Genomic DNA, 57526 nt, shown 5'->3' on the forward strand with positions numbered 1-57526 from the left:
GTGCTCCTTCAGGATGCCAATGATCTGCTCTTCGCTAAAACGGCTTTTCCGCATCGTCTGTCTCCTCGTTTGGAGAACAGGCTAACTTCAAACCGCGGACTTTTCAGGGGAGCAGGTCAGGAGTTTCAACAAAACAAGGCCGGTGGTGGCTTCGCGGCATCGTAATGTGGTGACGGTCTATAGTCTATTGAAAATGATGAGGACCCGTTCTGGGATGTCGACATGATAGCCGATCGCCGGGCCCCACCAGATTGCTCGGCGACTGCGTTGCCGAGGCGTTTCATCACCGGCCCCCGGAAAGTGTCGTCGAGAGGGGCTTTCGCCACTCACAGATCGCGCGCAACGCGGATAGGACGAGTGGTCTCAGGCATGTAGATTTCCACGATCTTTGAAAATTTCATTCCATGGCCCGGAAAGCAACAGCACTTGGACGATTATTGAAATCCATTATGGTGCTGGCTTGAGGACCTCGCAATGTCATGCCGCCTGCGCACGTGGGCGGCGCAACTCGAACCCCATTCCTACCAGATGCGCATCGACTTCGGCCCAGAGCTCTTTGCTGGGTCGCGGAGCCCAGGTTTCCGTCGGGTAGGAGACCAGCTCCATATACAGGGCGCGAAGGGCGAGATCCGGCCCGCTGCCGTAGACCGGGCGACCGCGCACCTGCGTCAGTGAATGCCCCATCATGTAGGCGCGCTCTTCGTTAGTGAAGTCCAAGGCCAGCATGCGGTCCTCGAAGGTGTGACGAGTTGAGCCGAATGAGAAGGGGCGCTGCAAGGCATCGTTGACATCGCGACCCAAGGCTTCGGCTCTCCGCGCGATTTCGGCCTTCTGCGCTTCGTTGGGTTCCGGGAACAGGTCGTTGTCCTTGAGATAGCGGCCGAGCTCGTTACTGATCGTGCCCTTGCCGCGATACTTGGGGAAACCCTCGTGGTTGCGGCGCATGGCCTCCAGGGCCGGTCCGACGAGCGGGATCACGCGCTCGGATGCCTTGTTCTTGAGCTCGGACTGGTATTCCCCGCGATTCACGAAGCCGATGACGACATGCGGGATCGGATGGTCGAGAACGATGTTGTGCGGCGGCAGGTCACAGATTTCGCTCTGCCGGGCGCCAGTTTGCGCCACGACGATCGCAATATCCTGCGCTTGGGGGTCACCTTCCAGGCCCGCAAAAACGTGGCCGGACACGACGCGTTGAACCCAAGAAGAGGGCAGCGGAAGCTTCGTACCTTCGTCATTCGCAAAGGATCCGGCGTTCTTGAGGCTCATGCCCGCGAACGGGTTGTTGCGTTCGCTCATGGGGACGGTGAACATCTCGTAGTAGGTGTCGATCATCTGGCGGAAATGCCGGATCTGCTTGTTCACGTAGTTCGACGTCAGCTGGCCGGTCTTCAGACGCTCGAGCCAGTGCTTCTTGAACGCCATGGCGTTGGCTTCGGAGATCTGGTGCATCGGTTTGTCTTCGACCACTTCGACGAAGGATGCGGCCGCACGCTGATATTTCGAGACCCAGACCCTGGTCTGGTACGCGCTCTTGCGTGAAATCTTGGTCGCGTGCTGGCGCTTCATCAGATCGGCCATTTCTGACACCATGACGTCGGGCAGTTGTTTTGCGCCAAGAACGGCGGGAACCGCATCAGATGTTGTGCCGAAATCGTCGATCTTCTCGATCCGGGACAGCATGTCTTCGAGCGGTCCGCTGACGATGTTCTGCAAAGTTCTGCAAAGGCCGGAACGGCAGCGAGAGGGTTTCCAGGAAATGGGTCATCTGGATGAAGCTATCGACGGTGCTCCGCCCTTCTTTCTCGGCCAGCAGCGTCTCCCACTGCATTTCAAGCTGGGTGCGCATTTGTTCAAGCTTGACCCTGGCTTGCCGACGGTCGCGGGTCTTCAGGGAATTGTTGACTTCGCGTCGCGTCTCTACCTGGTGGTAGCGAGAGGGAACCCGGAACCGAGCGTAATACATACGCCCGCGTAGTTCCAATCCGTCTGAAAGCGTGGTAGGTTTGTCGCTCATGGTCTGCTCCACAGTCTGCCCCACAGAGGGGCTGTTGCACGGATCGCCCCGAACACTCATTCGGAGACGATTTCTGCAACGGATGTGGGTAGTTATCCGTGGACGCGGAAATTTTATCTCCGCTGCCCAACTTGCCGTGTGGGGGCACCAGCTTTCGCGACGAAGATTAGGTCTCTCTTTGGCGAAACCGCTTTCGGTCCGTTTTACTATTCCCTCCATTCGCCCGTTCGCTCATCCGCGGTCCTGCGTATTCGTGCGTCGCAACCTGTGGGTTATTCAGAGGCGGACGGTCATCGGTAAGGTCTCGAATCTTTCTGAATTAGTGGCAGGAAAAAACGCAAAATTTACAGGAAATCGACAATTTACAGGAATTATTTATTTTCCGTATTAAATCATGTTTCTCTTTGTGCGTAATTTGTCACGCGCTCAATTCTTAACTGAAAATTTAGTTGAGATGGCTGCAGTAAGATATTTTTTTTGTATAATATGCGATATCTAAATGCAGAAAGGGGAGTGTATGATTATTATTGGGCCTATCTTGTTTATGGTGGCAATTTCTATGGCAGTCAGTGAAGGGAGCTTGGCAGTATTTTTTGTAGTATTTTTGGGGGGTAGCTTCGTTATCGGTCTAATGCAGGGAATGGCCAAGGCTAAAATTCAGAATGCTCAAGCGACCGCTCAACGGCGGCAAAGGCAGCACGTCGATTGTCAGGATGTCTTAGTTGCATTGGCTGCGCTTGGAAAATTCCATCTATTATCGCAAGCGCAAAAGAAGCAAATACAAGCGGAAATTGGTAGGTCGACATTTTCCAATGCGCCCTTCAGCGAATCCAGAGCTAGAGAACGTGGAAAGACGAGCTCTCTGGATGATGCCGAAGATGCTCTGCGATGGCTTGCCGTGGAGCATTTAATAACTGCCGATGAAGCCCAGAATATTCAGGAAAAGATTGAGGCGCGCCGCCTCGAGTTCGCTCAGATCGCCTAGAGAAAGTGAACCTTGCCAGACATTCACGCAGAAGGCCCGCGCCGTGAGGCGCGGGCCTTCTTGGTCTCGTCTGAGCGCATGAGCCCCCCGCTCAGAAATCCCAGTCTTCGTCTTCCGTCGCCACGGCGCGGCCGATGACGTAGCTCGAGCCGGAGCCCGAGAAGAAATCGTGGTTCTCGCTGTCGGGGCTGAGGGCGGCGAGGATCGCCGGGTTAACCTCGGCCGCCTCCGGCGGGAACAGCGCCTCGAAGCCGAGATTCTGCAGCGCCTTGTTGGCGTTGTAATGCAGGAAGGCCTTCACCTCCTCGGTCAGCCCGATGCCGTCATAGAGCTCTTCGGTGTAGCGCGCCTCGATGTCGTAGAGCTCGAAGAGCAGACCGAAGGCGTAGTCCTTGAGCTCCTGCCGGCGCTCGGGGCTCTCGCGCTCGAGACCGCGCTGGAACTTGTAGCCGATATAGTAGCCGTGCACCGCCTCGTCGCGGATGATCAGGCGGATCAGGTCGGCGGTGTTGGTCAGCTTGGCGCGGCTCGACCAGTACATCGGCAGGTAGAAGCCGGAATAGAACAGGAAGCTCTCGAGGAACACGCTGGCGATCTTGCGCTTCAGCGGGTCGGCTTCGGGGGCGTAGGTCTGGAGCACGGCACGGGCCTTGGCCTGCAGGTGCGGGTTCTCGTCCGACCAGCGGAACGCCTCGTCCACCTCGCGGGTCGAGCACAGGGTCGAGAAGATCGACGAGTAGCTGCGCGCGTGCACCGCCTCCATGAAGGCAATGTTGGTCAGCACCGATTCCTCGTGCGGCGTGATGCAGTCGGGCATCATCGCAGGCGCGCCCACCGAGTTCTGGATGGTGTCGAGCAGGGTCAGGCCGGTGAACACGCGGATGGTGAGCTGGCGCTCCTCCTCGGTCAGCGTCGCCCAGCTCTGCACGTCGTTCGACAGCGGCACCTTCTCGGGGAGCCAGAAATTCACCGTCAGGCGGTTCCAGACCTCAAGGTCCTTCTCGTCCTGCAGACGGTTCCAGTTGATCGCGCGGGGCACGGCGCGGGTGGCGGCGGGGGCATTGTCCTTCATGGCGGATCTCTTCCTAAGCGTTTCGGGAGGGGCTCAGAGCGTGCAGGACACGCAGCCCTCGACCTCGGTGCCTTCCAGCGCGGTCTGGCGCAGGCGCACGTAGTAGATCGTCTTGATGCCCTTCTTCCAGGCGAGGATCTGGGCGCGGTTGATGTCGCGCGTGGTGGCCTCGGCGGGGAAGAACAGGGTCAGCGACAGGCCCTGGTCGACATGCTCGGTGGCAGCGGCATAGGTCTCGATCAGCGCCTCGGGGCCGATCTCGTAGGCGTCGCGGTAATACTCGAGATTGTCGTTGGTCATGAAGGCGGCCGGGTAGTAGACGCGGCCGATCTTGCCTTCCTTGCGGATCTCGATCTTCGACACGATCGGGTGGATCGAGGAGGTCGAGTTGTTGATGTAGCTGATCGAGCCGGTGGGTGGCACCGCCTGGAGGTTGCGGTTGTAGAGCCCGTGCTCCATGACGTCGGCCTTCAGCGCCGCCCAGTCGGCGCGCGAGGGCAGGGCGATGCCGTCGAAGAGCTCGGCCACGCGGTCGCTCTCGGGCAGCCAGTCGCGCTCGGTGTACTTGTCGAAGAACACGCCCGAGGCATAGTCCGACGCCGCGAAGCCCTTGAAGGTCGCGCCGCGTTCCCTGGCCAGCGCGCAGGAGGCGCGGATGGCGTGATAGGCCACGGTGGCGAAGTAGACGGAGGTGAACTCGACCCCCTCGGGGCTGCCGTAATGGATGCGCTCGCGGGCGAGGAAGCCGTGCAGGTTCATCTGGCCGAGGCCGATGGCGTGGCTCTCGTCATTGCCCTTGCGGATCGACGGCACCGCGTCGATCGCCGACATCTCCGACACCGCGGTCAGTGCCCGGATCGCTGCTTCGACGGTGGCGCCAAGGTCGCGGCCATCCATGGTCTTGGCGATGTTAAGCGAGCCGAGGTTGCACGAGATGTCGGTGCCCATGCGGGCATAGCTCAGATCCTCGTTGTAGTCCGAGGCCTCGTTGACCTGCAGGATCTCGGAGCACAGGTTCGACATGGTGATGCGCCCGTCGATCGGGTTCATCCGGTTCACCGTGTCCTCGAACATGATGTAGGGATAGCCGCTTTCGAACTGGATCTCGGCCAGCGTCTGGAAGAACGAGCGGGCGTTGATCTTGGTCTTGCGGATGCGCTTGTCCTCGACCATCTCGTCGTATTTCTCGCTGACCGAGATCTCCGAGAACGGCACGCCGTAGATCTTCTCCACGTCATGCGGCGAGAACAGGTACATCGGCTCGTTGCGCTTGGCGAGTTCGAAGGTGACGTCGGGGATCACCACGCCGAGCGACAGCGTCTTGATGCGGATCTTCTCGTCGGCATTCTCGCGCTTGGTGTCGAGGAAGCGCAGGATGTCGGGGTGGTGGGCGTTGAGATAGACCGCCCCCGCGCCCTGACGCGCACCGAGCTGGTTGGCGTAGGAGAAGCTGTCTTCGAGCAGCTTCATGATCGGGATGACGCCGGAGGACTGGTTCTCGATGCCCTTGATCGGCGCGCCATGCTCGCGGATGTTGGTCAGCATCAGGGCGACGCCGCCGCCGCGCTTGCTGAGCTGCAGCGCCGAGTTGATGCCGCGGCCGATGCTCTCCATGTTGTCCTCAAGCCGCAGCAGGAAGCAGGAGATCAGCTCGCCGCGGCTTTTCTTGCCGGCGTTGAGGAAGGTCGGCGTGGCGGGCTGGAAGCGGCCCGAGAGGATCTCTTCCATGAACGACATGGCGAGATCCTGATCGCCGCGCGCCAGCGCCAGCGAGACCATCACCACGCGGTCTTCGTAGCGCTCGAGGAAGCGTTTCCCGTCGCGGGTCTTGAGCGTGTAGGAGGTGTAGTACTTGAAGGCGCCGAGGAAGGTCGGGAAGCGGAACTTCTTCTTGAAGGCGGCATCCCAGATGCGCTGCAGGAACTCGCGCGGATAGGCCTCGAGCACCTCGGCCTCGTAATAGCCCTCCTCGACGAGGTAATCGAGCTTCTCGTCGAGCGAGTGGAAGAACACGGTGTTCTGGTTGACGTGCTGCAGGAAATACTGCCGCGCGGCCATGCGGTCGGCCTCGAAGCGGATGTGGCCGTCCTCGTCGTAGAGGTTCAGCATCGCATTCAGCGCGTGGTAGTCGAGCGTCTCGCTCATGCGGTCAAGCATTCGGTCCCCCAGAAGGCGTGCAGCCCGTCTCTGACGCGGGCAATGTCGGTGAGCGTGCCGGCAAGCTCGAACTTGTAGAGCAGCGGCACGGAGCATTTCTTGGCGATGACATCGGCGGCGAGGCCGTAGGTGGCCCCGAAATTGCGGTTGCCACCGCCGATGACGCCGCGCAGGCGGCGGCGGTTCTCGGGATCGTTCAGGAAGCGGATGACCTGCTTGGGCACCGCGCCGCGGCCTTCACCGTCGGCATAGGTGGGGCAGATCAGCACGTAGTCCTCCGGCAGCTCTGGCAGCGCCGCCTTGGGCGAGACGGGGATGCGGCTGGCCGCCATCCCGAGCCCGTCCACGAAGCGCGCGGTGTTGCCGCTGGCCGAGGAGAAGTAGACGATCCCCGGCATTGCTCAGGAGGCGAGCGCGCCGATCATGTCGGGGCGGAAGCCCGACCAGTGGTCTTCGCCGGCGATGACCACGGGCGCCTGGCGGTAGCCGAGCTCGGTCACGCGGGCCATCGCCTCGGCATCCTCGGTCAGGTCTACCACGTCATAGGGCAGGCCGCGGGCATCGAGGGCGCGGGTGGTGGCGGTGCACTGCACGCAGGCGGGCTTGGAGTAGACGATGATCGACATGGGCGGCGTCCTCTTTGTGGCTGGCGGGAGGCGACGCGACTTGGGCGGGCCAGCAGCGCCGACCCGGTTCCCTGACACGCCCCGAACCCTCCGTTCGTGGTCAAATCCTGTTGCTTCCGGCAGGTCTCCTGACTCGCGGCGGATCCCGCGGGACCGGCCTTCCCGGGGTGGCAGCCCCAGTGGCGTGATCGGTCTCGCGCGCCGCTTACAGTTGCGGGGGCAGTGCCGGCTTTTCACCGGCTTCCCTCTTGCCGGCGGATGATTCCGCCGAGCACCTGAAGCACCTATATCTAGATCATGTGGCCTGGAGTGCGTCAATATGCAGTTGTGCAACGGTTCGGGGCACAAGAGCTTGTGTGCCCTTGCGGGGGCTGGGATTCGGGTGATTTGGGGTCCGTTTTTTTGCTCCGGACGTGGAGATCGGGTGCCTGATTTCTGGGCGGAGGGCCGGGTCTCATGTGCTTGGCGAGTCGCGGCATTCGATCTCCGCTCTGGCGCGGGGCAAAGGCCAGAGGCCGCCGCGCCATTGCCTGCCGGCTCCGACGGGCTGGCGATTTGGTGAAACTGGGGCCGCAGTGGTGAGGTCCTTCGGACTTGGCCAAGATAAACCGAGAGGCTCGCAGGGAAGATCGCCCCCCCCTCGGGCAGGCGATGGCGCGGCGGCGCCCCCATTCTACGACCAAGGCCACATTGCCCGCATCCGCCGCACCCTGTAGATTCGCGCCATCCGCTGTGAAGGATGCCGACATGGCCAGCCCCTCTAAGACTCCTGCCAAGCGCCTCAGCGTCGCCTTCCTCTTGGCCGACCGCTTCACCCTCTCGGCCTTCGCCAATTTCGTCGACGTGCTCCGCCTTGCCGCCGACGAGGCCGATCTCTCGCGCCCCATCCTCTGCGACTGGGTGGTGCTGTCCGACAGCCTCGAGGCGGTGCGCTCCTCCTGCGGTGTGCGGGTGCAGCCCGAGAAGCGGCTGCGCCATGCCGGGCGCTACGATTACATCGTCGTGGTCGGCGGTCTGATCGGCGACAGCGCCGCGCTGGGCGCCGAGGCGCAGGGCTTCCTGCAGCGGCAGGCCGCCGCCGGGGTGCCGCTGGTCGGGCTCTGCACCGGCGTGTTCATCCTGCAGCGGCTCGGCCTGCTCAAGGGCTATCGCTGCTGCGTGAGCTGGTTTCACCACCAGGATTTCCTCGACCAGTTCGAGGCCGAGACGCCGATCTCCGACCAGATCTTCGTCGTCGACCGCGACCGGCTGACCTGCTCCGGCGGCCACGGTGCAGCCCATCTCGCCGCCTTCCTCGTGCAGCGCCATGTCGGGCAGAATGCCGCGATCAAGAGCCTCAACATCATGATGATCGACGAGGCGATGAGCGGCGAGCGGCCGCAACCCGGCCAGGCCACCGCGCGGCGCGCCGGCGATGCGCTGGTCAAGCGTGCGGTGCTGCGGATGCAGCAGAACCTCGAGCACCCGAAGACGGTGGAAGAGCTGGCGCGCGAGATGCAGGTGGGGCGGCGCACGCTCGAGCGGCGCTTCCTCGCGGATCTCGGCCAGACGCCCCTGAAGGTCTATCTCGACCTGCGGCTAGAGCGGGCCCTGCAGCGGCTGCGGGGCAGCGATGCCTCGATCACCGAGGTGGCGCTGGCCTGCGGTTTCTGCGACGGGCCGCACCTGTCGCGCACCCTCAAGGCCGAGCGCGGCGTGACCCCGGCGGAGTATCGCAAGGCTCAGGCGGGGCAGGGGAGGGCGGAGGATCAGCCGCCGGTGGGCGTGCTGATGCGCGGCGCGGACTGACCGCGCCACGCGGGGTTCGGATCTGAGAGATCAGAGCTCGACGGTGACCTTGCCGCGCGGGTTCGAGCAGCAGGCGAGGATATAGCCTTCCTCGATCTCCTCCTCGGTGATGCCGCCGTTGTGCACCATGTGCACCTCGCCCTCGAGCTTCTTGACCTTGCAGGTGCCGCAGACCCCGAAGGTGCAGCCCGACGGGATCGCCACGCCGGCGCCGCGCGCCGCGGAGAGCACCGTATCGGTCTCGGGGCAGGAGGCGCTGACGCCGGAGATGTCGAAGACGATCTCGGCCTGCACATCCTCTTCCGGCAGGTCGTCTTCCGGCACCGGGGCCTCGACCAGTTCGGGGCCGGGGGTGCCGGGCGCCTGGAAGCTTTCCTGGTGGTAATGGTCCATGTCGAAGCCGAGGCCCGCCAGCGCTTCGCGCACCGCGGTCATGAAGCCCTCGGGGCCGCAGCAGAACACCTCGCGCTCGAGGTAGTCGGGCGCCATCAGGCCCAGCATCAGCTGGTTGAACTGGCCCTGGTAGCCGGTCCAGGGCTTGTACTTGTCGCGCTCGGCCACGACCCAGCGCAGGTCGAGCCCCTCGATGCGCGAGGCCATGTGCTCGAGCCGCTCGCGGAAGATGATCTCCGACGGGGTGCGGGCGCAGTTGACGAAGACGATGTCGCAGGTGCGGCCACGGTCGTAGAAATCCGTCACCATCGACATCATCGGGGTGATGCCGGAGCCGGCGGAGATGAACAGGTACTTCTCGGCCGGGTGATCGGCGGCGGTGAAGCGCCCGCCCGGGCCGAGCGCGCGCAGCGTCATGCCCGGCTTGAGGTTGTCCATCATCCAGCGCGTGCCGATGCTGTCGGCCTGCGCCTTCATGGTGAGCGTCAGCGACATCGGGCGCGAGGGCGAGGACGAGATCGTGTAGGTCCGGTAGAGCGGCCCGCCGGGCACCGGCAGTTCCAGGGTGAGGAACTGCCCGGCCTTGAAGTCGAACGGTCGGCCCGAGGGCGACTGGAAGCACACGGTGATGACGTTCGGTGTCTCGGGCAGGATGGAGACGCATTCCAGCGCCTCGTCGTCGGTCCAGTGCCCCGATGCGGCGACGAGGGAGGTGGTCATGGGCAGTTACTCCGCTGCTAGGGTGGCGGGGGCGTGCGCGGAGCGCATGCGGCCGAGATACCAGTTCACGAACTGGATCACGCCGTCTTCGTGGGTCGCCGAGTAGGGGCCAGGCTCGAAAGCGGGCGAGTTGATGCCCTGCTGGTTGTCCTCGACGACGCGGCGATCCTCGTCGTTGGTGTGCTCCCAGACCGTGGTCAGGTTCTTGAGGTCGTAATCCACGCCCTCGACCGCATCCTTGTTGACGAGCCAGGTGGTCTGCACCTCGGTCTCCTGCGGCCCGATCGGGGTGACGCGGAAGGTGATCGAGTGATCGGTCAGGAAGTGGTTCCAGGTGGTCGGGTAGTGGAACATCAGCAGCGTGCCGGCATCGAGGAACGGGATGTGGCCGAGGCGCTTCTGCACCGCGATCTTGCCCGAGACGGTGTAGCTCTCGGCGCCATCGAGCAGCGGCATCCGCGCGACGCGAAACTGGCCGCCCTCATCCATCTGGAAGCGCGACGGTGCACCGGCGGCCTCGAGGCGGTTGAAGTGCTTCTCGACCTTCTCGGGGAAGGTTCCATCGGCGCTGACGCCGGTGATGGTCGGATCCTCGGGGTAGGTGCGGCACAGGTCGGGGTGGTTGCCTGCGCAGTGGTAGCACTCGCGGTTGTTTTCCCAGACCAGCTTCCAGTTGCCCTTCTCGATGATCGTCGACTGGAACGCCACCTTGGCGTTCGACAGGTCGTGCACGCCGAGATAGGGGCTCACGGTCTGCTCGAAGGGCGCGAAATCGGGGGCGTCGGCGGCGAGGCAGATGTAGACTAGGCCGGCGTTGATGCGGCAGTGCACCGGCTTCAGCCCGTGCTTCGACGGGTCGAAATCGGGGCCCATGTCACGCGCCCAGAGCAGCTTGCCGTCGAGGTCGTAGGTCCACTGGTGGTAGGGGCAGGTGAGCTTGGCGACGCGGCCCTGCGCGGCCGAGCACAGCACCGAGCCGCGGTGGCGGCAGGAGTTGTGGAAGGCGACGATCTGGCCCTTGCCGTCCCGGATCACGATGACGTCGTAGGCGCCGATGCGCAGGCGCTGGTAGGCGCCGGTCTTGTCGAGCATACAGGCCGGGAAGGCGAACAGCCACTCGCGGTACCAGATCGTCTCGAGGTCGGCCTCGTAGATCTCGGGCGAGGTGTAGAACGGCTGCGAGAGCGCATGGCCGGGACGGTGCTGGCTGAGCAGTTCGGAGAGCGGGGCGGTCGGGCTGGCCATGGCGAAACTCCTGTCGCGGGAGGGCTATTTCGGCGCACAGAGCCATCCTAGTCGGAAATTGGCAATTGGCAAAATCCTCATGTGGGTTTAGTTGAATTAATGTCATGATAGGTTTTCGCTTGTTTGCGACATCCCCAGCCTGAAAGCGACGCCCAATGCCCAAACCCTATGACCTGCCGTCGCTCGGTGACCTCGCCTGTTTTGAAGCCGCTGCTCGAAATTTGAGCTTCAAGCTGGCCTCAGCCGAGCTCAACGTCACCCCGGCTGCGGTGAGTCACCGCATCAAGGCGCTGGAACATGAACTGGGGCAATCCCTTTTCAATCGGCAGTATCGCGGGGTCGAGCTCACCGAGGCGGGGGCGCTGCTCTTCGTCTCGTTGCAGAGGGGATTCGAGACAATCTCGGAGAGTGTGACCCGGATTCGCAGCCGGCACGACCGGACCGGCGTGTCGATCGCGGCGACCACCGCGATGAGCGGGCTTTGGCTGACCCCGAGGCTGGCCGCCTTCTGGAAGGCGCATCCGGGCGTCGCAATATCCCAGCTCATCCAGGACGACCAGAAGGCGCAGGGGGTGGACCTGTCGATCCACTACGGCGACCCGGAAGCGGAGGATGACGAGACCCGCGTGCTCTTTCGCGACCGGATCCTCGCGCTCGGCACCGAGCAGTTCGCGAAGGCCTACGGCATCGAGCGGCTGGCCGATCTCTCGGACGTGCCGCTGATCCACACCCAGTCCGGGGTGAACCCCTATACCGAGTGGCCGGAATGGTTCGCCTATCTCGACCGTCCGGCGCCGCGCGGGCCGGGGTTCTTCCTCAACAATTACCTGATCTCGCTGCAGGCGGCGGAGGATCACGTCGGCGCCGTGCTGGGCTGGGAGGGGCTGCTCGGAAGCCATCTCGGCAGCGGCCGGCTGGTGCCGCTGGTGCCCGACGAGATGCCCTCGCCGCACCCGTTCTATCTCCGCATCCATGGCCGCGCCTCGGCCAACGCCCGGCTTTTCGCCGACTGGCTGGCGGAGCACTGAGGGGAGGGGGGAGGACCCCTCAGGCGCGGGGTCAAGGTCTCCGTGCCATCGCAACGGAGTGCGCAGCGGCGAGCCCTTGGGGGGCGTTGCGACGCCTTGATCCTCTCGAATCATCTGGCTCGCACTAGAAGGGCCTCGACGCGCCGCGCAGGCGTCACCAAATCGCGGGCCCGCGGGGCGGGGCCGGCGCTGCCTCGGCGGCCTGTCCTTCCTTGGCTCAGCGCCGGGGCGTGGCTCGATCTTGAAGCGCAGACCCAAAACAAAACCGGCGGGCCAGAGCCCGCCGGTCAGTCGTGCCTCCTGGTGCCGCGTCAGCTGCGCGGCTTGAGGTTCTCGGGATCGTAGAGCGGGGCGTAGCCGATGCCGGCCACCTCGACCTCGTAGGGCTCGTCGAAATAGGTCACCTGCAGCTTGCGACCGACCTCGCAATATTCCTGCGGCAGGTAGGCCAGCATGATGTTCTTGCCCACGGTCGGGCCATAGGCCTGCGAGGTGGTGTAGGAGCGGCGGCCGAGGCTGTCGATCAGCACCTCGCCGGTCTCCGGGTCCATCACCGGCATGGTGTTCACCGGGTAGCGGGCAACGCCCTGGCTGTCGGTATTGTCATGCATGACCAGGGTGCAGAGCATCGCCGGCTGCTTGTCGCGGGCGCGGTACTCGAGATGCTTCTCCTTTCCGCGGAAGTCGGCTTCCTTGACCTTCGGACGGGCGAGATCCGCCTCGTAGAGGTTGTACTGCGTGTGCAGGTCGGCGTTCTGCAGGCGGAGCGACTTCTCGAGACGACGCGAGTTGGCATAGGTCTCGACACCCACCGCCATCACGCCGGCATCGCGCAGCGCGTCCCAGACGGCGAGGCCGTCCTCGTAGGGCATGTGAAGTTCCCAGCCCTGTTCGCCGACATAGGAGATGCGGAAGGCCATGACGGTCTTGCCGGCGATCTCGATCGGCTTGATCGCCGCGAAGGGGAAGTTCTCGACATCGAGCGCGTCCGGATCCGCGACCACCTTCTTGAGGTTCTCGCGGGCATTGGGCCCCCAGATGCCGATGGTGGTGAATTTCTCGGTCACGTCCTCGATGGTGACGTCGAGGCCGCGATCCTGCGCCATGCGCTTCATGTACATCAGGTCACGCGGGCCGGCATCGGCGCCGTTCACGAGGCGGCAGCGGTCGGCCATGCGGAACACGGTGAAGTCCGCGCGCACGTTGCCCTCGTCATCGAGCATGTGGGTGTAGATGCCCTTGCCGACCATGTTGTCGCCACCGATCTTGGCGGCGCAGAGATACTCCATCAGCGCCACGTGATCCGGACCGGAGATGTCGGTCATGTGGAAGTGCGACAGGTTGATGATGCCGCAATCGGCGCTCATCTCGAGCTGCTCAGCGTTGGAGACGCGCCAGAAGTGGCGGTTGTCCCACTCGTTTTCGCGCACCGGCACCTGGTCGGCGTATTTCTCGAGCAGGTGCTCGTTGGCCGCGTAGCCATGCGCCCGTTCCCAGCCGCCAAGCTCCATGAAGTAGCCGCCGAGCTCGACCTCGCGCTCGTAGAACGGCGAGCGGCGGATGCCGCGGGCGTTGGCGAAGGGCTCGCGCGGGTGGACCGGCGGGTTGTAGATCTTCTTGGCGGTCTCTTCGCAGCGGCCCCAGATGAAGTCTTCCTTCAGCTGGTAGTCCTGGAAGCGCGCGTAATCGATGCTGTTGTGATCGATATGGGTGCGGCCGTCGGTCATCCAGTCGACGATCAGCTTGGCCATGCCGGGCGCGTCCTTGACCCAGATCGCCACGGCGTACCACAGGCCGCGCACCTTGCGGCTCTCACCCATCGAGGGGCCGCCATCGGTGGTGGTCTGCAGCAGGCCGTTGAACGAGTGGCTCTCGTTGAAGCCGAGCTCGCCGAGGATCGGGGTCAGCTCCATCGCACGTTCGAGCGGCTCGATCACGTCCTCGAGCTCGAGGTCGCGCATCGACGGCCCGAGGCGGGCCTGGCCCTTCTCGAGAATGTCGCGCGGGTGCACCATGCGCGGCTCTTTCTCGTAGTAGTAGCCCCACTCGATCTGGCCGCCCTCGGTGGTGTTGGGATCGCCGGTGTCGCGCAGGTAGGCGGAGTTGCCCTGGTCGCGCAGCAGCGGACGGCCGATCTCGAGGCCGGTGCCGGCAAACTCATCGTAGGGGCCGAAGAAGGTCAGCGGGTGGTCGACCGGCATCACCGGAAGGTCTTCGCCCACCATGTCGGCGATCAGGCGGCCCCAGAGGCCGGCACAGACCACGACGTGATCGGCCATGATGGTGCCGCGGTGCGTCTTGACGCCGACGACACGGCCGTTTTCCTGGATCAGCTCGAGCGCCGGGGTGTTGGCGAAGGCGCGCAGCTTGCCGGCCTTCTCGCCGGCATCCACCAGCTTGCCCGCGACGGTCTGCGAGCGCGGCACGACGAGGCCGGCATCCGGGTCCCACATGGCGCCCTGGATCTGGTCTTCCTCGAGCAGCGGGAATTTCTCCTTGGCCTCGGCGGCCGAGATCATCTCGACGCGGGTGCCGAAGGCGCGGCCCGAGTCGCAGCGGCGCTTGAGCTCCTGCATGCGCTCGTCATCGCCGACGCGCGCCACTTCGAGGCCACCGATGCGGCTGTAGTGGCCGAGCTTCTCGTAGAAATCGACCGAGTAGGTCGAGGTCCAGGTGCTCAGCAGGTCGTGGCTGGTGACGTAGCAGAAATCCGAGGCGTGGCCGGTCGAGCCGATATCGGTCGGGATGGCGGATTTGTCGATGCCGACGATGTCGGTCCAGCCGCGCTCGATCAGGTGGTGCGCGACAGACGCGCCGACGATGCCTCCGAGGCCGACGATAACAACGTTTGCGCGTTCAGGAAACGAAGACATGGTGCGTTCCACTTGTCTTTGAGGGGTGTCGAAACTTTCCGATGCGGGCGCATCGGTGGCTAGCACTCGACCGGCATTCACCGGACCGAAAACGACGACCCGTGGCCCGGATCGGCGAAGGGCGGGGCAGGCCGCCAAGGGGGCAGGGCAGACACGGTACGGGGAGCAAGGGGAAGTGCGCCGGGTCTGCCCTGCCACGCGCCCGGGGCAGGCGGGCGCGAAACATGGGGGGCAGACTTGCAGCAAAGCGCTCTCGAAAAACAGGATGATTGCGTCAATGCGGGATGAGCGCTACGACAGCCTATCAGGAATCCTTCGCGCCGCAGGACCCGTGCCCATGGACCAAGCCGCCCGCACCCCTTCCGCCCCCGCTCGAAACGCCTCCGCGCGTGCGCTCAGGCCGCGCAAGGACAGTGCCCGCCTGTCGGTGGGCTTCATCCTGTCGCGCAAGTTCACCCTCTGCGCTTTCGCCAATTTCGTCGACGTGCTGCGGCTGGCGGCGGACGAGGGCGACCGTTCGCGCCCGATTCTCTGCAACTGGACGGTGCTGTCGGACAGTATGGATGCGGTGATGTCGAGCAGCGGCATCACGGTGCAGCCCAAGGAGCGACTCGGCGATCCGGCGCGCTTCGACTACATCGTCGTGGTCGGCGGGCTGATGGACGAGCTGCCCAGCCTCAGCGCCGGCCAGACCCGCTTCCTGCAGGAGGCGGCCTCGCAGGGCGTGCCGCTGGTGGGCGTCTGCTCCGGCGCATTCCTCCTGCACCAGGCTGGGCTGATGGAGGGCTACCGCTGCTGCGTCAGCTGGTTCCACCATTCCGAGTTCCTGTCGCAGTTCGAGGGGCTGAACCCGGTCTCCGACCAGATCTTCGTCGTCGATGGCGACCGGCTGACCTGCTCCGGCGGCGCGAGTTCGGCGCATCTCGCCGCCTATCTCGTCGACAAGCACGTGGGGCAGGCGCAGGCCAGCAAGAGCCTGCACATCATGATCATCGACGACCAGCTGCAGGCCGAGAAGCCGCAGCCCGGCATCAGCATGGATTTCAAGACCCGTGACCCGATCGTGCTGCGCGCGCTGCTCCTGATGCAGCAGAATATCGACACGCCGCTCTCGGTGGCCGAGGTCGCCAAGCGCATCGGTCACAGCAAGCGCCAGCTCGAACGGCATTTCCGCGTCGCGCTCGACACCTCGCCGCAGGCCGCCTTCCTCAGCATCCGCCTGTCGCTGGCGCATCACCTGATCGAGACCAGCGAGAAATCGGTGGCGCAGATCGCGCTCGATTGCGGCTTCTGCGACAGCTCGCACCTGAGCCGCATGTTCCGCCGCCAGTTCGGCTGCACCCCGCTGGCGCTGCGCCAGAGCCGCGAGTCGGGGCCGGGCTGACGCATCGATCCTGCGCTTGGCGCGGATCTCCATCCCGGCTGTCGCAAACGTTCACGCTTGAAGCGACGTCACAGGCTACCCCACTGCGATCATCTCTGCAGACGGGGGCCGACTCATGACGCGCTTCAACGCCTTTTCCCTCCTCAAGAACGCCCTGAGCGGCCACAAGAACTGGACCGAGCAGTGGCCGGACAGCCAGCCGAAAGACGAGTATGACGTCGTCATCGTCGGGGCCGGCGGCCACGGCCTCGGCGCCGCCTACTACCTCGCCACCCAGCACGGCATCACCAACATCGCGGTGATCGACAAGGGCTGGCTCGGCGGCGGCAACACCGGCCGCAACACGACGATCATCCGCTCGAACTATCTCTACGACGAGAGCGCGCGGCTGTTCGATCACTCGGTCGACCTGTGGCAGAACCTCAGCCAGGAGTTGAACTACAACGTCATGTACTCCAACCGTGGCGTGCTGATGCTGGCCCACAACGTGCACGACGTTCAGAGCTTCAAGCGCCACGTCCATGCCAACCGCCTCAACGGCGTCGACAACCGCTGGCTGACCCCGGAAGAGTGCAAGGAATACTGCCCGCCGATCAACATCTCCAAGAATGCCCGCTACCCGGTGATGGGCGGCGCGCTGCAGGAGCGGGCCGGAACCGCCCGCCACGACGCGGTGGCCTGGGGCTATGCCCGCGGCGCGGCGATGCGCGGCGTCGACATCATCCAGAACTGCGCCGTCACCGCGATCCGCCGCAACCCGGATGGCTCGGTCGCCGGTGTCGACACCGCCAAGGGCTTCATCAAGGCCAAGAAGGTCGCGGTCTCGGCCTCGGGCCACAACACCCAGGTCATGGCCACCGCCGATGTCCGCCTGCCGCTCGAGTCGATGCCGCTGCAGGCGCTGGTCTCGGAGCCGGTCAAGCCGGTCTTCCCCTGCGTGGTGATGTCGAACGCGGTGCACGCCTATTGCAGCCAATCCGACAAGGGCGAGCTGGTGATCGGCTCGGGCACCGACCAGTACGTGTCGTACTCGCAGCGCGGCGGCCTGCCGCTGATCGAGCACACCGTCGCGGCGATCTCCGAGGTTTTCCCGATCTTCAACCGCATGCGCATGCTGCGGAAATGGGCCGGCATCACCGACAACACGCCCGACCGCTCGCCGATCATCGGCAAGACTCCGGTCAAGAACCTCTACGTCAACTGCGGCTGGGGCACCGGCGGCTTCAAGGCGACGCCGGGCTCGGCGCATGTCTTCGCCTGGACCATCGCCAAGGACGAACCGCACCCGATCAACGCGCCCTTCACGCTCGACCGGTTCCGCACCGGCCGCCTGATCGACGAGGCCGCCGCCGCGGCCGTCGCACACTAATTGAGGAGTCTCCGCAGATGCTTCTGATCCATTGCCCCTATTGCGACGAGACGCTGCCCGAGCTCGAGTTCACCTATGCCGGCGAGGCGCATATCGCCCGCCCCGAGAACCCCTCGGAGATGAGCGACGAGGACTGGCAGGAATTCCTCTTCATGCGCAGCAACGTGAAGGGCCCGTACCACGAGCGCTGGCGCCACTTCCACGGCTGCGGCCGCTACTTCAACGCGGTGCGTGACACCGTGTCGGACAAGTTCCTCACCACCTACAAGGCGGGCGCCCCGCGTCCCGACCTCGCCAGCCTGACGGAGGGCCTGAAATGAGCCAGTATCGCGTTTCCGGCCGGGGCCGCGTCGACACCTCGCGCCCCGTCACCTTCACCTTCGATGGCAAGACCTTCACCGGCGGGCAGGGCGACACCGTCGCCTCGGCGCTGCTGGCCAACGGCGTGCACCTGATGGGCCGTTCGTTCAAGTATCACCGCCCGCGCGGTGCCGTGGCCGCGGGCTCGGAAGAGCCCAACGCGCTGATCGGCACCCGCCGCGGCCCGGGCCGCTTCGAGCCCAACACCCGCGCCACCGTGCAGGAGATCTGGGAAGGTCTCGAGACCAGCTCGCAGAACAAGTACCCGAGCCTCAAGTTCGACGTGGGCGCGGTCAACGATGCTGCCTACATGCTGTTCTCGGCCGGGTTCTACTACAAGACCTTCATGTGGCCGCGCAGCTTCTGGGACAAGGTCTATGAGCCCTTCATCCGCGCGGCCGCCGGTCTCGGCGTGTCGCCCAGCGAGGAAGACCCGGATCACTACGCATCGCGCTACCTGCATTGCGATGTGCTGATCGTCGGCACCGGCCCGACCGGCCTTGCCGCCGCCCGCGCCGCCGCCGTCGAGGGGCTCAAGGTCGTCATCGTCGACGAGAACCCGGAAGCCGGCGGCACGCTGCTGTCGGAGCCGCAGGCCAGGATCGACGGCCAGCCCGCATGGGATTGGCTCGCCGCCGAGGTCGCCGCGCTAGAGGCGCTGGGCGTCAAGATCATGACCCGCACCACCGCGATCGGCTACTACCACGAGAACATGATCGGCCTGGTGCAGAAGCTCACCGATCACCTGCCGAAGCTGCCCGACGACACCCCGCGCGAGCGCATGTGGCGTGTCCGCGCCGGTCAGGTCGTGCTGGCGCAGGGCGCGCTCGAGAAGCCGCTGGTGTTCCACGGCAACGACCGCCCCGGCGTGATGCTGGCGGGCTCGGCCCAGACCTACCTCAACCGCTACGGCGTGCTGGTGGGCAAGTCGCCGGTGGTGCTGACCTCGCATGACAGCGCCTGGTACGCCGCCTTCGACCTGGTCGATGCCGGTGCAAAGGTGCAGGCCATCGTCGACACCCGCGAGGGCGTTTCCGAGGCGCTGCAGGCCGAGGCGCGCAAGCGCAACATCCCGGTGAAGCTGTCGCACACCGCGACCGCCACCAGCGGTCGTCTGCGCGTGTCGTCGCTGCGGGTCAACCCGGTTCGCGGCGGTGCCGTCGGCAGCGGCGAGGAGATCAAGTGCGACGCGGTGCTGATGTCGGGCGGCTGGACGCCCTCGCTGCACCTGTTCTCGCACACCAAGGGCTCGCTCGCCTGGGATGACGACCGCACCACCTTCCTGCCCGAGAAGACGCCGGAGAACTGCGTCATCGCCGGCGCGAGCCGCGGTCTCTGGGGCATCGAGGCGGCGCTGAAGGACGGCGCCGAGAAGGGCCGCGAGATCGTCGCGGCTCTGGGCAAGGCCGGCGCAGAGGTGAGCTACAGCGTCGAGGGCGACCGCCCCGGCACCGGTGTCTCGCACAAGGAACTGCCGACCGACCGCAGCCCCGGCAAGGCCAAGGCCTTTGTCGACTACCAGAACGACGTCACCGCCAAGGACCTGCGCCTCGCCGTGCGCGAGGGCATGCGCTCGATCGAGCACGTCAAGCGCTACACCACCAACGGCATGGCGACCGACCAGGGCAAGATGTCGAACATCAACGGCCTGAACATCGCCGCCGACGCGCTCGGCAAGAAGCAGCCGCAGGTCGGTCTGACGACCTTCCGTCCGCCATACACGCCGACCACCTTCGGCGCCTTCGCGGGCTACCATCGCGGCAGCCATTTCGAGGTCACCCGCAAGACCCAGATCGACAGCTGGGCCGAGGAGAACGGCGCGGTGTTCGAGCCGGTCAGCCAGTGGCGCCGGGCGTGGTACTTCCCCAAGGCCGGGGAGAGCATGGACGACGCGGTGCGCCGCGAATGCGCCGCCACCCGCGAGAGCGTCGGAATCTTCGACGCCTCCACGCTGGGCAAGATCGAGGTCGTGGGCCCCGATGCGGTCGAGTTCATGAACCGCATGTACACCAACCCCTGGACCAAGCTCGGCGTGGGCCGCTGCCGCTACGGCCTGCTCTGCGGCGATGATGGCTTCATCCGCGACGATGGCGTCATCGGCCGCATGGGGCAGGACCTGTTCCACGTCACCACCACCACCGGCGGTGCCGCGCGCGTCCTCAACATGATGGAGGACTACCTCCAGACCGAGTGGCCCGACCTCAACGTCTGGCTCACCTCGACGACCGAGCAGTGGTCGACCGTGGCGCTCAACGGCCCCAACGCCGCCAAGCTCCTCGCGCCGCTGGTCGAGGGCGTCGAGCTCACCGAAGAGGCCTTCCCGCACATGTCCTGCGTGGAATGCACCGTCGCCGGCATGCCGGCCCGGCTGTTCCGTGTCAGCTTCACCGGCGAGATCGGCTTCGAGGTCAACGTGCCGGCGCCGATGGGCCGCAAGCTCTGGGAGACGCTCTGGGAGGCGGGCCAGCAATACGGCATCACCGCCTACGGCACCGAGACCATGCACGTGCTGCGCGCCGAGAAGGGCTACATCATCGTCGGTCAGGACACCGACGGCACCGTCACGCCCTATGACGCGGGCATGGGCTGGGCCGTGGGCAAGAACAAGCCCGACTTCGTCGGCAAGCGCGGTCTGGCCCGTCCCGACCTCGTGGCCGAGGGCCGCAAGCAGCTCGTCGGCCTGCTGACCGAGGACGGCTCGAAGCTCGAGGAAGGGGCGCAGATCGTGTTCGATCCGAACCAGCCGGTTCCGATGAAGATGGTCGGCCACGTGACCTCGTCCTACGACACTGGCACCACCGATCGCCCGATCGCGCTGGCCGTGGTCGAGGGCGGACACTCCCGCATGGGCGAGATCGTCCACATCCCGATGCCCGACCGCACCATCGCCGCCAAGATCACCTCGACGATCTTCGTCGATCCCGAGAACACCCGTCTGAAGATCTGAGGAGAAGAGAATGAACGCACCCGTATCGTCCTTCACCCCCGGCATGCTGGTTGAAAGCCCGGCCGCCCGGGTCTCGGCCGCCGTTGCCTGCACGCGCCTGTCGCTGCGCGCCCGCGGCGATCTCGCCCCCTTCGAGGCGGCGCTCGGCCTGTCGCTCGACGGGCAGATCGGCAGCCGTTCGTCCTCTGGTGTGCTCGAGGCCATGCGCCTCGGCCCCGACGAGTGGATCCTGCACGGCAGCAAGGACGCTGCCGCAAGCGCGGTGACGGAGCTCGCCGGGCTCTACGCCAATCACCCGCACAGCCTCGTCGACGTGTCGGGCCGCGAGGTCAGCTTCGTGATCGAGGGCCCGCGCGCCGCCGAGCTGCTGACCATCGGCTGCCCGCGCAACATCGAGACGATCCTGCCGGGCTCGGGCCGCCGCACCTCCTTCGACGGTGTGACGGTGGTGCTCTGGCGTGATGCCGAGACCAGCTTCCGCATGGATGTCTGGAACAGCTTCGCGTCGCACCTGCTCGACCTGCTGGCAACCGGCTGCCGCGAACTGGCGGCGGAAATCCACTGACCCGGTAGACCTGTGGCACGGGCGGGGTAGTCTTGACCTCGCCCGGCATCCCCGGCCCTAGGCCGCTTCCCGTTCCCGCCGGCGCAAGCCACTTTAGGAGAGCAGCGATGTTCCTGTCGGTCTTCGACGTCTTCAAGATCGGGATCGGCCCCTCGTCCTCGCACACGATGGGCCCGATGGTCGCCGCCGCGCGGTTCCTCGACGACCTGCGGGGCGGGGCCGAGAAGATTCCCGGCGCCGGAACACTGCACCGGCTCGGTGCCAGCCTGCACGGCTCGCTGGCCTGGACCGGCAAGGGCCACGCCACCGACCGCGCGGTGATACTCGGCTTCTGCGGCCTGTCGCCCGAGACCCTCGATCCCGACAAGGCGGAAGAGCTCGAAGAGACCGTGCGCCGCGAGGGCATGGTGCATCCCGAGGGGCTCGAGCCGCTGGTCTTCGACACCCAGAACGACCTGGTCTTCGATTTCGGCCCGCCGCTGCCCGGCCATGCCAACGGCATGGTGCTCAAGGCTTATGACGAGGCCGGCAACGCCTATCACCAGCAGACCTATTACTCGGTCGGCGGCGGCTTCGTCCTGACTGCCGCCGAGCTCGAGGCGCAGCGCGCCGGATCGCATGACCTGCACGAGGAGAAGGTCTCGCACGCCTTCCCCTATCCCTTCGGCACCGCCGCCGAGATGCTCGAGATGGGCGCGGCCTCCGGGCTCAGCATCGCGCAGATGAAGCGTGCCAACGAGCAGGTGCTGCACGGCGCCGGGCTCGACGCCCGCATCGACCGCATCCTCGACACGATGGACGATTGTGTCGCCCGCGGCCTCAGCCAGGAGGGCATTCTGCCCGGCGGGCTCAAGGTCCGCCGCCGCGCCAAGGCGATCCATGACCAGCTGCAGGCCGAACGCGGCATGAACCTCGCCCAGCCGCACCAGGCCAATGACTGGATGAGCGTCTACGCCATGGCGGTGAACGAGGAGAACGCCGCCGGCGGGCGGGTGGTGACCTCGCCGACCAACGGGGCTGCCGGCGTGGTGCCGGCGGTGCTGCGCTACTACCGCGACCATTGCGTCGGAGCGACCCGCGCCGGTTGCCGCGACCTGCTGCTGACCGCGGCGGCGATCGGCGGCCTGATCAAGCACAACGCCTCGATCTCGGGCGCCGAGGCCGGCTGCCAGGCCGAGGTCGGCAGCGCCGCCGCGATGGCCGCCGCTGGGCTCTGCGCCGTGCTGGGCGGCAGCAACGCGCAGATCGAGAACGCCGCCGAGATCGCGCTCGAGCATCACCTGGGCATGACCTGCGACCCGGCCGCCGGGCTGGTGCAGGTGCCCTGCATCGAGCGCAACGCGCTCGGCGCCATCAAGGCGGTCTCCGCCGCCTCGCTCGCCCTGCGCGGCGACGGTCAGCATTTCATGCCGCTCGACAACTGCATCCGCGTGATGCTGCAGACCGGGCAGGACATGAACGAGAAATACAAGGAAACCTCCACCGGCGGGATTGCCGTCAACCTGCCGGAATGCTGAGACAACGAAAGGTCCAACAGGTATGTCCCAGATTATCCTGACCGTCGCCTGCCCGGTGCGCTCCGGCATCGTCGCCGCGATCTCCACCTTCCTCGCCGAGCAGGGCTGCAATATCCATGACAGCTCGCAATTCTCGGATATCGGCAATGACCGGTTCTTCATGCGCCTGAGCTTCGAGAGCGAGCAGGGGCGCAGCCGCGAGGCGCTGAGCGAGGCCTTCGCCGAGACCGCGCAGGCCTTCGGGGCGGAGTTCGCGTTCCACGATCCGAGCGAGAAGATGAAGGTCATCATCATGGTCTCGCGCTTCGGGCACTGCCTCAACGACCTGCTCTATCGCTGGCGCATCGGCGCGCTGCCGATCGACATCGTGGCGGTGATCTCGAACCACATGGACTACCAGAAGGTGGTGGTGAACCACGACATCCCGTTCCACTGCATCAAGGTGACCAAGGCCAACAAGCCCGAGGCCGAGGCCGAGCAGATGCGCATCGTGCGCGAGACCGGCGCCGAGCTGATCGTGCTGGCGCGCTACATGCAGATCCTCTCCGACGAGATGTGCACCGAGATGTCGGGCCGGATCATCAACATCCACCACTCCTTCCTGCCGTCGTTCAAGGGCGCCAACCCCTACAAGCAGGCCTTCGAGCGCGGCGTGAAGCTGATCGGGGCGACTTCGCATTACGTCACCGCCGATCTCGACGAGGGCCCGATCATCGAGCAGGACACCGTGCGCGTGACCCACGCCCAGAGCCCGTCGGACTACGTCTCGCTCGGGCGCGACGTCGAAAGCCAGGTGCTGGCCCGCGCCATCCACGCCCACATGCACCGCCGGGTGTTCCTCAACGGCGACAAGACCGTGGTCTTCCCGGCGTCGCCCGGGGAATACGCCTCCGAACGCATGGGCTGAGCCCGCCGTCGCAGGTTGGGGGCGCTGCCCCCGCCCGCGCAAGCGCGGACTCCCCCGAGGTATTTGGAAACCAGAGAAGGCAGGAGCGCAGCGCCCCTGCCTTCTCTTCGTCAAAGATACTCCCGCCGGAGGCGACCCAAGGGTGCCGCGGGGCGCGGGGCCACTCATGTGCCCCCGGTGGGATGCGAGGACGCCCGCAAGCGCGGAGGAGCCGCCTGCGCGACGCCCGGTGCTGTGGAGCGATCTGAACGGGCACAGGCCGCAATTGCAATGGTTCGGGCGATGTCGCATCTTCTGCGGCATGGAGGAGTTTCTCGCGTTCGGACATGACCCGTGGCTGGTGGTGGCCTCGCTGGTGGTGGCGCTGGTTGCCGGCGCGACCGGATTGTCGCTGACCCGCGACATGGCGCGCCGCAGCGTGCCGCAGCGCAAGCTGGCGGTGGCGCTGGCCTCGGTGGCTCTGGGGGGCGGCATCTGGTCGATGCATTTCGTCGCCATGCTGGGGCTGCAGCTGCCGATCCTGTTCTTCTACGACGCCGCGATCACCCTGGCCTCGGCGCTGGTGGCGATCCTGATGGTGGCTCTGGCGCTGGTGCTGCTGCATTTCACCACCCGCACGCGCGGCGTGATCGTTGCCGCCGGCGCCATCGTCGGCGCGGGGATCCTCGCGATGCACTATATCGGCATGGCGGGCATGCAGCTCTGCCGGCCGGTCTATACCCCGGCCGGGCTGATCCTGTCGTCGGTTCTGGCGATCGGCCTCTGCGTGCTGGCTTTCGGCATCGCCTACGGCGTGCGCTCGAACCGCACCATCGCGCTCGGCACGCTGTGCTTCGGCGCCGCGGTCTTCGCGGTGCATTTCCTCGCCATGGCGGGCACCCGTTTCGTCGCTCGGCCCGAGGTGACCGAGTTCGGCCCGCTGATCAGCAACGAGGTCATGGCGCTCGGGGTGATCCTGTCGAGCTTCGTGCTCTTCGGCGCCTTCCTCTGGGTGGGGGCGACTTTCCTCGGGGGCGGCGCGCCGGTGGCCGGCGCAGAGGCGCCGCCCGCGTCCGCGCCGCGCCCGGACACCGCGTCTGAACCCGCCACGGCGCCGCGGCAGCAGGCCGAGGATGGCGGGCTCAACATCCCCTGCGAGCGCGAGGGCACGCGGGTGCTGGTGCGGGCGCGCGATGTCGCCTTCCTGCGCGCCGACGGGCATTACACCCAGGTCTACACCGATACCGAGCGCTATTTCTGCGTCTGGCCGATCACCGAGGCCGGCAAGCGCCTGCTCCCGCGCGGCTTTCTCAAGGTGCATCGCAGCTACGTCGTCAATCCCGAGAAGGTGGCGCGCTTCGAGCGCAGCAAGGACAAGGGCGCCTGCGCCTTCGCCTCCGAGGCGATCCCGCCGGTGCCGGTCAGCCGCTCGCGTCTCAAGGATGTGCAGGCGGCGCTCTCGGCGCAGGTCGTCGCAACTCGTGCGGGCTGAGGCGCAGTTCGTGCAAAATTCGCGGAATTCAGGCCTTTCCTGGCGCCAGCGCCGCTGCCGCCATGCAGTCTCCCCGGCAGCAAGAGGTTTGGCTGTAGGGGAGGACAGTCGATGATTCCAGCGCCATTCGAGTACTACCGTCCGAGGGAAATGGCCGCGGTTCTGGCCCTGCTCGCGGAGCATGGCGACGAGGCCCGCGTGATGGCGGGCGGGCACAGCCTGATCCCGATGATGAAGCTGCGCATGGCCGAGGTGCCGCATCTCATCGACCTGCAGGATGTCGAGGGGCTCTCGGGCATCACCGTCTCCGGCGGCGAAATCCGCCTCGGCGCCATGGTCACGCAGGCCGAGATCATCGACAGCAAGGAGCTGGCGCAGGCGGCGCCGATCCTGCGCGAGGCTGCGTTGCAGATCGCCGATCCACAGGTGCGCGCCATGGGCACGGTGGGCGGCAACGTTGCCAATGGCGATCCGGGCAACGACATGCCGGGGCTGATGCAATGCCTGGGCGCGCGCTTCACACTGGTGGGCCCCGAGGGCGAGCGCGAGGTCGCGGCGCGCGATTTCTACGAGGCCGCCTACATGACCGAGCGGGATGATGACGAGGTGCTGACCGCGGTCGCCTTCGCGGTGCCGGAGGGCGGCTACGCCTACGAGAAGCAGAAGCGCAAGATCGGCGATTACGCCACTGCCGCCGCCGCGGTGCAGATCCGCCGCGAGGGTGCGTCCTGCGCCGCGGCCTCGATCGCCATGACCAACCTCAGCGACACGCCGGTCTGGTCGGAGGCGGCGGCAGAGGCGCTGGTCGGCACCGAGCTCGGGCCGGAGGCCATCGAGGCGGCCGTCACCGCCATGCTGGCCGAGATCGATCCCAGCGAAGACAACCGCGGCCCGGTGGAGTTCAAGCGCCACGCCGCCGTCGTGATCCTGCGCCGCGCTATCGCGCGCGCCTGGTCGCGGGCCTGAGGAGAGCACCATGCCCGACAAGATGCATGTCAAACTGACCGTCAACGGCGAGGCGCAGGAGTTCCTCGCGGAACCGCGCGAGCTGCTGATCTACGCGCTGCGCGAGCGGCTGAACCTGACCGGCCCGCATGTGGGCTGCGACACCTCCCATTGCGGCGCCTGCACGGTGATCGTCGATGGCAAGACGGTGAAATCCTGCACCCTCTTCGTGGCGCAGGCCAACGGTGCCGAGATCACCACCATCGAGGGTTTGGGAAGCCCCGATGACCTCAGCCCACTGCAGCGCGCCTTCCGCGAGCATCACGGGCTGCAATGCGGCTTCTGCACCCCGGGGATGATCACCCGCGCCACCAAGCTGCTCGAGGAGAACCCGACCCCCACGGAGGAGGAGGTGCGCTTCGGCATGGCGGGCAATCTCTGCCGCTGCACCGGCTACCAGAACATCGTGAAATCCATCCTCGCCGCAGCGGCGGAGATCAACGCAGCGAAGGAGGCCGCGGAATGAAGGACGACGTCGAAAGCCGCGAGGACCGCACCGCCGGGCTCAAGGGGCTGGGCTGCGCGCGCCGGCGGGTCGAGGATCTGCGCTTCACGCAGGGCAAGGGCAACTATGTCGACGACATCAAGCTGCCGGGCATGCTGCACGGGGATTTCGTGCGCTCGCCCTACGCCCATGCGCGCATCAAGTCGATCGACGCCTCGGCGGCGCTGGCGCTCGATGGCGTCGTGGCGGTGCTGACCGCCGAGGATCTGGCGCCGCTCGGGCTGCACTGGATGCCGACGCTGGCGGGTGACAAGCAGATGGTGCTGGCCGATGGCAAGGTGCTGTTCCAGGGCCAGGAAGTGGCCTTCGTGGTGGCGCGCGACCGCTACGTCGCCGCCGACGCGGTGGAGCTGGTCGAGGTCGAGTACGAGGATCTTCCGGTCATCACCGATCCCTTCGAGTCGCTGAAATCGGATGTCGTGCTGCGCGAGGATCTCGAGCCCGGTGCCGACGGCGCGCACGGGCCGCGCAAGCATCACAACCACATCTTCACCTGGGAGGTGGGCGACAAGGAGACCACCGAGCAGGTGCTCGAGGAGGCCGAGGTGGTGGCCGAGGAGATGGTCTATTACCACCGCACCCACCCCTGTCCGCTCGAAACCTGCGGCGCCGTCGCCTCGATGGACAAGGTCAACGGCAAGCTCACCATCTACGGCACCTTCCAGGCGCCGCACGCGGTGCGCACCGTGGTGAGCCTGCTCTCGGGCATCGAGGAACACAACATCCGGGTGATCTCGCCCGATATCGGCGGCGGCTTCGGCAACAAGGTGGGGGTCTATCCGGGCTATGTCTGCTCGGTGGTGGCCTCGATCGTCACCGGCAAGCCGGTGAAATGGGTCGAGGACCGGATGGAGAACCTGATGTCGACGGCCTTCGCCCGCGACTACTGGATGCAGGGCAAGATCGCCGCCACCAGGGAGGGCAAGATCACCGGGCTGTGGTGCCACACCACCGCCGATCACGGCGGCTTCGACGCCTGCGCCGACCCGACCAAGTTCCCGGCCGGCTTCATGAACATCTGCACCGGCTCCTACGACATCCCCGTCGCCTATCTCGCCGTCGACGGTGTCTATACCAACAAGGCGCCGGGCGGGGTCTCCTACCGCTGCTCGTTCCGGGTCACCGAGGCGATCTACTTCATCGAGCGGATGATCGAGGTGCTGGCGATCAAGCTCAACGTGGATGCCGCCGAGCTGCGCCGGATCAACTTCATCCGCAAGGACCAGTTCCCCTACCAGTCGGCGCTGGGCTGGGAATACGACTCCGGCGATTACCACACCGCCTGGGACAAGGCGCTGGCGGCGGTCGACTACAAAGGCCTGCGCGAAGAGCAGGCGCAGCGGGTCGAGGACTTCAAGGCCGGCAAGACGCGCAAGCTGATGGGGGTCGGGCTGACCTTCTTCACCGAGATCGTCGGCGCAGGGCCAGTGAAGAACTGCGACATTCTCGGGCTTGGCATGTTCGACAGCTGCGAGATCCGCATCCACCCGACCGGCTCGGCCATCGCCCGGCTCGGCACGATCAGCCAGGGGCAGGGCCACGCCACCACCTTCGCGCAGATCCTCGCCTCCGAGATCGGCCTGCCGGCCGACAGCATCACCATCGAGGAGGGCGACACAGACACCGCGCCCTACGGGCTCGGCACCTATGGCTCGCGCTCGACCCCGGTCGCGGGCGCTGCCACGGCGATGGCGGGCCGCAAGATCCGCGCCAAGGCGCAGATGATCGCCGCCTACCTGCTCGAGGTGCATGACGACGATGTCGAGTTCGATATCGACCGCTTCGTGGTCAAGGGCGCGCCCGAGCGCTTCAAGACGATGAAGGAGATCGCCTTCGCCGCCTACAACCAGGCCATCCCGGGCATCGAGCCGGGGCTCGAGGCGGTGAGCTACTACGACCCGCCCAACATGACCTACCCGTTCGGGGCCTATGTCTGCGTGATGGATATCGACGTCGACACCGGCGTGCCGGAGATCCGCCGCTTCTACGCGCTCGACGATTGCGGCACACGGATCAACCCGATGATCATCGAGGGGCAGGTGCATGGCGGTCTCACAGAGGCGCTCGCCGTCGCGCTGGGGCAGGAGATCGCCTATGACGATCTCGGCAACGTCAAGACCGGCACGCTGATGGACTTCTTCCTGCCCACCGCCTGGGAGACGCCCAATTACGAGACCGATCACACCGTGACCCCGAGCCCGCATCACCCGATCGGTGCCAAGGGGGTGGGCGAGAGCCCGCATGTGGGCGGCGTGCCGTGCTTCTCGAACGCGGTCAACGATGCGTTCCGCGCCTTCGGGCTGACGCACACCCAGATGCCGCACGATCACTGGCGCATCTGGAAGACCGCCAACCGGCTCGGCCTGCATGGCTGAGGCCCTTGAGGGAGCGGGGCGGGCGACGCGCTCCCGCTGGCGGAGCATGGGATGAGCTGGACCGATCTACAGGCCGCGCTGGCGGCACAGGACTACATCGCATCCGACGATCTCGCGGTGGCGCTGCACCTGGCGCTGTCGATGCAGCGGCCCCTGCTGCTCGAGGGCGCGGCGGGCGTCGGCAAGACCGAGGTGGCGCGGGTGCTGGCGGCGGCGCGCGACACGCGGCTGATCCGTCTGCAATGCTACGAGGGGCTCGACGCGGCGCAGGCGATCTACGAGTGGAACTACCAGCGCCAGCTGCTGACGATCCGCGCCGCCGCCGAGGATGGCGAGACCGGCGCAGCCGTCGAGCAGCGCATCTTCTCACGCGAGTTCCTGCTTGAGCGGCCCTTGCTGGCGGCGATCACGCAGGCCGAGCCGCCGGTGCTCCTGATCGACGAGATCGACCGCGCCGACGAGGAGTTCGAGGCCTATCTGCTCGAGATCCTCGCCGATTACCAGATCACCGTGCCCGAGCTCGGCACCATTTCCGCCACCAGCAAACCGGTAGTGATCCTGACCAGCAACGGCACCCGCGATCTTTCCGACGCGCTGCGCCGTCGCTGCCTGTTTGCCTATGTCGATTATCCCGATCCCGAGACCGAGCTGGCGATCCTGCGCCGCCGCTGCGGCGAGGTGGAGGAGCGGCTCGGCCGCCAGATCGTGGGCTTTGTGCAGGCGCTGCGCCGCGAGGAGCTCGAGAAGGTGCCCGGAATCGCCGAGACGCTGGATTTCGCTGCCGCGCTGATGGGGCTCGGCATCGCCGATCTCAGCCGCGATCCGGCGGCGCTGCACGCCACGCTGACCACCCTGCTCAAGACCCGCGCCGACCGGGCGCAGGTGACGCCCGAGGTGGCGGCGCGGCTGGCGGGGCGGGCGGCATGAGCCGGGTCACCCGTTTTGCCGGACGCGATCCGGGGCCTGCGGCGCGGATGGCAGGGTTTCTCGCGCATCTGCGGGCCAACGGGCTGCGGCTCGGGGCGGGCGAGACCTCGGAGGCGCTGGCGGCGCTCAGCTTGGTAGAGGCCGCGCGTCCCGAGGAGGCGCGCCGCGCCTTGCGGGCGGTCTGCACCGGCAGCCGCGACGAGGCCGCGCGCTTCGATGAACTCTTCGAGGCCTACTGGATGGATGCGGGCCGGGTCCGCTCCAAGGTGATGCCCAGGCGCCAGAGCGCGTCAAAGGGCAATGATGCCGTGCATTCCTCGCGCGAGGGGACAGGCGAGGATGCCGGCGGGGCGGGGCAATCGGTGGCCCCCGATCAGGGGACGGGAGCTGCTGAGAGCGGCGGGGAGGGCAAGCTTGTCGCAACCGAGCTGCGCAATCTCCGCCGCACCGACCTCCGCGATCTCGTGCGCCCGGAAGACATCGCCGAGGCCGAGGCGGTGGCCCGCCGGCTCGGCGCGGCGCTGCGCGACCGGCGCTCACGGCGGCGCGTCGCTGCCCGGTGCGGCGACCGGCTGCATTTCCGCAAGACCATCCGCGCCAGCCTCGCCACCGGCGGCGAGCCGCTGCGGCTGCTGCACCGCCGCCGCCCCGACCGGACGCGCCGCATCGTGGCGCTTTGCGACGTGTCGGGCTCGATGTCGGTCTATGCGCAGGTCTTCCTGGCCTTCCTCGCCGGGCTGATGCGCGGCGACCCGATGGCGGATGCCTATCTCTTCCACACCCGCCTCGTGCGCATCACCGAGGCGCTGCGCGACAGTGATGCGCTGCGCGCCATCGGGCGCATGTCGCTGATGGCCGACGGCTTCGGCGGCGGCTCGAAGATCGGCGAGAGCCTGGGGCGGTTTTCCGAGACCTATGCCCGCCGCTTCGTCGATCGCCGCACGGTGGTGATGATCCTCTCGGATGGCTACGACACCGGCGCGCCCGGCCAGATCGACGCGGCCCTCACGCGGCTGCGCAAGCGCGGCTGCCGCATCCTCTGGCTCAACCCGCTGAAAGGCTGGCGCGATTACGCGCCGGTTGCGGCGGGCATGGCGGCAGCGCTGCCGCATCTCGATCTCTTCGCCCCGGCCAACACGCTCGACGATCTCGCCGCGCTGGAGGGGGAGCTGGCAAAGCTATGATGCCCACCGACCTCATGCCGCCCGAGCTGGCCGAGCAGGTCAGCGCGCTGCGCGAGAGGGACGAGCCCTTCGCCTTCGCCACCATCGTGCGCACCGCCGGCACCACCGCCGCCAAGCCCGGCGCCAAAGCGCTGCTCTCTGCCGACGGCACCATCCTGCACGGTTTCCTGGGCGGTGGCTGTACAAGGGGCGCGGTCAAGCGCGCGGCGCTCGAGGCGCTGCGCAGCGGCGTGCCGCAGATGATCTCGGTCGCGCCCAAGGAGTTGCTCGCTGAGAAGGGCGTGCAGCCCGGCGCGGTGGCGGACGGCATCACCTATGCCCGCAACGGTTGCCCCTCGCGCGGCACCGTCGACATCTTCATTGAGCCCTGTCTGCCAATGCCCGAGCTGGTTGTGCTGGGCGACAGCCCGGTGGCGCGCGCGCTGGCGCAGCTCGCTCCGACCTTCGACTGGGCGGTGCGGAGCGCGCTTGCGGGCGGGTCACAGGCGGCGCGGATACGCGCCATCGTGGTGGCGACGCAAGGGGCAGGGGACGCTGCCGCGCTGACCGAGGCGCTGGCGGCGGGCGCCGATCACGTGGCCTTCGTCGGCAGTGCGAAGAAATACGCCGCGCTCTCGGCGAAGCTGCGCGAGAGCGGCGTGCCGCAGGCGGCGCTCGACAGCGTGTCGTCGCCCGCCGGGCTCCGGATCGGCGCGGTCACGCCGGAGGAAATCGCGCTCTCGGTGCTGGCGGAGCTGGTGATGCTGCGCCGCGCACCGCGGCAGACGCGCCGCGCTGACTGAGCGCCGCGAGCCCCTTCGACAGGGCCCGCAACCGAGAAGGGGGGGCGTATCATTCGCGCCTTAGGACAGCCGATGGTCACGGCTGCACCGCGCCGTGACTCAGCGCGCATCGGCGCAGCCTCGCGCATCACGCGGGGGCGCCTGCCCGCCGGCTCGGATCCTGCTATGATCGGGGTGGCGGACAGGGCGGGGAAACCATGACGCAGCCGGTGCTGGGACGGGTGGTGATCTACACCGCGAGAATCGAGGAGATGGCGGCGTTCTATGCGCGGCATTTCGGCTATGCTGCCCTGAGCGCTGAAGGCGATCGCATCGTCGAGCTCAGGTCGGATGCCGGCGGCCTGGCGCTTCTCCTGCACCCGGCCGCCGCGGGGCAGAAACAGGGGCAAGTGCTGGTGAAACTGGTGTTCGACGTGGAAGACGTTGCGGCCTTCTGCGCCTCGGCCGAGGCACGGGGGCTGGACTTCGGCAAGGTCCACCGTGCCAACGGCTACAGCTTCGCCAATGCCAAGGATCCGTCTGGAAACGCGATACAGGTTTCGAGCCGGTGCTTCGCGAAGAGAGATGCATAACACGTCAAGCGCGTTGGGGCGCCCCAGTCCTTTAGGAAGCGGCGTCCATCAGGGAGCCGCTACGCCCCGATCCCACGGGAGATCTCCCCCATGGACGGTCCAAGAAAGTTCGGAAGGGCTCCGGACGTGGCGAGGCCAGAAAACGACCCTCGAACCTCAAGCCATCTTACTGTGGGCAGTTTTCCGGGCAGACCTCGCGCAGCGCACGGCGCAGGCGCTTGGTATCGATCGGCTTGTGGCAGCACTTGGCACTGCCATATTTCTCGGCGATGTCGGCATCCTGCACGTGGCCCGAGTGGAACACCAGCCCGACGCCCATCTCGTTGAGCTTGTCGGCTAGCGGGAAGACCTCGCCGTCGCGCAGGCGGACATCGAGCACCGCCATATCGGGGCGCACGTCGTCCAAAGCCTTCAGACCCTTGGAAAAACTGTCGAACGGGCCGATGACATTGTAGCCAAACTCCTCCAGCAGGAGCTGCAGATCGAGCGCGACGATGTACTCGTCCTCGCACAGCAGCACCGTGGGTTTGGAGCCATCGCCATCAGTCATTCCGCAGTAAGGGCCCATAGGTCAAGGTCATCCTTCGTTCGTGTTCGTCGAACTCCACCGCGACGGTCCCGTTGAGCTGGACGGCGGAGAGTTGCACAAGCGTCGAGCCGAAGCCGGACGCACCGTTGTCCGGCTCAACTTGCGCAGTGTGGATTTCGTTCCACGTTAAAACAACGCCACCGTCGGTTTTTCGTTCCCAAAGCACTTCGAGACGGCCGTCCGCCGGTCCGAGCACGCCGTATTTGGCCGCGTTGGTGGCCCATTCATGCAGCAGCAGCGACAGGGCGGTGAGGTCCTGATCCTCGACCTCGACCACCGGACCCTCGACGCGGTAGCCCGCCTGGCCGGCATAGGGCTCGAGCGAGGCGCGCACGGTATCCTCGAGGGTCAGCGAGCGGCTGCCGGGGCGGCGCTGGGTGAGATCGTGTGAGCGCGCCAGCGCGTTCACGCGGGTCTGGATGCCGTCGACCAGGTCCTCGACCGAGTCGGTCGAGCGTCCGGCGATGCGCACCATGCCCGAGATGATCGAGAACATGTTCTTCACCCGGTGGTTCATCTCGCGCAGCATCATCTCGCGGATGTCGCGCGCCTCCTGCTCGGCGGTGATGTCGAACAGCACGCCCAGAACCCGCGCCGCGCGCTTGCTGTGGACCCGCCGGCCGACCACCCGCACCGAGCGGAATTTCGGCCCCGTGCCGGCGCGCTTGAAGGTCAGGTCGATGGCGTCGCCTTCGCGGGTCAGGCCGGTGATCGCCGCCTTCACCTCGGCTTCGTCGTCGGGATGCACGGTGTCGAGCAGGCTCTCGAGCGACAGCGCGTTGGCATCGACGCCGAGCACGCCGCAGCCGGTCTCGTCGAGCCGCATGCTGCTCAGGATCGGGTCGAACTCCCAGACCCCGAGCGACGACACGTCGAGCGCCAGCCGCAGCCGCTCGCCCTCGTGCTTCAGCGCCTCCTCGAGACGCAGCGCGTCGGTCAGCTCGGTGAAGACCAGCGTGGCGCCGTCGATCTCGCCGTCACGGGTGCGGTAGGGGGTGATGACCAGCGACCAGGTGCGCTCTTCCTCCTCGCGATCGCTGACCCGCATGTGGCGCACTTCGCCGTCCTGCACGGTCTGGGCGATGGCGTCGAGCACATCGTCATTGCGGCGCAGCTTGCTGGTGACCTCGGTCAGCGGGCGGCCGCGGTCGGTGTTGCGGAACGGGTAGATGCCCTGGATCGCGTCGGTGAAATTGCGGATCATCAGGCTCGCATCGACCACCAGCAGCGGCAGCGCGGTGGAGGCGAAGAAGTTGCTGAGATCGGCATTGGCAATCGACAGCTCGTCGACCTTGCCCTTGAGCTCGTCATTGACCGTCGAGAGCTCCTCGTTGGTCGATTGCAGCTCCTCGTTCATCGACATCATTTCTTCGTTGGAGCTCTTCAGCTCCTCATTCGCCGTCTCGAGCTCCTCGACGGTGGTGTGCAGGCGCACGCGCGTGCTACGCAGCTCGTCCTCGAGGCTCTGGACGTGGCTGTCGATGCTGTCGAGATCGTCGAGATCGGCATCGTCGAGCGGCTCGAAGCTCTCGCGCTCGCGGAACACCACGAGGATTGTGCCGTCCTTGAGCGGCTCGGCGATGAGGTCGAAGGCCTGCCGGCCGAATTCCGAGCGCGCGGTGAGATCGCGCGAGATCGTGCGGCGCTTGGTCTCGCTGACCTGCCGGATCGCCGCCGAGAGCGACTCGCGGGTGCCGGGGCGGGCCACCGAGGGCGCAAAGCGGTTGGTCTCGTCGCCGGGCGAGAAATCAAGATACCTGCCGAGCCGTCCGGTCGAGGCGAGGATCTCGCCCGCCGAGGTCACCCGCAGCGTCGCCGGGGCGTAGGCCGACAGAATGCGGTCGGTGGCGCCGCCATCGGTCCATTCGCGCCGCGGCGAGGGCTCGCTGGGGCGGGCGCTGGCATCGCGGTTGGCGGTGTTTGCGGTGTCCTGCCCGCGCAGGTGCAGCGGGTATTCCGGGCGGCTGTCGTTGCGGCGGAAGATGCGGGCGCTCTGGTCGAGCGCCTTGAAGACATGATCATGCCGGCCAACGGTCTCGGAAGGCCCGAGAAACAGCGTGCCGCCGGGCTTGATGGCGTAGTGAAAGATCGGCAGGGCCGAGTTCTGCAGCGTGTCGCCGAAATAGATCAGCAGGTTGCGGCAGGACAGCAGGTCAATGTTCGAGAATGGCGGGTCGCGCACCACGCTGTGCACCGAGAAGCGGATCATGTCGCGGATCTTCGAGGAGATCTGGAACCGCCCGTCGCGCGCGATGGTGTAGCGGTCGCGCATGGTCTCGGGGATGTCGACCAGCGCCGCCTGCGGGTAGGAGGCGTCGCGGGCGATGCGCAGCATCTGCTCGTCGATATCGGTGGCGAAGATCTGCACCCGCACCGAGCGCCGCAGCTGCCGGATTTCCTCGGCGAACATCATCGCCATGGAATAGGCTTCCTCGCCGCTCGAACAGCCCGGCACCCAGACCCGGATCTCGTCTTCATTGCCGGCATTGGCGACCAGCGGCTTGATCACGGTCTCGCGCAGCAGCTCGAAATGCTCGGTGTCGCGGAAGAAGCGGGTGACGTTGATCAGCAGCTCGCGGAAGAGGATCTCGCACTCGCTCGGGTCGGCGCGGATGTATTGCAGGTAGGCATTGGCATCCGACAGGTCGAGCACCTGGATACGGCGCTGCACCCGGCGGATGAGGGTGGATTTCTTGTAGCCCGAGAAATCGTGCCCGACGAAATTGCGCACCACGGTGAAGATGCCCTCGAGGTTCTCCTCGACGGTGACCGCAAGGGTCTCGCTCTTGGTTTCGCGCAGGGCGTGGGCGTAGAACTGGTGGATCGCCGGGACGATCTCGGAGGGGCGGCGGACGAAATCGACCAGCCCGGTGGCCTGGGCCGAGGTCGGCATGCCGTCGTAGCGCGCGGTGCGCGGATCCTGCACGATGCAGAGCCCGCCATGCTCCTTGATCGCCCGCAGCCCGGCGCTGCCATCGGCGCCGGTCCCCGACAGGATCACGCAGGCGCCGAAGCGGCCCTGGTCCAGCGCCAGGCTCTCGAAGAAATCGTCGATCGGTCGGCGCAGCCCGCGCGGCTGGGCAAACTCGGTGAGGTTCAGCACGCCGTCGGTGATCGACAGGCCGAAGCCCGGCGGGATGATGTAGACATGGCCGGCCTCGACGGTCTCGCCGCCAGAGGCCTGGGTCACCGACAGCGAGGTGTGCCGGCCCAGAAGCTCGGCCAGCAGGCTCTCGTGATTGGGATCGAGATGCTGGATCACCACGTAGGAGAGATTGCTGTCGGGCTTCGCCCCGGCCAGCATCTCCCGGATCGCCTCGAGCCCGCCCGCCGACGCACCGACGCCGATGATGCAGAGCCGCTCGCGGTCGTGCGTGATGTTGTCCTCAGCGGACTTGTTGGTCTTGTCGTCTTTCATCGTCCGCCTGATCAAGGGCCCTAGCGCTGGCTGTCGTCGAAGGTCAGTTTTGCCATCAGAGCGATCGAGTCCGCAAGCAGACCTGCCGAGCCCATCATGGCGAGACCGAATTCCCGTCCGATCTGACCGACATCCGAAAGCGCATCCTGCAATTTCTCGTCATTGAGCGAGATCTGCGAGCGCTTGAGGGCGGTGGTCATGTCGAACTGCGACGCGAGGATAAATTGGGGCTGACCCCTGGTGTCTTTTAACCGTGACATAAAAACGTAGTTATGAAACGCAGACCCGTCCTTGCGATAATTGAGGATCGGGAAGCGCCCGCTGTCTTCGCCATTGCCATGCACGAAATCATGCAGCGCCATGCGCGCGGTCTCGGTGGTGTCGGAGCCCTGCAGGAAGCGGCAGTTATGGCCCACCACCTCCTCCTCCGCGTAGCCGGTCAGCTCGCAGAAGGCGTCGTTCACCACGAGGAGCGGTGCGTCGTCTTCGACGGCGGACAGGGCAAGCGCGACGCCCGACTTCTTGATGTAGTCGCGTAGCGCCGGGGGGAGGTCGAGCTGTGAGATCATGGCCGCATGATGTGGACGAGGGGACCGATCTTCAAGAAGATGACGCGGAGTTCCGTCGAGGCAAGGGAAATAATTGTGCCGCGTCGTTTCTTCTCTCGTCTTGCGGGTCCGGCCCTCAGCCCAGCTCGAGCGTTGCCACCGCATAGAGCAGATCGCCGCCGAAGATCGGCGCGCCGCGATACATGCGCGCGGTCTCGAAGCCGGGCGCGAGGCCGAGCTCGCGACAGATGCCGGTGAGCGTGCGGTCGGAGGCGGGCACGTCGATCGAGACGTCGGCCTCGCCGGCGATTGCGGCGGCGGCCTGCAGAAGGTTGCGTGCCTGCACGTCCGAGCGCGCCACCAGCGGGCCGATCTTGTAGCCGTCGCGGCATTCGCGGATCACCACCATGCCGGTGCCGTCGGCGCTCATGAAGCCGTGCCGGGTCGGGGTGGGGCGGAACCACTGGGTCAGGAAGCGCGGCTTGGCGACCCCCGAGGCCACCGCCTCGAGCTCGATCATGCGGCCGATATCGGCGGCGTTGGCAGGGCGGGTGTCGGCGGCGGGGCCCCGGGTCAGCGGGCCGGTATGGCGCACGGTGGAGCCCACCAGCTCGAAGCCGCTCTTGATGTAGTTTTCCTGCTGCTCCGGCACCCCGTCGAGCCCGATGGTGCGCTCGCCCGCGTGGGCCATCGCTGTCTGCCAGAGCTCGTAGGCGATGCCCCGGCCGCGCGCTTCCGGGGCGCAGATGTAGAGACCGAGGAAGGCGTAGTCGTCGGTGTGGTTGACCACCGAGATCGCGGCGAGGATCTTCTCGTCCTCGACGGCGATGAAGAAGCCGTCCGGGTCGGCGGCGTGGAACGGGGCGGTGTCGTCGCGGCCGGGATTCCAGCCCTCGGCGGCGGCCCAGTCGAGGACGAGGCCGAGATCGGCGGCGGTCATGCGGCGGTGCGTGACGCTCATGCAAGCGCATCCTTCAGTGAGAGTGAGCCCGGAGGCGTCTGGCGCAGATCGAGCAGCGACAGCAGGTCGACGAGATGACTGGACATCAGTTCTTCGGCCGCAACGCCATCGCCACGGGCCAGCGCTTCGATCAGCGCGTCGTGAGCGTGGCTTTCGCACAACGCGTTCTGCCGCCGCCAGTACAGCGCGATGACCAGCGACGAGCGCGAGATCAGCTGCCGGATGAAATCCTCGATCGTGTCCTGATCGGCGATCTTGGCGATCTGGATGTGGAACTCGCCCGACAGCATCAGCGCGCGGCCGCTGTCGCCCTCGCGCATGGCGGCGTGCTCGGCATCGATATGCTCGCGCAGCAGCGCGATGTCGGCGGCGGTGGCGCGCTCCGCGGCGGAGCGTGCGGTGCGCGGCTCGAGCAGGGCGCGGGCCTCGAAAACCTCGCGTGCCTCGCGGATGCTGGGGCTGGCGACAAAGGCGCCGCGGTTGGGCTCGATGCTGACCAGCTGCTCATGCGCGAGCAGCTGCAAGGCCGCCCGCGTGGTGGTGCGGCTGACATCGAAAATGCCGCCGACCTCGTCTTCGCTGAGCTTGGTGCCCGGGGTCAGCCGGTGGGCATGGATGGCCTCGCGGAGCCGGTCGGCGATGTCCTCGGCCCGGCTGCGTCCTGTCGCGGTTTTTGTCTGCTTTGTCACACTCGTTCTCCGTGAGTCGGATCGTCATCCTCGGCGCGGAGAACTGCAAGGGGAGAGGATTGAGAACAGGATTGTATACGAAATTAGCCGAAATTTTAGACAATGTAACCGCGCATTGGTCGAAGATTTTGGCATTTGCGGATTCCGGGCTGCCGGCGGGCGGAAGAGTCTTGGGAAGCGGCGGCGAGTTGGCACAGGCTTGGTGCAACAGGGGAGTGCCCATGAAGTCGGATCTGAAACTCGTCAACGTCACCAAGCGCTACGGTGAGACCGTCGCGGTGAAGTCCATCAACCATCATTTCCGCAGCGGCTCCTATGCCTGCCTGCTGGGGCCCTCGGGCTGCGGCAAGTCGACGACGCTGCGGATGATCGCCGGCCATGAATCGGTCTCGGAGGGTTCGATCGTGCTCGACGGGCGCGATGTCTCCTACCTGCCACCGGCCAAGCGCGGCACCGCGATGATGTTCCAGAGCTACGCGCTGTTCCCGCATCTCAGCGTCGCCGACAACGTCTCCTTCAGTCTCAAGATGAAGGGCGTCGACGCCGGCAAGCGCCGCACCCGCGCGATGGAGATGCTCGAGCTGGTCGACATGGCCAAGCTCGGCGACCGGCTCCCGGCGCAGCTTTCCGGCGGCCAGCAGCAGCGCGTCGCGCTGGCCCGCGCGCTGATCACCGAGCCGCAGGTGCTGCTGCTCGACGAGCCGCTCTCGGCGCTCGACCCGTTCCTGCGCATCCGCATGCGCACCGAGCTCAAGAAGCTCCAGCGTGAGACCGGCATCACCTTCATCCATGTCACCCACGGGCAGGACGAGGCGCTGGCGCTGGCCGACGAGATCGTTGTGATGAACAACGCCGTCATCGAGCAGGCCGGCCCGGCGCGCGAGATTTTCGATGCGCCGCGCACCGCCTTCGTGGCCAGGTTCATCGGCGCGCACAACGTCATCGCGCTGCCCGAGGGCAAGGTGGCGCTGCGCTCGGACGCGATCACGCTCACCGACGCGCAGGCGGCGCAGCTTTCGGGCCGCATCACCTCGATCGAGTACCAGGGCACGCATGTCGCGCTCACGGCGATGGTTGCCGGCGAGCAGGAGGTCACCGTCCTGCTCACCGACAAGGAATTCTTCGGGGCTCCGAAAGAAACCGGCGAGGCGATCGGCCTGGCCTGGGATGCGCAATCCGCGCATGCGCTTTCGGCCTGAGGGACAAGGTCATCATAAAACAGGGAGACTGAAACATGACCACGATTTCCAAGGTTCGCTACTCGCGGCGCTCGCTGCTCAAGACCGGCGGTGCCGCACTCGCCGCCTCGGCGCTGCCGGCGCCGATGGTCTGGGGCCAAGAGACCAAGAACATCACCCTGCGCCAGTTCGGCACCGGCGTGTCCAACCTCAACGAGGTTGGCCAGAAGGTGAAGGAAGAGCTCGGCTTCACGCTCGAGATGACGGCGCTCGATTCCGACAGCGTCACCCAGCGCGCGGCCACCCAGCCCGACAGCTTCGACATCGCCGACATCGAGTACTGGATCTGCAAGAAGGTCTGGCCGACCGGCAACCTGCAGGCGATGGACACCTCGAAGATCGCCAACTACGACAAGATCGTCGGTATCTTCAAGGACGGCAAGCTGACGCCGGAATCGACCATCGCGCAGGGCACCGCGCCGCACACCGTGGGCTTCGTGCCGGAGCAGGGTGCCACCACCTTCGCCGATGAGCCGACCCAGTGGATGACCCTGATCCCGACGATCTACAACGCCGACACGCTGGGCATCCGCCCCGACCTCATCGGCCGTCCGATCAACAACTGGTCCGAGCTGCTGAACCCCGAGTTCAAGGGCAAGGCCTCGATCCTCGACATCTCCTCGATCGGCATCATGGACATGGCCATGGTCTGCGAGTCGATGGGCGAGATCCAATATGGCGACAAGGGCAACATGACCCGCGAGGAGATCGACGCCACCTTCGCGATCTTCACCGAGGCCAAGCAGAACGGCCAGTTCCGCGCCTTCTGGAAGACCTTCGACGAGAGCGTCAACCTGATGGCCTCCGGCGAGGTCGTCATCCAGTCGATGTGGTCGCCGGCGATCACCGCGGTCAAGTCGCGCGGCATTCCCTGCGTCTACCAGCCGCTGGAAGAGGGCTACCGCTCCTGGGGCGGCGGCATCGGCCTGTCGAAGTCGCTCTCGGGCATGGAGCTCGATGCGGCCTATGAATACATCAACTGGTACCTCTCCGGCTGGGTCGGCGGCTTCCTGATGCGTCAGGGCTACTACTCCGCGGTTCCGGAAACCTCGAAGGAGCACATGTCCGACAACGAGTGGGGCTACTGGTTCGAGGGCAAGGAAGCCACCGGCGAGATCACCTCGCCCTTCGGCGACGTGCTGGCGCAGGCCGGCGAGACCCGCGACGGCGGCTCGTTCTACGACCGCATGGGCTCGGTCGCCTGCTGGAACGCCGTGATGGACGAGAACCAGTACATGGTTCGCAAGTGGAACGAGTTCATCTCCTCCTGATCCATCCCAACCAACGACTTGCCCCGGCCGTCCTCCCTTTCCGGCCGGGGCCCTTTCCCATCGGACACGCGTCATGACGGCTGAGACCGACACCCCCACCGCAACCCCCGGTCCCGACGCCGCCGCGCGCGCCGGTCGCAGGCTGCCCGCCGGGCTCGTGGCCTGGTTCCAGGCCGCGCCGCTGGCGCTGGTGCTGGGCGCCTTCCTCGTCCTGCCGATCATCATGATCGTCATCGTCAGCTTCTGGGGCGCCACCGAGTACTCGATCTACCCGGCTTTCCAGTTCGACAATTACGAATTCCTGTTCAGCTCGCCGGTGACCTACAAGGTCTTCGTCAACACCTTCAAATACGCCCTCATCACTTGGGCGGTGACGCTGCTGCTCGGCTTCACGGTGGCCTATTTCCTGGCCTTTCACGTGCGCAGCCTGACCTGGCAGATCGCGCTCTTCCTGCTCTGCACGATCCCGTTCTGGACCTCCAACATCATCCGCATGATCTCGTGGATCCCGTTTCTCGGGCGCAACGGCATCGCCAACTCGACGCTGATCTCCTGGGGGGTGATCGACGAGCCGCTCGAATGGCTGCTGTTCAGCGATTTCAGCGTCATCCTCGCCTTCGTGCACCTCTACACGCTGTTCATGGTGGTGCCGATCTTCAACACCATGATGCGCATCGACCGCTCGCTGATCGAGGCCTCGTACGACGCCGGCGCCACCGGGTGGCAGACGCTCTGGCACGTGATCGTGCCGCTGACCAAACCCGGCATCATGATCGGCACGATCTTCGTCATCACGCTGGTGATGGGCGATTTCATCACCGTGCGTTTCATGTCGGGCTCGCAATCGGCCAATGTGGGCCGGCTGATCTCCAACGATATCGGCCTGCTGCAATACCCCTCGGCGGCGGCCACGGCGGTGGTGCTCCTGATCACCGTGCTGCTGGTGATCGGCATCCTGCTGCGCTTCGTCGACATCCGGAAGGAGCTCTGAGATGGAACGTCGCCCCCGGTCCTTCTATGTCCTCGCCGCGTTCTTCGCGCTGTTCATCCTGTTCCTCTACGGCCCCACCATCACCATCGCGATCCTGAGCTTCCAAGGCCCGCAGGGCGGCCTGACCTTCCCGATGCAGGGCACCTCGCTGCACTGGTTCCGCGACCTGTTCCAGGAACAGGCGGTGGGCGATATCTGGGGCTCGTTCCGGCGCAGCTTCGCGCTCGGGCTGATGGTCATGGTAACCACCGTGGTGGTCTCGGTCAGCGGCGGGCTCGCCTTCCGCAAGCGCTTTGCCGGCTCGGCGGTGCTGTTCTACCTGATCATCACCTCGCTGGTGATCCCGTCGATCCTGGTCTCGCTCGGCGTCGGGCTGATCTTCTCCCAGGCCGGCCTCAAGGTGCACTGGGCCAGCTCCGGCTTCGGCTCGCAGCTCACCTGGACGCTGCCCTTCGGCCTGCTGATCATGTTCGCGGTGTTCAACCGCTTCGACAAATCCTTCGAGGAGGCGGCCCGCGACCAGGGCGCCAGCGCCTGGCAGACCATTCGCCACGTGGTGCTGCCGATCATCGCGCCCTCGCTGATCGGCGTCGCGCTGTTCGGCTTCACGCTCAGCTATGACGAGTTTGCCCGCACGCTGCTCACTGCCGGCAGCTACAACACCCTGCCGCTCGAGATCTTCGGAATGACGACCAACGTCACCACGCCGGTGATCTTCGCGCTGGGCACGCTGACCACCGCCTTCTCGCTGGTCGTCATCGGGGCGTTCCTGCTGACCGTCTGGCTGATGGGCCGACGCCGCGCGCGGCAGGGCTCGGATGCCGGCAAGGGCATGGTCTGAGGCCGCGCCCGTGTCGATCGTATTCGTCAATCCCAACAGCACCGAGGCGATGACCGCGACCATCGTGGCGGCCGCCCGCGCCGCCGCGCCGGAGCTCGAGCTCACCGGGCGTACCTCGCTCTGCGGCCCGGCCTCGATCCAGGGCGCCGCCGATGGCGAGGCGGCGACCCCGCCGCTGCTCGAGATCGTCGCAGAGCTCGATGCCGCCGGCGCCGCGGGCATCGCGATCAGTTGCTTCGACGACACCGGGCTCGACGAGGCAGCACGCGGGGCGCGCTGTCCGGTGATCGGCATCGGGCAGGCGGCTTTCCACCTCGCGGCGTTGCGCAGCTGGCGATTCAGCGTGGTGACCACGCTGCCGATCTCGCTGCCGGTGATCGAGGGCAACATCGCCCGCTACGGCCTCGCCGGGCATTGCGCGAAGGTGCGCGCCTCCGGCGTGCCGGTGCTGGCGCTGGAAGAGGATCCCGACGCGGCGCTGACCCGCATCGTCGAGGAGGCGCAGCGTGCCGAGGCGGAAGACGGGGCGGATTGCGTGATCCTGGGATGCGCCGGCATGTCGGCACTGACCCGGCGCGCCCGCGCCGCGCTCAGCTGTCCGGTGATCGACCCGGTGGAGGCCGCCGCGCGCAGCTTCCGGCTCTTCGCCTGACCGCGCGGCTCAGCAGTAGCGCTGCGCGTAGCTCACCAGCAGCCACTTGTGCAGCGGCTTCAGCAGCAGATCGTCCATCCCGAACTTGGTCCAGTCGCCTTTCTCGAGAAACGCCATGTGCGAGGTGATGCCGACCACCCCGCAATCTGAGCCGGCGGTCAGCTTTTTGAAATCCCGCGCGTAGTCGAGCCCGCATTCGCCATTCGGAAACCGGATGTCGAGCAGGATGAGGCCGAACGCCTCCGGGTTGCGCGCACAAAGCGTCAGCGCCTCGTCGGGCCAGGGCACTGCGCGCGCCGCGATATTCTCTTCCTTGAGATGCTTCTGAACCGAAAACCGTGTCCACTCGTCGTCATCCACGATCAGAACGGTCTTTCCCAGAACCTTGGTGTCGAGCGAAGACTCTAGCCCGGACTGCAACATACCTTGTCCCCCGGGGCGAAAAAACACGCGGGCCGCCCCAACCCGGGATCCCGCGAAGCATGAAAACCGTCGGAACCCTTCGTCTTTAACGATTTTACAGAAAAAATCGGTGGAGTGAATTATTTTATGGCGAATTGATATTCATGTTTCTGCGTCGGAAACGCTGATCGATGCGAATAGTCCTCCATGTTGTGGGGGATTGTTGCACAAAGACCTTGAGCTGCGAATAGGGCTTTTCGCCTATTGCGCTGTTTTTCAATAAATATAATCCGAGGATCGATTTCTTCGAAGCAAGAGGCGCTTGAAAAAAGAGGGCGGCTTGAACAATATTCAGATCAAGGGGATTTTCGGGGTGTCTTGAAATGGTATCGGCATGCGACAATTCGCGCGGGGCGATGGCGTCTTGCGGCTCGGACGCTCTGGCGGTTGTCGTGCTCGACCCCGAAGATCAGGAAGCGGTTCTCGCCGAGGCGGCAACGCTCGGCGCCGCGCTGCGAGGCGCCGACCGCTCGCTGCTGCTGGCGGCGTCCCTGCCGATGTCGCAGCGTCAGCGGCTGGGCGAGCTGATCGGCGCGCAGGCGCCGCTGCGCGAGATCACCGAGCACATGGCGCCGGAACCGGGCCAGATCTACCTCCCGCCGCCGGGCCAGACGCCGATCCTGCAGCGGCATCCCGAGCGTCGCGACCGTGTCGCCTTCGGGCTCAGGCCCGCAGGATCGGCGGAGGCCGATCCGCCGGCCGCGATCATCGCGGCCTCTGCCGCCGGCCAGCCCGGCGGCGTCACCCTGCTCGCCGGCGCGCGCGCGGGGGGCGGGGCCCAGAGCGCGCTGGCCAGCCTCGAGCGCATGGTCGAGGCAGGGCAGGCGGGGTTCTGGGATTGGCACGTGCAGGACAACACCGCGTTCATGAGCCCGCGCCTGAAGGCGATGCTCGGCTTCTCCGGCGGCGAGCTCGGCACCAACGCCGAGGCCTGGCAAAGGCGTGTGCATCCCGACGATCTGCCGCGGCTGCAGCAGGTGTTCCGCGCGCATGTCGAGAGCCGGGGTGAGACGGCTTTCGATCTCGAGCTGCGCTACCTGCACCGGGACGGCTCGACGGTCTGGGGCCATTGCCGCGGCCAGGTGGTGGCCTGGGGGCCGGGCGGCGGGCCGCTGCGCATGATGGGGCTGCTCTCCGACATCACCGAACTGCGACGGCGCGAGGCGGCGCTCGATGAGATCCGCCATTTCGCCTTCATGGCGGCGCATGACCTGATGGCGCCCGCCAACACCATCGCCGGTGGCCTGTCGATGCTGCGCGCGTCGCTGGGGGAGGAGCTCGACGCCGATGCCGCGCAGATCTTCGAGTTCGCCACCCGCGCCGCCGACCAGCTGCGCGCCCGCATCACCTCGGTGGTCGAGCTGTTCCGGATCGAGAACACGCAGGTGACCTTCGAGCCGGTGGATCTCGGAGCCTGCTTCCGCGAGGCCGCCGACTGGCTGCGCGACGAGATCCAGCGCAGCGGCGCCGAGCTGACCATCGCGCCCCTGCCGCAGGCCTCCGGCGCGCCGATGCTGATCGGGCAGGTGGCGCAGAACCTGCTGGGCAACGCGCTGAAATACCGCCATCCCGCGCGTCCGCCGCGGTTGCGGGTCACCACCTTCGACGCCGGTGCGGATATGGTCGGCATCCGGGTCAGCGACAATGGCCGTGGCATCCCGCCGGATCAGCGCGGGAAGGTGTTCGAGCTGTTTCACCGGCTGCGCCCCGGCGCGGCGCTCGGGGGCAGCGGCCTGGGCCTGACGCTTTGCGAGCGGGTGGTCGCCTTGCATGGCGGGCGGATCTGGGTCGAGGAGGGCGACGAGGGCGGCGCGGCGCTGCTCTTCACGCTGCCACGTGACGGTGGCCCGGCGGCGGGCTAGGGCGCCGGAAATGACCGATACGCACCGGCGCGGCGCTTGTGGGCAGCGGCCCGTGCCTGAGGCAACGCGACCGGGCGGGTGCATTGCATGGCGGGCGGATCCGGGGCGCGGAGGGCGGCGCGGCGCTGCGCTTCACGCTGCCGCGCAATGGTGGCCAGGCAGCGGGCCAGGGTGCTGAAAAGGAACCATGCGCCGCGGTGAGCGCGGGGCTTGGGGGCAGCGGCCCGGGCCTGAGGCAACGCGACCGGGCGGGTGCATTGCATGGCGGGCGGATCCGGGGCGCGGAGGGCGGCGCGGCGCTGCGCTTCACGCTGCCGCGCAATGGTGGCCCGGCAGCGGGCCAGGTTGCCGTAAAGGAACGATGCGCCGCGGTGGGCGCGGCGCATCGCATGAGGTCCAGTCGGGGAGGCGGACCTCTGGGAGGATCGCTTCGATCAGTTCGCCGAGGCGAGCTGCTTGGGCAGCTTGAAGGTCCAGACGGTGCCACCCTGGTTCAGGTAATTCACCTTCTTGGCAACCTCGCCGCCCCAGAGCGGAACCGCGCCGCCCCAGCCCGAGACCACCGAGACATACTGCTCGCCATCCATGTCCCAGGTGACCGGCTGGCCAACGATGCCCGAGCCGGTCTGGAAGCTCCAGAGAACCTCGCCGGTCTCGTCGTCAAGCGCCAGGAACTTGCCCTCCGGGGTGCCGGTGAAGACAAGGCCGCCGGCGGTGGTCATGACGCCACCCCAGAGCGGGGCCTCGTTCTTGAATTCCCACTTCCACTCGCCGGTGGCCGGGTCGATGGCCTTGAGCGAGCCGATATGGTCTTCGTACATCGGCTTGATGGTGAAGCCCGAGCCGAGATAGGCGGCGCCCTTCTTGTAGGTCACGGGCTCGTTCCAGATATCCATGCCCCACTCGTTGGACGGCACATAGAACAGGCCGGTGTTCTGGCTGTAGGCCATCGGCATCCAGTTCTTGCCGCCGAGGAAGCCCGGTGCCGAGAACACCACTTCGCCCTTGCCGCCATCCGCCGCTGCGCTGGGATCGCCCGGGCGGTTCTCCTCGACGAAGATCGGCCGGCCGGTCTCGTCGATATCGCTGGCCCAGGTGATGTCCTTGACGAAGGGATGGGCGTCGATGAAGGCGCCGTCCTCGCGGTTCAGCACGTAGAAGAAGCCGTTGCGGTCGGCGGTGGCGAAGCGCTTGTTGCCGTCGGCATCCTCATAGGCCACGACCTCGTTGACGCCGTCATAGTCCCAGCCCTCGCGCGGGGTGGTCTGGAAGTGCCACTTGATCTCGCCGGTGGCCGGGTCGATGCCGAGCCGCGAGGCGGCGTAGAGGTTGTCGCCGGTGTTGCCCTCGCTGGGGGTGCCGGCGCCGCGCAGGTGGCTGTTCCAGGGCGCCGGGTTGCCGGTGCCGAAGACCAGCGTGTCGGTCTCCGCGTCGTAGGAGCCGCCGAGCCAGGTGGCGCCGCCGCCGGTCTTCCACAGGTCGCCCGGCCAGGTGGCGTTGAGCTCGCCGGTCATGGTGCTCTCTTCGCCGTTCAGCGTGCCCATGTGGCCCTCGATCACCGGGCGGGTCCAGACCATGTCGCCGGTCTCGACGTCACGCGCCTGCACCTCGCCGACGATGCCGAACTCGCCGCCCGAGTTGCCGGTGATGACGAGGCCGTTCACGATCAACGGCGCGGCGGTGTAGGAGTAGCCGGCCTTGTAGTCGGCGATCTTGTCGCGCCAGACGACATCGCCGGTCTTGCGGTCGAGCGCCACGAGGCGGGCGTCAAGCGTGCCGAAGATGATCTTGTCGCCGTAGATCGCGGCGCCGCGGTTGATCACGTCGCAGCAGGGCAGGATGCCCTCGGGCAGGCGGGCATCGTATTGCCAGAGCTCTTCGCCGGAGGCGAGGTCGATGGCGTAGAGCCGCGAGTAGGAGCCGGTGACATACATGATGCCGTCATAGACGATCGGCTGGGTTTCCTGGCCGCGCTGTTTCTCGCCGCCCATGGAGAAGGCCCAGGCCGGCACGAGGTTCTTGACGTTGTCCTTGTTGAGCGTGTCGAGCGGGCTGTAGCGCTGCAGGTGGCGGCCCATGCCGTTGGTCACCACCTGGGTGGTGATGGACTGGTCGTTGGCCAGGTCGTCCTCGGTGACCTGCGCCTGTGCGGCACCGGTCGCCAGCAGACCTGCGGTCACTGCCAGAATGAAGCGGTTCATGATGTCCTCCCTTAGAGACGGTTCAGAGTGTTCGGTTCGGCCGCCGGGCCGCGCCCTCCTCCGCCGCAAGCATCCCCGGCACGGGGCCGGAGATGAATTGCACCATGGTCGTAAGACCTTTCCGCAGGGTTACGCGCCGACGACGAGGACGCGGATGCCGCGCAGGCAGATTGCGCGCCCGCGGGCCAGAGGGATGCCCCGCACCGGGCAGCCCCGCTGCCGGCGCCGCGCCGCCCGCCGCCTCCCGAAACGCCGGCCATGGCCACCGCCACGCGCCTCGGCATGGCCGGCGCCCGGACGCTGCCCGTGGCCAAACGGGCGGTGGCTGCGTTCCCTTCGGAACAGGCGCCGACGCCGCTTCTTACCGGGCCTCCCCACAGGGAGCGGCCGGAAGAGCTATTGGAATCAAGCCAATGGCTCCGGCATGCCGCGGCCCTGACAGACTTCCCGCCGGCCGCGCCCCCGTCCTCGTCGAGCCCGCAGGCGACCGCGCACCCGGCCCGGCGCCAAGCCAGCCGGGCAACGACCGCAGACACCGGACGCCCCCCACCGGCAGCCCCCGTCGCAGCGCGCGCCGCACCGACAGCGCAACGGCGCGCGCCAGACCGCCTCCGTCCGGCTCGCTGCACCCGGTCGCGCTGACTTGCACCAAGGTCTTAGACGCGCGCGCCGCCACGACCCGCAAGCGCGCGCCTTGCCATCACCGCAGCGCCTGTCATCGCGCCCAGGCCCCTGTCTTCTCTGGTTCAAAAATACCTCGGGGGAGTCGCAGCTCTGCTGCGGCGGGGGCAGAGCCCCCATACTCAGGATTTGCCGCGCTTAGCCGCGGCGGGGCAGGTCACCCCCTGCTACCGGCTTCCCGATGTCCGGGGAGCAGCGCCTCACCGCTCCCGCGTCCCCCCGCTCAGAACATCGGAGCGTAGCGCCAGTTGTCGGCATCCGGCGTGATCTCGTCGAGATCATAGCCCGCCCCCTGCAGGCGCTTCGCGATCTCCAGCCCGTCGCGCGCCGCTTCGTCGACCAGCGCTCGCCCCGCAGCCTCGTCCTGCGCGGTGCCGAAGCCGCGCATCAGCCCGATGCCGTAGTTGAACTTGCCGACCGGGTCGCCGGCCTCGGCGGCACGGCGGTCCCATCGGGCGGCGGCGTCGGGATCGAAGGGCCCGCCGAAGCCGTTCTGCTCCATGTAGCCCATCCAGGTCATCGCCGCGGTGTAGCCGGCCTCGGCGCAGGCCTCGAAGATCGCCCGCGCGGTGGCGTGGTCGCCCGACTTGGTCATCAGGTAGCCCGAGGCGCAGACCATCATGTCGGTCTCGCCCCGCTCGGCGCGGTCGCGCAGCGATTGCCAGGTGAGCTCCTCGGGGTTGGTGGTGCCGTAGGCATCCGCCGTGGTCTCCTCGGCCGCCGCTTGAGTCATCGCGGCTGTGGCCGCCAGACAGGCCGCCATCGCAAGTTCGAGATACCGTGCCATTCGCGTCTCCTCTCTCGCTCGACGCCCACGCTCGGGTCAGCCCGGGTCAGCCCAGATCAGCCCGGGGGCAGGGCGCTCAGCCCTCCGTGGGGCGCAGCGCCGCGCCCCAGGGGAAGCGGCCGACCTTGATGGTCTTGAACGGTTCGCGCTTCTCCACGTCGATCACCGTGACATCGCCCGACACGCCATTGGTGGTGAAGAGCAGCTTGTGCTCGCGGTCGAAGGCCATGTGCCAGACCCGGCGCCCCACCAGCAGGTACTCTTCGACCTCCCAGGTCTCGGCATTGACCACGGCGACGTGGTTGGCCGGCCCGAGCGCCACGAAGGCGGTCTTGCCGTCCGGGGTCAGCTCGAAGCCCACCGGCTGGATGCGGTCCTCGTGTACGCCGGTGATCTCGAAATGGATCTTCGCCTTCTCCGCCTGGCTCGCCACGTCGAACACCGTCACCGTGCCGCCGATCTCCGACGAGACCCAGAGCTCGCTGCCGTCCTTGACGAACTCGGCATGGCGCGGGCGGCTGTCGACCAGCGTGTTGGCGAAGATCGCCTCGCTCTCGGTGTCGATCCAATGCGCCATGTTGGTGGTTTCAGAGGTGGTGATGACGATCTTGCCGTCGGGGCTCACCGCCATGCCCTCGGGCTCGATGCCGACATCGATCTGAGCGATCACCCGGCGGCTGTCGGTGTCGACCACGGTGGTGATCGCGTCATCCTCGTTGGCGATGTAGAGCCGGCGGTTGTCGGGGTGCAGCACGAACTGCTCCGGGTCCTCGCCGGAGGGCAGGTCATGCAGGATCTCGCCCGAGACCGGGTCCATCACCTGCACCGCGTCGCTGTCGGAGGCGCAGATATAGACCTTCGAGAAATCGTGGCTGAAGGTGATGCCGCGCGGTCGCTCGCCGGTGGGAATGGTGCGGGTGACCTCGAGCGTCGCGACGTCGATGACGCTGATGCTGTCGTCCTTCTCGTTGGTGATCCAGATCTCGTCCGCCGTGGCGGGAGCGGTGAGCAGGGCAAGGATGGCGGTCAGTCTCAGCATGGTCTTATCCTTTGAATGCGGTGCAGGCGGTTTCGGGCGCATCGCGGCCCAGCGTGTCGAGCTCGTTGCCCTGATGGTGGAAGCCCTCGAGCGGCGCGGTGGCGACCACGGCGCGGTCGGTGACGATGGGAATCGGCTGGCGCAGCTGGCCGTTCCACGCGCGGAAGCTCAGCGGGCTGCCCTTGAAGCCGGCAAGCTCGAAGGCGTCGGAGAAGATGTAGTCGCGCAGCGTCGCGGCCTCCGCGCTGCCGGTGCGGGTGACCGCCTCGCCGATGGCGCGGATCGCGGCCCAGGCGGCATAGTCCTCGGGCTGCATGTCGCGCGCGGCGAGCGCCTCGAAGCGCGATTGCAGCTGCGCCGCGCCCCATTGCTCGACCACCGGCGCCCAGGCCTGCGGCACCAGCTCTTCCGAGCCCGCGACCGGGCGCGGCAGCCAGGTGTTGTAGACCACGTAGCGTCCGAAATCGCCGATCTCGTCGGCCAGAAGCAGCACGTCATGCTCCTTGAACCCTTGGGTGAAGAGCGGCACCTCGGCGCTGGCATTGCGGCGCATGTCGGCGTCGAAGACCCAGTCCTTCTCGCCCACCAGCTTGAGCCGGAACTTGGCGATCGAGCCGCGCAGCGCCTCGGCGAAGGCCAGGTCGCGCGGATGCGCGCCCGAGATCAGCGCCACCTCGGTCCAGCGCCGCTGCACGAGGAACTGCGCCAGCGCGTCGGCGCGCATGGCGTTCGAGGGGATGGTGTGCAACAGGTTGGCGCGGCAGCCGGCATCGCGCAGGGCGCTGTCGGGGGCGGTGGCATTGAACAGCAGCGCGCCCTGCGCCTCGGGCAGATCGGCGATGGCGCTCAGCGCGTCGGCGGGCGCGTCGAGCACGAGGAACGGGCTCGAGGCGAGCAGCGCCCGCGCCGCGGCCACGGCATCGCCGCCCTCGGGCACCCTTGTCTCGTCCATCACGTAGGTCTGGTTCAGGAAGCGCCCGGTGGTGGCGTTGTCCTCGATCCCGAGCCGCGCGCCCGCGAGGCCGAGGTCCTCCGGCGTGGGGTCGAGATTCGACAGCACCGGCGGCGCCGGCTCATCGACGCTGAGATAGCCGATTCTGACCTGTGTCTCCGACGCGGCGGCGGCGCCCAGCGACAGCGACAACACGGCGGCGAGCCCGAATATTCGCATGACTGTCCTCCCTTGGTGCAAGCTACGCCTCCCGGAGGGCCCGCGCCGTAAGACCATGGTCGGAGAGAACGCAGTTTCACGACCAAGGTCCAATATGGCCCGTGGGGGCGCCTTGCTAGCAAAGCTGAAACCAGTGGAAACGGAGGAGGTCCCATGCCCACGACCAAGCGATCCGCAGCGAAGTTCACCAGCACCGTCCTGACGGGTGCCGCCATCAGCATGTTTGCCGCCACGCTGGCGCTGGCGCACGGCGATGTCGCGCCGCAGCCGGTCAACACCGATGCGCTGCCCGATGTGGGCGAGGAGTGGCTGACCGAGAATCCCTACCGCGATGCCGGCGAGGATGTCTGGCAGGCGGCGGTCGAGATCGGCGCCTCGGGCTACAACCAGAACTGCGCGCGCTGCCACGGGCTCGAGGTGATCTCGGGCGGCCTCGCCCCCGACCTGCGCTTCCTCGAGGCCGAGGAGTTCGGCGACGAGTGGTTCATGGAGCGCTTCATCCACGGCTACACCCAGAACGGCATCACCAAGATGCCGGCCTTCGGTGAGCTGCTGGGCCAGAAGGCGGCCTGGGCGATCCGCACTTATGTCGAGGCGCGCCCCGACGACATGGCGGTCGAGGAGCAGTCGGCCGAGCTCAAGGAGATCCGCGACAAGCTGGCCTCGGGCGATGCCGATGTCGACGCGCTGCGTGCCCGCCTACGCGAGATCGCCGGCGAGATCGAAACCCTCTCCGGCGCACCGGTGGCCGACAGCATCGCCTACCGCGCCGCCAACCAGCTCGATGCCAACCCGGAGGATCTGTCCCATGCCGCCGAGACCCTCACCATCGGGCTCTCCGCCGCGCACTGACATGCAGCGCCGGGTCTTATTGGCCGCGCTGGCCGGGCTTGCTTTCGCAAGCCCGGCTTTCGCGCGTTGCGAGGACTGGGTGCCGCAGCCCAAGCCTCAGAATGCCGGTCGCGACATCGTCGGGCAGGATCTCGACCAGATCCTCGAGCGCGGCTACATCGAGTTCGCCGCCTACGAGGATTTCCCGCCCTGGTCCTACGAGGAGAAGGGCAAGCCGGTCGGCGTCGATATCGAGATCGGCAAGCTCATCGCGGCGGATCTCGGCGTCGAGCCGCGCTTCCGGCTGGTGGCGGCGGGCGAAAATCTCGACGCCGACCTGCGCAACAATGTCTGGAAGGGGCCGGTGATCGGCGGGCGGGTGTCGAACGTGATGCTGCACGTTCCCTATGACAGCGCCTATACCTGCCGCGTCGAGCAGGTGGTCTTCACCGGGCAATACGCCGCCGAGCAGATCGCCATCGCCTATCGCGAGGAGGCCTATCCCGAGGATCCGCCGGTGCCGGCCTATTTCCGCATCGACACGGTGGCGGTGGAGAACGACTCGATCACCGATTTCTACCTCACCTCCTTCGCGGGCGGGCAGCTGGCGCAGGGAGTGCGGCGCTATCCGACCTATGCCGACGCGATGGCGGGACTGGGCGCGGGCGAGACCATGGCGGCGATGGGGCCGCTGGCGCAGCTCGAGGCCGGGGCGGGGGAGGGCATCGCCATCCACCAGCCGCCGCTGGCGGGCTTCGCGGTCAGCCGCTGGACCATCGGGGTGGGCGTTCACATGCGCTACCGTGCCCTGGGCTACGCGGTGGACGACGCCATCCGCGCCGGGCTCGAGGACGGCCGCATCGCGGCAATCTTCGAGCAATACGGGCTGAGCCACCTGCCGCCGGAGCGGTGAGCGCGGGATCATGGCAGAGACGGGACGGGCGCGGGCGACTGCGCCCGTTTTGTTTTGCGAAGGGCTTGAGCATGACCCGACGCCCAAGCCTCCGCATTCCCATTAGCCAACCCGCGAGCGCCTCTCTGCGCGGAACAAAGGCCGCAGGCCGCCGCGCATCGCCGGTCCGCCACCCGGGCCGGTGGTTTGGCCGGGCCGGGTGCCCAGCTTCAAGGTCCTTCGGACATGGCCGGGATAAATCGAGGGATTCGACGACCTGATCGCCGCCCCGCGGACCGGCGACTCGCGGTGGCGTCTCGGGGCCGAATGCTGGTTTGGGGCGATACCACCGCCGGGCAATGCGACTGTGCGCCTTCACCATGTCTGATGCCCGCATGGTTGCTTCAAAGCCGAAAGCGCCCGAGCGCCTCCCCGCGTGGAACAAAGGCCGCAGGCCGCCGCGCATCGCCGGTCCGCCCCCTCGGACCGGCGGTTTGGTGACACCTGTGCCCAGCTTCAAGGTCCTTCGGACATGGCCGGGATAAATCGAGGGATTCGACGCGAGGTTCGCCGCCCCGCGGACCCGCGATGCGCGTCGGCGTCGCGGGGCCTATCGTCACGCGAATCTCAGCGGCAGCGGGCAAGGGCCGAGGCGCTCGAAACGGCGCCGTGGCCGGCACTCAAAGCCGCCACGCCACGCCGAGCCTCCCCACAGCCCGGAACCCGCCCGCAACCTGTCTCAGAACCGAGACACCTCCGGCCCTCGCGCCGCTTGCCCCCGGCTGACAGCCGCGCCACCGGGGCGCATCCTGATCGCATCCCCGGGTGGAGGACCCGGACAGACAGGAGGACAGCCATGAACGTCATGACCCAGACCGAGGGCAAATACGCATCGCCCTTCAAGGCCCGCTACGACAACTTCATCGGCGGCAAGTTCACCGCCCCGGTGAACGGCCGCTATTTCGACAACGTGACCCCGATCACCGGCGCCAAGGTCTGCGAGGTCGCCCGCTCCGACGCCGCCGATGTCGAGCTGGCGCTCGATGCCGCTCATGCCGCCAAGGAAGCCTGGGGCCACACCTCGGCCGCCGAGCGCTCCAACATCCTGCTCAAGATCGCCGACCGTCTCGAGGAGAACCTCGAGATCCTCGCCCAGGCCGAGACCTGGGACAACGGCAAGCCGATCCGCGAGACCACCGCCGCCGACATCCCCCTCTCGGTCGATCACTTCCGCTACTTCGCGGGCGTGCTGCGCAGCCAGGAAGGTTCGATGTCGGAGATCGACGCCGACACCGTCGCCTATCACTTCCACGAGCCGCTGGGCGTCGTGGGCCAGATCATCCCGTGGAACTTCTCGATCCTGATGGCGGCCTGGAAGCTCGCCCCGGCGCTCGCCGCGGGCAACTGCATCGTGCTCAAGCCCGCCGAGCAGACCCCGGCCGCGATCCTCGTGCTCGTCGAGCTGATCGCCGATCTGCTGCCCGCCGGCGTGCTCAACGTGGTCAACGGCTTCGGCGCCGAGGTCGGCGGCCCGCTGGCCGAGAGCAACCGCATCGCCAAGATCGCCTTCACCGGCTCGACCGAGACCGGCCGCGTCATCATGAAGGCCGCCACCAAGAACCTGATCCCGGTGACGCTGGAGCTCGGCGGCAAGTCGCCCAACATCTTCTTCTCCGACGTGATGGCCGAGGATGACGCCTTCCTCGACAAGGCGGTCGAGGGCTTCGTGCTCTTCGCCTTCAACCAGGGCGAGGTCTGCACCTGCCCGAGCCGCGCGCTGGTCCAGGAAGACATCTACGAGGCCTTCATCGAGAAGTGCATCGCCCGCGTGAAGGCGATCAAGCAGGGCGACCCGCGCGACATGGAGACCATGGTCGGCGCCCAGGCCAGCTCCGAGCAGCAGGACAAGATCATGTCCTACTTCACCATCGGACGCGAAGAGGGCGCCGAGGTGCTGGTCGGCGGTGACGCGGCGCAGATGTCGGGCGACCTGTCCAACGGCTACTACATCCAGCCGACCATCCTGAAAGGCCACAACAAGATGCGGGTCTTCCAGGAAGAGATCTTCGGCCCGGTGGTCTCGGTCACCACCTTCAAGGACGAGGAAGAGGCGCTCGCCATCGCCAACGACACCATGTACGGCCTCGGCGCCGGCGTGTGGACCCGCGATGCCAACCGCTGCTACCGCTTCGGCCGCAAGATCGAGGCCGGCCGGGTCTGGGTGAACAACTACCACGCCTACCCGGCCCACGCGGCCTTCGGCGGCTACAAGCAGTCCGGCATCGGGCGCGAGAACCACAAGATGATGCTCGACCACTACCAGCAGACCAAGAACATGCTGATGAGCTACAATCCCAACAAGCTCGGCTTCTTCTAGAGCTCCTCCCGTCCGTGACGCGCGCTCCTTGCCACTCCTGCGCGTCACGGACCACCTCTGCCGCCGGGGCCCTCCCGCCGCGCCGGCAGCTCCGGCGGTGCCTTTACCCTCTCCCTCCGAAGGCACCGCCGATCTCTTCCCGGGCTCCGGGTCTCAGACCTAGGTCGCATCTCCCGGCCCGATCCGCCCTGCTACTCTGCGCCCCATGCGGGCGCTTTTGCTTTTTCTCACCTTGAGTCTTCTCTCTTTCCTCCCGCGCCCCGGCGCGGCGGAGCCGCTCGACCGCGCGGCGATGGAAGAGTTCGTTTACGCCCCCTACGTGCTCGGTGAGCCGCTTGGCGAGAAGGGCGTATGGGAGCTGCTCAACTCCGGGGGCGGGCTCGCCGGCTACGCCTTCGAGACCGAGCTGATGGCGCCGCTGCCGGGCTTTTCCGGTGCGCCAATCAACATCTTCGTCATGCTCGATCTCGACGGCCAGTTCCTCGACGTGCGGCTGATCGATCACAACGAGCCGATCTTCGTCTCGGGGCTCGGCGAGGCGCCGCTGCGCGGCTTTCTCGAGCAATATTCCGGCCACGCGATCTCGGAGACGATGGTGGTCGGCAGCGCCTATGGCTCCGGCGGGGACGGCTCGGCGCTGGTCTATCTCGATGGCGTCACCAAGGCCACGGCGAGCGTGCGCATCGCCCATGAGAGCATCCTGGCCGCCGCCCGCGAGGTGGCGCGCGAGCGCATGGCGGGGATCAGCTCCGGCCCGCCGGCGCATCCCGATCCCGCCCATGACGAGCCGCTCGACTGGGCGGCGCTGGTGGCGCAGGGCATCGCGACCCACAAGACCGTCAGCAATGCCGAGGTCGACGCGCTCTTCGCCGGCACCGTCTGGGCCGATGACGACCCCGAGGCCAGCGAGGATCCCGAGGCCGCCTATCTCGATCTCTGGGTGGTCGATCTCGGCCCGCCTGCCATCGCCCGCGCGGCGCTTGCCCCCGACACGCTGGAAGAGCTGCAGCGTTTCCTCGCGATCTCGCCCGACGAGGAGCCGATCCTGCTGATCGAGACCGGACGGCACGGGCTGGTCTCGCCCGACTTCGTGCGCAACACCGCGCCCGACTGGCTCTCGGCGGAGCAGGATGGTTTGCCCATCGCGCTGCGTGATGCCGATCTCTTCGTAGAGCTGGCCGACTCTGTCCCCGCGGGGACGGCGATGATCCTGCGCACCGACCGGCGTCTGGGCTTCGACCCGGCGCGTGA

47 protein-coding genes and 1 riboswitch (1 of these 48 cut by a window edge) are annotated in these 57526 nt (G+C 66.8%); of the genes, 28 read left to right on the plus strand and 19 right to left on the minus strand.

Features of this window, described 5'->3' with window-relative positions; genetic code table 11:
* Window positions 1–477 precede the first annotated feature (477 nt).
* Window positions 478–1683, minus strand: a complete 1206-nt coding sequence (locus KUV62_RS09515; protein ID WP_222603472.1) for a hypothetical protein — start codon at window positions 1681–1683, stop codon at window positions 478–480.
* Window positions 1637–2017 (minus strand): DUF6538 domain-containing protein, encoded by a 381-nt coding sequence (locus KUV62_RS09520; RefSeq protein WP_222603473.1) that lies wholly within the window; start codon window positions 2015–2017, stop codon window positions 1637–1639. The genes KUV62_RS09515 and KUV62_RS09520 overlap by 47 nt, the downstream gene beginning before the upstream one ends.
* Before the next feature lie 499 nt (window positions 2018–2516).
* On the opposite strand from KUV62_RS09520, the gene KUV62_RS09525 reads away from it, so the two are divergent.
* Window positions 2517–3002, plus strand: a complete 486-nt coding sequence (locus KUV62_RS09525) for a hypothetical protein (protein ID WP_222603474.1) — start codon at window positions 2517–2519, stop codon at window positions 3000–3002.
* Window positions 3003–3093: 91 nt separating this feature from the next.
* On the opposite strand, the gene nrdF is transcribed toward KUV62_RS09525, so the two are convergent.
* From nrdF to nrdH, 4 genes are read right to left on the minus strand one after another with little or no spacing between them, the layout of a single operon-like run.
* Window positions 3094–4074: a class 1b ribonucleoside-diphosphate reductase subunit beta gene (gene nrdF, locus KUV62_RS09530; protein ID WP_222603475.1), complete on the minus strand. Its 981-nt coding sequence runs from the start codon at window positions 4072–4074 to the stop codon at window positions 3094–3096.
* Window positions 4075–4107: 33 nt separating this feature from the next.
* Window positions 4108–6231, minus strand: a complete 2124-nt coding sequence (gene nrdE / locus KUV62_RS09535) for a class 1b ribonucleoside-diphosphate reductase subunit alpha (RefSeq protein WP_222603476.1) — start codon at window positions 6229–6231, stop codon at window positions 4108–4110.
* Complete coding sequence (gene nrdI, locus KUV62_RS09540) at window positions 6216–6629, minus strand: class Ib ribonucleoside-diphosphate reductase assembly flavoprotein NrdI (RefSeq protein WP_222603477.1); 414 nt, start codon at window positions 6627–6629, stop codon at window positions 6216–6218. Before nrdI ends, nrdE begins: the two co-directional genes overlap by 16 nt.
* Before the next feature lie 3 nt (window positions 6630–6632).
* Window positions 6633–6857 (minus strand): glutaredoxin-like protein NrdH, encoded by a 225-nt coding sequence (gene nrdH, locus KUV62_RS09545; protein ID WP_007797878.1) that lies wholly within the window; start codon window positions 6855–6857, stop codon window positions 6633–6635.
* Window positions 6858–6957: 100 nt separating this feature from the next.
* A riboswitch (cobalamin riboswitch) is annotated at window positions 6958–7151 on the minus strand.
* A 453-nt stretch (window positions 7152–7604) separates the two neighbouring features.
* On the opposite strand from nrdH, the gene KUV62_RS09550 reads away from it, so the two are divergent.
* A complete protein-coding gene (locus tag KUV62_RS09550) occupies window positions 7605–8645 on the plus strand; it encodes a GlxA family transcriptional regulator (protein WP_222603478.1) in 1041 nt (346 codons plus the stop codon).
* 30 nt (window positions 8646–8675) lie between these two features.
* Here KUV62_RS09550 and KUV62_RS09555 read toward each other — a convergent pair whose 3' ends face one another.
* Together KUV62_RS09555 and KUV62_RS09560 are read right to left on the minus strand one after the other, a co-directional pair.
* On the minus strand, window positions 8676–9758 hold the full coding sequence (locus tag KUV62_RS09555; protein ID WP_222603479.1) for a hybrid-cluster NAD(P)-dependent oxidoreductase: 1083 nt from the start codon (window positions 9756–9758) through the stop codon (window positions 8676–8678).
* A 6-nt stretch (window positions 9759–9764) separates the two neighbouring features.
* Complete coding sequence (locus KUV62_RS09560; protein WP_222603480.1) at window positions 9765–11003, minus strand: aromatic ring-hydroxylating oxygenase subunit alpha; 1239 nt, start codon at window positions 11001–11003, stop codon at window positions 9765–9767.
* 155 nt (window positions 11004–11158) lie between these two features.
* Between KUV62_RS09560 and KUV62_RS09565 the strand changes: the two genes are divergently transcribed.
* On the plus strand, window positions 11159–12031 hold the full coding sequence (locus KUV62_RS09565) for a LysR family transcriptional regulator (RefSeq protein ID WP_222603481.1): 873 nt from the start codon (window positions 11159–11161) through the stop codon (window positions 12029–12031).
* Window positions 12032–12342: 311 nt separating this feature from the next.
* Here the strand turns inward: KUV62_RS09565 and KUV62_RS09570 are convergent, their stop codons facing one another.
* Window positions 12343–14904 (minus strand): FAD-dependent oxidoreductase, encoded by a 2562-nt coding sequence (locus tag KUV62_RS09570; RefSeq protein ID WP_222603482.1) that lies wholly within the window; start codon window positions 14902–14904, stop codon window positions 12343–12345.
* 337 nt (window positions 14905–15241) lie between these two features.
* Here KUV62_RS09570 and KUV62_RS09575 point away from each other — a divergent pair, with 337 nt between their 5' ends.
* From KUV62_RS09575 to KUV62_RS09645, 15 genes are all read left to right on the plus strand, one after another.
* Window positions 15242–16288: a GlxA family transcriptional regulator gene (locus KUV62_RS09575; protein WP_261395529.1), complete on the plus strand. Its 1047-nt coding sequence runs from the start codon at window positions 15242–15244 to the stop codon at window positions 16286–16288.
* Window positions 16289–16403: 115 nt separating this feature from the next.
* Complete coding sequence (locus tag KUV62_RS09580; RefSeq protein ID WP_222603483.1) at window positions 16404–17657, plus strand: sarcosine oxidase subunit beta family protein; 1254 nt, start codon at window positions 16404–16406, stop codon at window positions 17655–17657.
* 17 nt (window positions 17658–17674) lie between these two features.
* On the plus strand, window positions 17675–17977 hold the full coding sequence (locus KUV62_RS09585) for a sarcosine oxidase subunit delta (protein WP_222603484.1): 303 nt from the start codon (window positions 17675–17677) through the stop codon (window positions 17975–17977).
* Window positions 17974–20964: a sarcosine oxidase subunit alpha gene (locus tag KUV62_RS09590; RefSeq protein WP_222603485.1), complete on the plus strand. Its 2991-nt coding sequence runs from the start codon at window positions 17974–17976 to the stop codon at window positions 20962–20964. Before KUV62_RS09585 ends, KUV62_RS09590 begins: the two co-directional genes overlap by 4 nt.
* Window positions 20965–20974: 10 nt before the next feature.
* Window positions 20975–21529, plus strand: a complete 555-nt coding sequence (locus tag KUV62_RS09595; RefSeq protein ID WP_222603486.1) for a sarcosine oxidase subunit gamma — start codon at window positions 20975–20977, stop codon at window positions 21527–21529.
* 107 nt (window positions 21530–21636) lie between these two features.
* Entirely contained in the window at window positions 21637–23046 is a 1410-nt protein-coding gene (locus tag KUV62_RS09600; RefSeq protein ID WP_222603487.1) for an L-serine ammonia-lyase, read from the plus strand.
* Between the two features lie 22 nt (window positions 23047–23068).
* Window positions 23069–23953 carry a formyltetrahydrofolate deformylase gene (purU, locus tag KUV62_RS09605; RefSeq protein WP_222603488.1) on the plus strand — a complete coding sequence of 295 codons (885 nt, stop codon included), beginning with the start codon at window positions 23069–23071 and terminating at the stop codon, window positions 23951–23953.
* A gap of 301 nt (window positions 23954–24254) precedes the next feature.
* Entirely contained in the window at window positions 24255–25424 is a 1170-nt protein-coding gene (locus KUV62_RS09610; protein WP_222603489.1) for an MHYT domain-containing protein, read from the plus strand.
* 111 nt (window positions 25425–25535) lie between these two features.
* A complete protein-coding gene (locus tag KUV62_RS09615) occupies window positions 25536–26390 on the plus strand; it encodes an FAD binding domain-containing protein (RefSeq protein ID WP_222603490.1) in 855 nt (284 codons plus the stop codon).
* Window positions 26391–26400: 10 nt separating this feature from the next.
* Window positions 26401–26895, plus strand: a complete 495-nt coding sequence (locus tag KUV62_RS09620) for a (2Fe-2S)-binding protein (protein ID WP_222603491.1) — start codon at window positions 26401–26403, stop codon at window positions 26893–26895.
* A complete protein-coding gene (locus KUV62_RS09625) occupies window positions 26892–29309 on the plus strand; it encodes an aerobic carbon-monoxide dehydrogenase large subunit (protein ID WP_222603492.1) in 2418 nt (805 codons plus the stop codon). The genes KUV62_RS09620 and KUV62_RS09625 overlap by 4 nt, the downstream gene beginning before the upstream one ends.
* A 51-nt stretch (window positions 29310–29360) precedes the next feature.
* Complete coding sequence (locus KUV62_RS09630) at window positions 29361–30236, plus strand: AAA family ATPase (protein ID WP_222603493.1); 876 nt, start codon at window positions 29361–29363, stop codon at window positions 30234–30236.
* Entirely contained in the window at window positions 30233–31420 is a 1188-nt protein-coding gene (locus tag KUV62_RS09635; RefSeq protein WP_222603494.1) for a vWA domain-containing protein, read from the plus strand. Before KUV62_RS09630 ends, KUV62_RS09635 begins: the two co-directional genes overlap by 4 nt.
* Window positions 31417–32202, plus strand: a complete 786-nt coding sequence (locus KUV62_RS09640; protein ID WP_222603495.1) for an XdhC family protein — start codon at window positions 31417–31419, stop codon at window positions 32200–32202. Before KUV62_RS09635 ends, KUV62_RS09640 begins: the two co-directional genes overlap by 4 nt.
* A 197-nt stretch (window positions 32203–32399) precedes the next feature.
* Window positions 32400–32774 (plus strand): VOC family protein, encoded by a 375-nt coding sequence (locus KUV62_RS09645; protein WP_222603496.1) that lies wholly within the window; start codon window positions 32400–32402, stop codon window positions 32772–32774.
* 166 nt (window positions 32775–32940) lie between these two features.
* On the opposite strand, the gene KUV62_RS09650 is transcribed toward KUV62_RS09645, so the two are convergent.
* The 5 genes from KUV62_RS09650 to KUV62_RS09670 all read right to left on the minus strand — a co-directional run bounded on the left by KUV62_RS09650 (window position 32941) and on the right by KUV62_RS09670 (window position 38979).
* Window positions 32941–33324, minus strand: a complete 384-nt coding sequence (locus tag KUV62_RS09650) for a response regulator (RefSeq protein ID WP_222603497.1) — start codon at window positions 33322–33324, stop codon at window positions 32941–32943.
* Complete coding sequence (locus KUV62_RS09655; protein ID WP_222603498.1) at window positions 33317–36781, minus strand: CheR family methyltransferase; 3465 nt, start codon at window positions 36779–36781, stop codon at window positions 33317–33319. Before KUV62_RS09655 ends, KUV62_RS09650 begins: the two co-directional genes overlap by 8 nt.
* A 20-nt stretch (window positions 36782–36801) precedes the next feature.
* Window positions 36802–37350: a PAS domain-containing protein gene (locus tag KUV62_RS09660; protein WP_222603499.1), complete on the minus strand. Its 549-nt coding sequence runs from the start codon at window positions 37348–37350 to the stop codon at window positions 36802–36804.
* 115 nt (window positions 37351–37465) lie between these two features.
* Window positions 37466–38290: a GNAT family N-acetyltransferase gene (locus KUV62_RS09665; RefSeq protein ID WP_222603500.1), complete on the minus strand. Its 825-nt coding sequence runs from the start codon at window positions 38288–38290 to the stop codon at window positions 37466–37468.
* A complete protein-coding gene (locus KUV62_RS09670) occupies window positions 38287–38979 on the minus strand; it encodes a GntR family transcriptional regulator (RefSeq protein ID WP_222603501.1) in 693 nt (230 codons plus the stop codon). Before KUV62_RS09670 ends, KUV62_RS09665 begins: the two co-directional genes overlap by 4 nt.
* 221 nt (window positions 38980–39200) lie before the next feature.
* On the opposite strand from KUV62_RS09670, the gene KUV62_RS09675 reads away from it, so the two are divergent.
* The 5 genes from KUV62_RS09675 to KUV62_RS09695 all read left to right on the plus strand — a co-directional run bounded on the left by KUV62_RS09675 (window position 39201) and on the right by KUV62_RS09695 (window position 43972).
* Window positions 39201–40178: an ABC transporter ATP-binding protein gene (locus tag KUV62_RS09675; RefSeq protein WP_222603502.1), complete on the plus strand. Its 978-nt coding sequence runs from the start codon at window positions 39201–39203 to the stop codon at window positions 40176–40178.
* A gap of 44 nt (window positions 40179–40222) precedes the next feature.
* Window positions 40223–41488, plus strand: coding sequence for a PotD/PotF family extracellular solute-binding protein (locus KUV62_RS09680; protein ID WP_222603897.1), 1266 nt, complete (start codon window positions 40223–40225; stop codon window positions 41486–41488).
* Between the two features lie 73 nt (window positions 41489–41561).
* Window positions 41562–42479 (plus strand): ABC transporter permease, encoded by a 918-nt coding sequence (locus KUV62_RS09685; RefSeq protein ID WP_261395533.1) that lies wholly within the window; start codon window positions 41562–41564, stop codon window positions 42477–42479.
* Window position 42480: 1 nt separating this feature from the next.
* Window positions 42481–43320 (plus strand): ABC transporter permease, encoded by an 840-nt coding sequence (locus KUV62_RS09690; RefSeq protein WP_222603503.1) that lies wholly within the window; start codon window positions 42481–42483, stop codon window positions 43318–43320.
* A 10-nt stretch (window positions 43321–43330) separates the two neighbouring features.
* On the plus strand, window positions 43331–43972 hold the full coding sequence (locus KUV62_RS09695) for an aspartate/glutamate racemase family protein (RefSeq protein ID WP_222603504.1): 642 nt from the start codon (window positions 43331–43333) through the stop codon (window positions 43970–43972).
* 9 nt (window positions 43973–43981) lie between these two features.
* Here KUV62_RS09695 and KUV62_RS09700 read toward each other — a convergent pair whose 3' ends face one another.
* Window positions 43982–44395: a two-component system response regulator gene (locus KUV62_RS09700; protein ID WP_222603505.1), complete on the minus strand. Its 414-nt coding sequence runs from the start codon at window positions 44393–44395 to the stop codon at window positions 43982–43984.
* Between the two features lie 362 nt (window positions 44396–44757).
* Here KUV62_RS09700 and KUV62_RS09705 point away from each other — a divergent pair, with 362 nt between their 5' ends.
* Window positions 44758–46296, plus strand: coding sequence for a sensor histidine kinase (locus tag KUV62_RS09705; protein ID WP_222603506.1), 1539 nt, complete (start codon window positions 44758–44760; stop codon window positions 46294–46296).
* A 434-nt stretch (window positions 46297–46730) separates the two neighbouring features.
* Here KUV62_RS09705 and KUV62_RS09710 read toward each other — a convergent pair whose 3' ends face one another.
* From KUV62_RS09710 to KUV62_RS09725, 4 genes are all read right to left on the minus strand, one after another.
* Complete coding sequence (locus tag KUV62_RS09710) at window positions 46731–48497, minus strand: PQQ-dependent methanol/ethanol family dehydrogenase (protein ID WP_222603507.1); 1767 nt, start codon at window positions 48495–48497, stop codon at window positions 46731–46733.
* A 904-nt stretch (window positions 48498–49401) separates the two neighbouring features.
* Window positions 49402–49965 (minus strand): sel1 repeat family protein, encoded by a 564-nt coding sequence (locus KUV62_RS09715; RefSeq protein WP_261395535.1) that lies wholly within the window; start codon window positions 49963–49965, stop codon window positions 49402–49404.
* A 76-nt stretch (window positions 49966–50041) separates the two neighbouring features.
* Window positions 50042–51004: a YVTN family beta-propeller repeat protein gene (locus KUV62_RS09720; protein ID WP_222603508.1), complete on the minus strand. Its 963-nt coding sequence runs from the start codon at window positions 51002–51004 to the stop codon at window positions 50042–50044.
* 4 nt (window positions 51005–51008) lie between these two features.
* Entirely contained in the window at window positions 51009–52175 is a 1167-nt protein-coding gene (locus KUV62_RS09725; protein ID WP_222603509.1) for an ABC transporter substrate-binding protein, read from the minus strand.
* Window positions 52176–52394: 219 nt separating this feature from the next.
* Between KUV62_RS09725 and pedF the strand changes: the two genes are divergently transcribed.
* The 4 genes from pedF to KUV62_RS09745 form a co-directional block, all read left to right on the plus strand.
* Window positions 52395–53027 (plus strand): cytochrome c-550 PedF, encoded by a 633-nt coding sequence (pedF, locus tag KUV62_RS09730; RefSeq protein ID WP_222603900.1) that lies wholly within the window; start codon window positions 52395–52397, stop codon window positions 53025–53027.
* A 19-nt stretch (window positions 53028–53046) separates the two neighbouring features.
* On the plus strand, window positions 53047–53919 hold the full coding sequence (locus tag KUV62_RS09735; protein WP_261395582.1) for a substrate-binding periplasmic protein: 873 nt from the start codon (window positions 53047–53049) through the stop codon (window positions 53917–53919).
* Between the two features lie 835 nt (window positions 53920–54754).
* Complete coding sequence (gene adh / locus KUV62_RS09740; protein WP_007797958.1) at window positions 54755–56275, plus strand: aldehyde dehydrogenase; 1521 nt, start codon at window positions 54755–54757, stop codon at window positions 56273–56275.
* Window positions 56276–56480: 205 nt separating this feature from the next.
* Window positions 56481–57526, plus strand: partial view of a 4Fe-4S binding protein gene (locus KUV62_RS09745; RefSeq protein WP_222603510.1) — the 5' portion only. The gene runs 1045 nt beyond the window's last position; only the first 1046 of its 2091 coding nucleotides appear in the window; it begins with the start codon at window positions 56481–56483; its stop codon lies beyond the right edge, outside the window.

The sequence above is a fragment of the Salipiger bermudensis genome (assembly GCF_019801965.1).
Taxonomy (GTDB): Bacteria; Pseudomonadota; Alphaproteobacteria; order Rhodobacterales; family Rhodobacteraceae; genus Salipiger; species Salipiger bermudensis_A.

Excerpts from the sequence above, each read along its gene's own strand:
- nrdH (WP_007797878.1), bottom strand. The coding sequence starts at position 6,857 with ATGTCGATCATCGTCTACTCCAAGCCCGCCTGCGTGCAGTGCACCGCC.
- KUV62_RS09620 (WP_222603491.1), top strand. The coding sequence starts at position 26,401 with ATGCCCGACAAGATGCATGTCAAACTGACCGTCAACGGCGAGGCGCAG.
- KUV62_RS09580 (WP_222603483.1), top strand. The coding sequence starts at position 16,404 with ATGACGCGCTTCAACGCCTTTTCCCTCCTCAAGAACGCCCTGAGCGGC.
- KUV62_RS09700 (WP_222603505.1), bottom strand. The coding sequence starts at position 44,395 with ATGTTGCAGTCCGGGCTAGAGTCTTCGCTCGACACCAAGGTTCTGGGA.
- KUV62_RS09585 (WP_222603484.1), top strand. The coding sequence starts at position 17,675 with ATGCTTCTGATCCATTGCCCCTATTGCGACGAGACGCTGCCCGAGCTC.
- KUV62_RS09595 (WP_222603486.1), top strand. The coding sequence starts at position 20,975 with ATGAACGCACCCGTATCGTCCTTCACCCCCGGCATGCTGGTTGAAAGC.
- KUV62_RS09590 (WP_222603485.1), top strand. The coding sequence starts at position 17,974 with ATGAGCCAGTATCGCGTTTCCGGCCGGGGCCGCGTCGACACCTCGCGC.
- pedF (WP_222603900.1), top strand. The coding sequence starts at position 52,395 with ATGTTTGCCGCCACGCTGGCGCTGGCGCACGGCGATGTCGCGCCGCAG.
- KUV62_RS09720 (WP_222603508.1), bottom strand. The coding sequence starts at position 51,004 with ATGCTGAGACTGACCGCCATCCTTGCCCTGCTCACCGCTCCCGCCACG.
- KUV62_RS09560 (WP_222603480.1), bottom strand. The coding sequence starts at position 11,003 with ATGGCCAGCCCGACCGCCCCGCTCTCCGAACTGCTCAGCCAGCACCGT.
- KUV62_RS09705 (WP_222603506.1), top strand. The coding sequence starts at position 44,758 with ATGGTATCGGCATGCGACAATTCGCGCGGGGCGATGGCGTCTTGCGGC.
- KUV62_RS09615 (WP_222603490.1), top strand. The coding sequence starts at position 25,536 with ATGATTCCAGCGCCATTCGAGTACTACCGTCCGAGGGAAATGGCCGCG.
- KUV62_RS09685 (WP_261395533.1), top strand. The coding sequence starts at position 41,562 with ATGACGGCTGAGACCGACACCCCCACCGCAACCCCCGGTCCCGACGCC.
- KUV62_RS09645 (WP_222603496.1), top strand. The coding sequence starts at position 32,400 with ATGACGCAGCCGGTGCTGGGACGGGTGGTGATCTACACCGCGAGAATC.
- KUV62_RS09635 (WP_222603494.1), top strand. The coding sequence starts at position 30,233 with ATGAGCCGGGTCACCCGTTTTGCCGGACGCGATCCGGGGCCTGCGGCG.
- KUV62_RS09690 (WP_222603503.1), top strand. The coding sequence starts at position 42,481 with ATGGAACGTCGCCCCCGGTCCTTCTATGTCCTCGCCGCGTTCTTCGCG.
- KUV62_RS09525 (WP_222603474.1), top strand. The coding sequence starts at position 2,517 with ATGCAGAAAGGGGAGTGTATGATTATTATTGGGCCTATCTTGTTTATG.
- KUV62_RS09660 (WP_222603499.1), bottom strand. The coding sequence starts at position 37,350 with ATGATCTCACAGCTCGACCTCCCCCCGGCGCTACGCGACTACATCAAG.
- KUV62_RS09715 (WP_261395535.1), bottom strand. The coding sequence starts at position 49,965 with ATGGCACGGTATCTCGAACTTGCGATGGCGGCCTGTCTGGCGGCCACA.
- nrdF (WP_222603475.1), bottom strand. The coding sequence starts at position 4,074 with ATGAAGGACAATGCCCCCGCCGCCACCCGCGCCGTGCCCCGCGCGATC.
- KUV62_RS09600 (WP_222603487.1), top strand. The coding sequence starts at position 21,637 with ATGTTCCTGTCGGTCTTCGACGTCTTCAAGATCGGGATCGGCCCCTCG.
- KUV62_RS09570 (WP_222603482.1), bottom strand. The coding sequence starts at position 14,904 with ATGTCTTCGTTTCCTGAACGCGCAAACGTTGTTATCGTCGGCCTCGGA.
- KUV62_RS09575 (WP_261395529.1), top strand. The coding sequence starts at position 15,242 with ATGGACCAAGCCGCCCGCACCCCTTCCGCCCCCGCTCGAAACGCCTCC.
- KUV62_RS09550 (WP_222603478.1), top strand. The coding sequence starts at position 7,605 with ATGGCCAGCCCCTCTAAGACTCCTGCCAAGCGCCTCAGCGTCGCCTTC.
- adh (WP_007797958.1), top strand. The coding sequence starts at position 54,755 with ATGAACGTCATGACCCAGACCGAGGGCAAATACGCATCGCCCTTCAAG.
- purU (WP_222603488.1), top strand. The coding sequence starts at position 23,069 with ATGTCCCAGATTATCCTGACCGTCGCCTGCCCGGTGCGCTCCGGCATC.
- KUV62_RS09725 (WP_222603509.1), bottom strand. The coding sequence starts at position 52,175 with ATGCGAATATTCGGGCTCGCCGCCGTGTTGTCGCTGTCGCTGGGCGCC.
- KUV62_RS09650 (WP_222603497.1), bottom strand. The coding sequence starts at position 33,324 with ATGACTGATGGCGATGGCTCCAAACCCACGGTGCTGCTGTGCGAGGAC.
- KUV62_RS09640 (WP_222603495.1), top strand. The coding sequence starts at position 31,417 with ATGATGCCCACCGACCTCATGCCGCCCGAGCTGGCCGAGCAGGTCAGC.
- KUV62_RS09625 (WP_222603492.1), top strand. The coding sequence starts at position 26,892 with ATGAAGGACGACGTCGAAAGCCGCGAGGACCGCACCGCCGGGCTCAAG.
- KUV62_RS09565 (WP_222603481.1), top strand. The coding sequence starts at position 11,159 with ATGCCCAAACCCTATGACCTGCCGTCGCTCGGTGACCTCGCCTGTTTT.
- KUV62_RS09710 (WP_222603507.1), bottom strand. The coding sequence starts at position 48,497 with ATGAACCGCTTCATTCTGGCAGTGACCGCAGGTCTGCTGGCGACCGGT.
- KUV62_RS09655 (WP_222603498.1), bottom strand. The coding sequence starts at position 36,781 with ATGAAAGACGACAAGACCAACAAGTCCGCTGAGGACAACATCACGCAC.
- KUV62_RS09520 (WP_222603473.1), bottom strand. The coding sequence starts at position 2,017 with ATGAGCGACAAACCTACCACGCTTTCAGACGGATTGGAACTACGCGGG.
- nrdE (WP_222603476.1), bottom strand. The coding sequence starts at position 6,231 with ATGCTTGACCGCATGAGCGAGACGCTCGACTACCACGCGCTGAATGCG.
- nrdI (WP_222603477.1), bottom strand. The coding sequence starts at position 6,629 with ATGCCGGGGATCGTCTACTTCTCCTCGGCCAGCGGCAACACCGCGCGC.
- KUV62_RS09675 (WP_222603502.1), top strand. The coding sequence starts at position 39,201 with ATGAAGTCGGATCTGAAACTCGTCAACGTCACCAAGCGCTACGGTGAG.
- KUV62_RS09515 (WP_222603472.1), bottom strand. The coding sequence starts at position 1,683 with ATGCTGTCCCGGATCGAGAAGATCGACGATTTCGGCACAACATCTGAT.
- KUV62_RS09610 (WP_222603489.1), top strand. The coding sequence starts at position 24,255 with ATGGAGGAGTTTCTCGCGTTCGGACATGACCCGTGGCTGGTGGTGGCC.
- KUV62_RS09665 (WP_222603500.1), bottom strand. The coding sequence starts at position 38,290 with ATGAGCGTCACGCACCGCCGCATGACCGCCGCCGATCTCGGCCTCGTC.
- KUV62_RS09630 (WP_222603493.1), top strand. The coding sequence starts at position 29,361 with ATGAGCTGGACCGATCTACAGGCCGCGCTGGCGGCACAGGACTACATC.
- KUV62_RS09555 (WP_222603479.1), bottom strand. The coding sequence starts at position 9,758 with ATGACCACCTCCCTCGTCGCCGCATCGGGGCACTGGACCGACGACGAG.